Genomic DNA, 57,671 nt, shown 5'->3' with positions numbered 1-57,671 from the left:
GATCAACCTGACTGGCACGGACGATGCGCCGGTTATAGGGTCAGCCGTGGTTAATGTATCTGAAGATGACAGTAGTGCGAGCGGTCAACTGTCCGCATCGGACGTAGATAATCCTGCTCTGGCGTTTGTGGCTGAAGTTCAAAATGGCACTTACGGCGACTTGAGTATTGATGCCTCAGGAAACTGGGTATTTACGCCAAATGCCGCAGCACAAGGCTTAGCAGATGCAGAAACTCAAACCGAGACATTCACCATCACCCTGAACGATGGAAGTACCACATCCATTACAGTAAATGTGATAGGCGCAGATGAAGCGCCTGTTATTTCGGTAGGTTCAGGGGCTGTAATTGAAGACGTAACACCAACTGCATCTGGCACATTATCAGCAACAGACGCGGATAATGCTGGATTATTGTTTGTTGCGGGCACTGTTAATGGCACTTACGGTGAAGTTGTTATAGATGCAAACGGTAATTGGACCTTTACTACAGGGCCCGGCGCACAGAGTCTAGCCGACGGAGAGAATGTAACCGAAACTTACACTGTGACTTTGAATGACGGTAGTACGACTACGATAGAAATTAGTCTTACAGGTACCGATGACGCGCCAGTCATTAGCAGCAGTACAGCTGCTCTTACTGAAGATGCTGCGCCGTCCGTAGCTGGTCAAATTAACTTCAGTGATGTTGATAACCCTGGCCTTGCTATGGTGGCGGAAACTCAAGCCGGTACTTACGGCTCACTAACGATTGATGAGTCGGGCAATTGGGTTTATACCGCCGGCAATAATATCGATACGTTGGCCGATGGCGAATCTCAAACCGAAACATTTATAGTGACATTAAGTGACGGCTCAACCACGACAGTAGAGATCAACCTGACTGGCACGGACGATGCGCCGGTTATAGGGTCAGCCGTGGTTAATGTATCTGAAGATGACAGTAGTGCGAGCGGTCAACTGTCCGCATCGGACGTAGATAATCCTGCTCTGGCGTTTGTGGCTGAAGTTCAAAATGGCACTTACGGCGACTTGAGTATTGATGCCTCAGGAAACTGGGTATTTACGCCAAATGCCGCAGCACAAGGCTTAGCAGATGCAGAAACTCAAACCGAGACATTCACCATCACCCTGAACGATGGAAGTACCACATCCATTACAGTAAATGTGATAGGCGCAGATGAAGCGCCTGTTATTTCGGTAGGTTCAGGGGCTGTAATTGAAGACGTAACACCAACTGCATCTGGCACATTATCAGCAACAGACGCGGATAATGCTGGATTATTGTTTGTTGCGGGCACTGTTAATGGCACTTACGGTGATTTAACGGTGGATGCCAACGGTGTTTGGAGTTATTCCTTAAATGCCAACGCGGAAGTATTAGCGCAAGGTGAAACGGGCACCGATGTCATTACCATTACCTTAAATGACGGCAGCACGACATCGGTCACTATTACCGTCACAGGCACTGACGACTTACCAGTGATCAGCACGGGCGTTGGGGCTGTAATTGAAGACGTAACACCAACGATATCGGGTAATTTAACAGCGACAGACGCGGATAATGCTGGACTATTATTTGTTGCCGGCACTGTTAATGGCACCTACGGTGACTTAACGGTGGATGCCAACGGCGTTTGGAGTTATTCCTTAAATGCCAACGCGGAAGTATTAGCGCAAGGTGAAACGGGCACCGATGTCATTACCATTACCTTAAATGACGGCAGCACGACATCGGTCACTATTACCGTGACTGGCACTGACGACTTGCCAGTGATCAGCACGGGCGTTGGGGCTGTAATTGAAGACGTAACACCAACGATATCTGGCAATTTATCAGCGACAGACGCGGATAATGCTGGACTATTATTTGTTGCGGGCACTGTTAATGGCACTTACGGTGATTTAACGGTGGATGCCAACGGCGTTTGGAGTTATTCCTTAAATGCCAACGCGGAAGTATTAGCGCAAGGTGAAACGGGCACCGATGTCATTACCATTACCTTAAATGACGGCAGCACGACATCGGTCACTATTACCGTGACTGGCACTGACGACTTGCCAGTGATCAGCACGGGCGTTGGGGCCGTAATTGAAGACGTAACGCCAACGATATCTGGCAATTTATCAGCGACAGACGCGGACAATGCTGGACTATTATTTGTTGCCGGCACTGTTAATGGCACTTACGGTGACTTAACGGTGGATGCCAACGGCGTTTGGAGTTATTCCTTAAATGCGAACGCGGAAGTATTAGCGCAAGGTGAAACGGGCACCGATGTCATTACCATTACCTTAAATGACGGCAGCACAACATCGGTCACTATTACCGTGACTGGCACTGACGACTTGCCAGTGATCAGCACGGGCGTTGGGGCTGTAATTGAAGACGTAACACCAACGATATCGGGCAATTTAACAGCGATAGACGCGGACAATGCTGGATTATTGTTTGTTGCCGGCACTGTTAATGGCACTTACGGTGACTTAACGGTGGATGCCAACGGCGTTTGGAGTTATTCCTTAAATGCCAACGCGGAAGTATTAGCGCAAGGTGAAACGGGCACCGATGTCATTACTATTACCTTAAATGACGGCAGCACGACATCGGTCACTATTACCGTCACAGGCACTGACGACTTGCCGGTGATCAGCACGGGCGTTGGAGCCGTAATTGAAGGCGTAACGCCAACGATATCGGGTAATTTAACAGCGACAGACGCGGATAATGCTGGATTATTGTTTGTTGCGGGCACTGTTAATGGCACTTACGGTGATTTAACGGTGGATGCCAACGGTGTTTGGAGTTATTCCTTAAATGCCAACGCGGAAGTATTAGCGCAAGGTGAAACGGGCACCGATGTCATTACTATTACCTTAAATGACGGCAGCACGACATCGGTCACTATTACCGTCACAGGCACTGACGACTTGCCAGTGATCAGCACGGGCGTTGGAGCCGTAATTGAAAACGTAACGCCAACGATATCTGGCAATTTATCAGCGACAGACGCGGACAATGCTGGACTATTATTTGTTGCGGGCACTGTTAATGGCACCTACGGTGACTTAACGGTGGATGCCAACGGCGTTTGGAGTTATTCCTTAAATGCCAACGCGGAAGTATTAGCGCAAGGTGAAACGGGCACCGATGTCATTACTATTACCTTAAATGACGGCAGCACGACATCGGTCACTATTACCGTCACAGGCACTGACGACTTGCCAGTGATCAGCACGGGCGTTGGAGCCGTAATTGAAAACGTAACGCCAACGATATCGGGCAATTTATCAGCGACAGACGCGGACAATGCTGGACTATTGTTTGTTGCCGGCACTGTTAATGGCACCTACGGTGACTTAACGGTGGATGCCAACGGTGTTTGGAGTTATTCCTTAAATGCCAACGCGGAAGTATTAGCGCAAGGTGAAACGGGCACCGATGTCATTACCATTACCTTAAATGACGGCAGCACGACATCGGTCACTATTACCGTCACAGGCACTGACGACTTGCCAGTGATCAGCACGGGCGTTGGGGCTGTAATTGAAGACGTAACACCAACGATATCGGGTAATTTAACAGCGACAGACGCGGATAATGCTGGACTATTATTTGTTGCCGGCACTGTTAATGGCACCTACGGTGACTTAACGGTGGATGCCAACGGCGTTTGGAGTTATTCCTTAAATGCCAACGCGGAAGTATTAGCGCAAGGTGAAACGGGCACCGATGTCATTACCATTACCTTAAATGACGGCAGCACGACATCGGTCACTATTACCGTGACTGGCACTGACGACTTGCCAGTGATCAGCACGGGCGTTGGGGCTGTAATTGAAGACGTAACGCCAACGATATCTGGCAATTTATCAGCGACAGACGCGGATAATGCTGGATTATTGTTTGTTGCGGGCACTGTTAATGGCACTTACGGTGATTTAACGGTGGATGCCAACGGCGTTTGGAGTTATTCCTTAAATGCCAACGCGGAAGTATTAGCGCAAGGTGAAACGGGCACCGATGTCATTACCATTACCTTAAATGACGGCAGCACGACATCGGTCACTATTACCGTCACAGGCACTGACGACTTGCCAGTGATCAGCACGGGCGTTGGAGCCGTAATTGAAAACGTAACGCCAACGATATCTGGCAATTTATCAGCGACAGACGCGGACAATGCTGGACTATTATTTGTTGCCGGCACTGTTAATGGCACCTACGGTGATTTAACGGTGGATGCCAACGGCGTTTGGAGTTATTCCTTAAATGCCAACGCGGAAGTATTAGCGCAAGGTGAAACGGGCACCGATGTCATTACCATTACCTTAAATGACGGCAGCACAACATCGGTCACTATTACCGTCACAGGCACTGACGACTTGCCAGTGATCAGCACGGGCGTTGGAGCCGTAATTGAAAACGTAACGCCAACGATATCGGGTAATTTATCAGCGACAGACGCGGACAATGCTGGACTATTATTTGTTGCCGGCACTGTTAATGGCACCTACGGTGATTTAACGGTGGATGCCAACGGCGTTTGGAGTTATTCCTTAAATGCCAACGCGGAAGTATTAGCGCAAGGTGAAACGGGCACCGATGTCATTACCATTACCTTAAATGACGGCAGCACGACATCGGTCACTATTACCGTCACAGGCACTGACGACTTGCCAGTGATCAGCACGGGCGTTGGGGCTGTAATTGAAGACGTAACACCAACGATATCGGGTAATTTAACAGCGACAGACGCGGATAATGCTGGATTATTGTTTGTTGCGGGCACTGTTAATGGCACTTACGGTGATTTAACGGTGGATGCCAACGGCGTTTGGAGTTATTCCTTAAATGCGAACGCGGAAGTATTAGCGCAAGGTGAAACGGGCACCGATGTCATTACCATTACCTTAAATGACGGCAGCACGACATCGGTCACTATTACCGTGACTGGCACTGACGACTTGCCAGTGATCAGCACGGGCGTTGGTGAACTTACAGAGGATTTACAAACCGTATTGGCTGGTAAATTAGAAGCGACGGATCCAGACAACGTAGGTTTATTATTTGTTAGTGGCACAATTGCCGGGTTGTATGGTGATTTGTCAATAGATGCTAATGGGTTGTGGGTATACACGTTAAATGCAAACGCGCAATTGCTTGGAGCTGGTGAACAACAAAATGATGTATTCTTAATTACACTCAATGATGGCAGCACGACCAATATTACCCTTACAGTTAATGGTACCGATGATTCACCAATCGTGAGTTCAGGTTCGGGAAGTATATCAGAAGATGCAGTAGGAGCCTTGAGCGGATTGTTAACTGCTACTGATAGCGACGATTTAGGTTTAACTTTTGAGCCTCAGACTGTTAATGGACTATTTGGAACATTCATCTTGAGTGCCGGTGGTAGTTGGACTTATAGCGTGAACACGTCAGCGCAATTCCTGAATGCAGGAGAAACGGGTACCGAAGTGTTTATGGTTAGGCTTAGTGATGGTTCAACAACTCAAGTTTCGGTAGATGTTATAGGCTCTTATGACAGCGCACTTACGTTGAGTGTTCTTGGTCTCGTAACTTCGGTACTGGGTATTACAGTAGATGGAATAAACAGTTTAACAACTGCACTGGGAACGGTAATTACAGACGCACTATATACAGTGGCTGGCGAACTACCAGACCCGAACGCTGGAGATGGTAGTATTTTATATGTTGCTACCGAAATCACAGGGGAATATGGAACTTTAATTATTGATGCAAGTGGAGCTTGGAACTTTATTGTACGTGCAGGGGCCAATTTATTAGGCGTTGATGAAACTCAGCTCGAAGTATTCTCGTTGCCGCTGAGTGATGGCAGCTTTGCAAGCATTCAACTTTCTGTAACCGGTACGTTAGATGTGCCTGTGGTAGGAACTGCAGTTTCAACACTGGTTGAAGATATTCTACCCAACCTAACCGGTGAAGTTGAGGTTAACGATCCAAGCAATGGAAGTTTAGCAGTTGTTGCAGTAACTTTGACAGGCTTGTATGGCACTCTAATCTTAGCTTTGGATGGAACTTGGGATTATACATTACACGCTGGTGCACAAGTTCTTAAAGAGGGGGAAATTGGCAACGAATTATTTAATATACCTTTGAACGATGGTAACACTATGGAGCTTGCCATCAATGTACTAGGCAAAGATGACGCTCCTATTATTAGTTTAGGAGTTGGCTCTGTAATAGAGGATACTCTAGACACGGTAACTGGAGTTTTAACCGCTGGTGATATAGATAATGATACGTTAGCTTTTATAGCCTGCACAGTGGCGGGTAATTTTGGTGACCTTACGATAGATGCATTAGGGGCATGGACTTATGTTCTAAATGATAATGCTCAAGCATTGGAAAATGGTGAGATTCAGCAAGATGTTATTGTTTTAACGTTAAGTGATGGTAGTCAAACAACGGTTACAATCAACGTTACGGGTACCGCGGAAGCGCCTGTTGCAATTGCTCCTGTAATTATGGATGAAGACTCAGGGCCATATACATTGGATGTGTCCAACAGTTTCGCTGATATATTGTTAACTGGAAACTCTTTAAGCGTTACAGTTCTTGGCTCAACTAATTTAATTGTTAATGTGGATGCGTTCGGAATCGCAACAATTACTCCGATACTGGCTGATTGGAACGGCTCAGAAAATATCACTCTTGAAGCGACAACACCGTTAGGGTTAACCATTAGTCAAACGTTTAGTATAACCGTTAGGCCTGTGGTTGATATTGCAGATGATAACATCAGTATAAACGAAGACACCCCCACGATATTTAATGTATTGGCAAATGATAGCTTTGAAAACGTACTACCAATAGTCACAATTTCGAGTTTGCCAAATCATGGAATCGTCGTTGTTAATATAGATGGGACAATCTTATACACGCCTGATTTAAATTATGCAGGTCCAGATAGTTTCGAATATACAGTTACTTCAGGTGGAGTAACTGAAACAGCTACCGTCAATGTAGATGTTCAACCAGTGAACGATCCGCTAGTTGCATTGGCAACTTCTATTAGCCTGAACGAAGATTCTTCCCATATTTTCTCAGCAGGAGATTTTCTTTACTCCGATACCGAAAATGATTTACTAGCGGTTGTTAAAATCACTGTGTTGCCAGTTAACGGTTTGTTAACACTAAACGGAATTGCAGTGGCATTAGGGGCAGAAATATCGATGATTGATATTGATGCGGGACTACTAATATTTACACCTGAGCCTGATCAATTTGGTCTAGCGTATGCGCAAATTGGTATAGAGCTGAGTGACAATGGAATAGATTTTAGTGCAGGGGTTTTGGTTACTTTAAATGTTAATGACGTTGTCGACGCGGACTCTTCAGTTGATATAACACAACCAGCAAGTTTGCATCGGTCAGCAACTTGTCAGAAAAAAATAGCGAGGTATCAAATGTTGATGCAGATTCTAATTTATCAGCTAAAGTTATTAACTTAGTTACTCCAAATGAATCTATATCTATCAATGACCAAGCCGAGATTTTCAAATTTGTGTCTGCTGATACTGGTGATGTAAATAACTTTGTGATTAACGATCTGAGCAGCGAAGTGAATTTAGATGAAGCTCTAGAGAAATTTGACCTTAGTGATCTACTTCAAGTTGAAAATAGCGGTAGCAATGACCCTTTAAGTAGTTACCTAAAGGTCTCATCAGATGGAAGCGATACAAAAATTTCCGTTGATGCAAACTCTAACGGTCAGACAGATTCTGAAATTACACTAAAAGGAGTCGACTTAATGGGACTTTATGGCAGTGAAGACATTATAAAGTCGCTCTTTGATCAAACAACAACTAAAGACTTTTAAATCTAATTAACGCTCGAGGTCATTACATTGATCAGGGTTGAGGTGTGAATGGTAGAAAAGAAGCAGGTCGTTGAGGAGCTAGAGCTTTTGCAGGATAAAGACGATGCTCTTTTGAATTGTATTATATTTATGGCGAACACTTTTCAAAGCCTTTCTCCACTCATGCTTTAACCGCTGGGTTGCCGTTAGAAGATGGAAAGTTAACAGTAAAATTGGTAACACGTTCAGCCGCTAGGGCAGGCTTGGACGCTCATTTATCTAAAAAGCATTTAGATGATATTCCAGACCTTTTATTACCTACTATTCTAATTTTAAAAGACGGTAAAGCTTGTGTACTTTTATCAAAAGGTGAAGACAGTGCAACCGTAGTGTGGCCAGAATCTAACGGCGGTGAAGATACAATTGAGCTTTCAGAGCTTGTTGAACTCTATAGCGGGTTTTGTTTTTTTGTACGTAAAATGCATCGCTTTGACGGTAGAAGTACGGAAACACTAACTAAAGCTGAGGGGCATTGGTTTTGGTCAGTCATCAAGAAGTCATCGCCTTTGTATCGTGATGTTTTGATAGCATCTTTTTTTATTAATTTATTTGCGATTGCCCAGCCTTTATTTGTCATGAATGTTTATGATCGCGTTGTTCCAAACTTAGCATTTGATACACTCTGGGTATTAGCAATAGGCATGCTGATAGTTCTTACGCTTGACTTCTTTCTAAAAGAAACTCGTGCTTATTTATTGGAGTTAGCCGCAAAAAAATCAGATGTTTTGTTATCTTCTGAAGTCTTTTCTAAAGTTATAAATCTAGAGTTGGCAAGCCGGCCTCAATCAGTTGGAGCATTTGCGAGAAACGTACAAGAGTTTGACTCAATTCGAGAGTTTATTACGTCAGCAACAATCGCAGCACTGGTAGACGTGCCATTCGCTCTAATTATTCTTTTCATTATATTCATAGTAGCGGGGCCTATGGCCTTTATACCTGTTGCAATGATTACAATAGTACTTGCTTATTCACTTTGGATGAAAAAACGAATTAGATTGGAAGTTGAAAAGGGTGCTCGATTTTCGATGCAAAAGAATGCTCATCTAATAGAGTCTTTAACCGGTGCGGAAACCATTAAGATTAATGGTGCAGAAAGTCAATTTCAAAGTAAATGGGAAGCTTTAGTAGGGCATATTGCAGCCTGGAACATTCAAATAAAACGCTATACATCTTCAGTATCAAGCGTAACAACATTCCTTAATCAATTTACATCGGTTGTTATCATAGTTGTTGGTGTATACCAAATAATGGATGGCAACATTAGCATGGGAGCACTTATAGCATGTGTCATGTTAACAAGCAGAGCACTTGGGCCTTTTAGCAGTGTAGCGTTGCTTGCAACCCGTTATAACCAAGCGGAGTCTGCATTCAAAACCCTTGACGAAATTATGGCAATGCCAAGTGAAAGTTATGATAAATATTTACATAGGCCATTTTTAGATGGTGCCGTGCGATTTAATCACGTCAGTTTTAGTTATCCCAATAGTGATCATAACGTATTGCATAACATTTCGTTTACGTTAAACCCTAAGGAAAAAGTAGCAATTATTGGTCGCATTGGCGCAGGAAAGTCATCAATCGAAAAAGTATTGTTGGGAATGTACAAGTTAAAAGAGGGCAATATAAAAGTTGATAACATAGACATAAATCAGATTAATCCAGCGGACTTAAGACAAAAAATCGGATGTTTACCTCAAGATATAAACCTGTTTTATGGGTCAATAAGAGACAATATTACTTTGGGCGTACCGCATGTGGATGATGAATTAGTACTCAGAGCAGCTCGTCATGCAGGAGTGACTAACTTTACAGATGCTGAGAGTAGTGGCCTTGATAGACAGGTTGGAGAGCGGGGAGCATATTTGTCAGGTGGTCAAAGGCAAGCCGTGGCGCTAGCACGAGCTCTTTTATTCAACCCTCCGGTTTTAGTGCTAGATGAACCTTCTAGTATATGGATAGCTATACCGAACAAAAACTAAAATCTCATTTAGCTTCATTGGTCCAAGAAAAAACATTCATATTAATTACTCATAAATTTAGCATGCTGGACTTAGTCGATCGCGTCATAGTTATTGAACAAGGGCGCATAGTGGCAGATGGACCAAAAATATTGTTTTGGACAAATTAAAAAATGCGACGAGTAAGGAGGTGTAATGCTTTCATCTGATATCAAACAAAAAGAACTAAAATATATAGATGATATTAACGCTGCTTTGCTATTAGCCAGTGCGAAGAAACCTAGGTACGTGCTCTATCTAGTTGTATTGACAATTATATTGGGCGTTACTTGGGCAGGCTTTGCAGAAATTGATGAAGTTACCGTTGGCGTGGGCAAAGTGATTCCTTCGCAACAGGTGCAAGTAATTCAAAACCTCGAAGGCGGCATTTTAAAAGAAATTTTAGTTCAAGAAGGTCAGCGTGTAACGGCAGGAGAAACCCTACTCAGTATTGACAGCACTAAGTTTTTATCCGAATACAGAGAGCAAGCTACTCAGCGCGATAGTTTGCTAGCAAGAATTGGCCGATTAAAGTTAGAAATTGAAAACGTAAATGTAATGTCAGTCGATGAACTGAAAACACTGTTAGCCAAGTCAAACAGTCTGTCAATAAAACTCACTTCTCTTAGGATCCCAAAAGAAATTCGAGCACAGCAGCACTCCGTTTACAAAGAAAAATTAGCAGGTCTATTAGATAGAACTAGAGTTATAGACCAACAAGTTAATCAAAAAAAGCCAGCCTTGAAGAGTTAAACTCTAAAGTTTCATATTTAAACAGAAGCTATGAATTAGTGAAAAAGGAAATTGCAATTACAGTACCGCTGGCGAGAAATGGCGTGGTATCTGAAGTTGAAGTTATCAAACTACAACGTGCTGGAAATGACGTAAAAGGTGAGTTAGAGGGGGCTAAATTAATGGTCCCCAAATTATTTGCTGAAATTCAAGAGGCATCTAATAAGCGGACTGAAATTTTTTCACAATTTCGCAACGAATCTCAAGAAGAGCTAGTGGAAGCACAAGAAAAGTTCAATGGGATAGAGGAAGTTTTAATCTCATTACAAGATAGGCTTGAGCGAACAACAGTGACCTCTCCAGTCGATGGCACAATAAAATGATTAAGATTAATACAGTAGGTGGAGTCATTCAACCAGGGATGGACTTATTGGAAATTGTCCCCCTAGAAGACAGCCTGCTGATTGAGGCCAAAATAGCACCTAAAGATATCGCGTTCTTAAGACCTGGATTGGATGCCATTATTAAGTTAAGTGCTTACGATTTTGCAATATATGGCGGCCTTCAAGGGAATGTTGAACACATTAGTGCAGACACAATTAAAGATGAAAAAGATGAAAGTTACTACTACATTAAAGTGAGGACTTCAGAAAGCTATTTAGACAGTAATAACAAGCCGTTACCGATTATTCCTGGCATGACAGCAAACGTTGACGTCATCACCGGCAAGAAAACAGTTTTAGATTATTTATTAAAGCCGATTGTGAGAGCTAAACATAATTCATTAAGAGAAAAGTAAAAGGTAGCCGTCAATATATGAAATTAAAAATCGTAATCAAATTTATTATTGTTAATGCTACCTTCCTACTAAGCTTTGCAGCACAAGCTAAATCTTTGGAACAAGCAGTAGCAAAGGCCTTAGAAATCCATCCAGATGTGCGGGCTTTGTTCTACCAATATAAAAGTATGGAGCAAGACATAGAAATAGCGAAGTCCGGTTACTACCCTACTGCAGATCTATATGCCAATGCCGGTATTGGAGAGCGAGACAATGTCCAAAGTAGGTTAGGTAGTGAAGATGAGGAGTTTGAACCAGTAAGTTATGGTATATCCATAGAGCAAATTCTTTTTGACGGATTCTTCACGCAAGAAAATGTAAAAAGAACAAAAGCTGAAGCAAAAGCCGAGTTCTTTACACTAATATCAAGCGCAGAAAATACAGCTCTGGATGTTGTAAAAGCCTACTCAAGCTATTTAAGTGCAGAAAAAATACTAGAATTAGCGGAACGAAACTTGGCGTCACATAAAGAAATCTATGGGCAAATTGAAGAGAGAAAACCAACAGTGGACTTGGTTCGAAATCAGATTTGTCACAAGCTGGAGGACGACTAGCTAGAGCTAATGCCAACTTATTAGCATCAAAAAATCAGCTGCAAGATGCCAAAGCGGCTTATTTTAGATTAGTTGGAGAATTGCCTGATGCTTTGGTTATGCCTTACCCAGATAAATCGATGTTGCCTCACTCTAAAAGTGAATTACTAGTTAAAGCTAGGGAAAAGCACCCAACAATATTAGCTTCAATTTCTGACGTCAAAGCCGCTGAAGCGCAACTAGATGGAAACAAGGGAAACTACTACCCTAAAGTATCTCTAAATTTAAGCCATTCAAAAAACGAATATAACAACAATGGTGATAACTATATAGACGAGTCAAAAATAAGCTTGAATGTGACATATAACTTATTCAATGGCTTTGCTGACCAAGAACAAAAGAAAAAAGGAATTTATCAAAGAGAGCAAGCTTTAAATTTGAGGACTTCAGCTGAATTTCAGGTAATAGAGGGCGCAGAATTCGCTTGGAGTAGCTTTCAATTTGTTCAGGAGCAATTAACGTACTTGCAACAGCACGTCGAGTTTAGTTACACCACATTACAAGCCCACAAAAAACAGTTCACATTGGGAAGAAGAAGCCTCCTTGATTTATTAGATACAGAAAATGAACTATTTGAGGCAAGAAAAAACTATGTCAGTGCGGAGCAAGTTGAGCTAGTTGCTCATTATAGAATTTATAATGCGATGGGTATTCTTCTGTCTAGTTTAAGAATAGATGTTAACGACTTTCAGACTCTTGGAGATTGAAATGAAAAACGATGCTAATAAAGTATTAATAGTCATTATTTCTCTGTGTTCATTCTTAATGGGATGTGAATCTAGCACAATCGATAGTTGGGGGGCATTAAGCGACAAGGCCAGGGCAAAGCTAATTGATGAAGATCGAGATGGAGTAATCGCAGAGCGTGAAGCCTGTATGGACACTCCTATGTCCCACGAAGTAACAAATGACGGTTGTGAGGTTGAAGAGGAAAAACTATCGGACTTAGTTAAAGATATTGAATTTCAGCAGCGGAGTGTAGAACTATCAAATGTACAGAAACAAGAACTAACGAATTACTTTCGTGAATTAGCCGTGAACAAACAATGGAATTTCATTGTTATGGGTTATACCTCAAAAGATGGTGACATGCTTCTGAATGAAGTCATGGCAAAAAAGCGAATGAAAATCGTTGCGAATTTTGTTCAAGAAAGAACAGGGTTACCACTGAGTAAAATTAACACTCAATTATTAGATGGCGATAAGCTTGCTCTTGATGGAAACGCTCAAAATTACGAATCAAAAGTAGAGAATGACAAAGATCATGATGGCGTAGCTGATGATTTAGACCAATGCGGAAACTCTGGTTATGAAATCGTAGTAGATAGTAAAGGTTGTCCGGTTTTTGAAACAAAAGAAATAAAGAAAAATATTACCGTTCGATTTGACGTTAATTCGTCAAAAATAGCTGAGGTTTATCTAGCTCAAGTTAAAGAAGTTGCGGCATTTATTAATACCTATAATGCAAAAAAGATAAAGGTTGTAGGACATGCAAGTTTAGTAGGAAATGAAAGCTATAACTTGAGCTTAAGTGCAAGAAGAGCAAGCTCTGTTGTAAATATGCTAGTGAGTGATTTCAACATTGATCCAAACTCCCTAGAGTCCTATGGGAAAGGAGAGTTAAGTCCGGTAATAAATAATGAGTCTGAGTATGCAAACAACCTAAATCGGAGAGTTGAGATTGTTTTATCAGAAACTCTTAAGGTCGAGAAAACCAAAGAATTAGAATTGCTAGATGCGAATGCATTAAATCGAAAAGTGACATTAGTAGCGGAAACGTTAGAAATGGCCAGTAAACAACGGTGGCACATATTTATGATGGAAAATAAACCTGAAGAAGTAGAACCTGAATTATCAGAAGCTGAGGCAATAAAGGAAGCTCAGGAGTCTGGTTGGTAAAGGCAACTGGCTAACATGCTCAACAGACTGAAAAGTGCAGCGGCTGTTTTTCTGGTGCTATTTTCATTAATAACCCTCTCCAGTCCTAAATTAGATATGGACAAGTTGGTAGCTTTTACTCGAGAAAAATATGACGAAGATGCTGTTAAAAGAATTATTGCTTGGCGAGCAATGATTGACAATAAGCAGCAATTGCCTGAGCAAGAAAAGTTGAAGTTAGTTAATCAATTCTTTAATTACTTTGAGTTTGTTGATGACATAAGGCTTTGGGGAAAAGAGGATTATTGGGCAACACCACTTGAGTTTATTGGCATTCGAGGTGGAGATTGTGAAGACTTTGCTGTTGCCAAATATTTTACGCTACTTGAGCTTGGAATACCTATGGAGAAGTTACGCTTAGGTTATGTAAAGTCTTTAACGTTAAATCAGTTTCATATGGTGCTCGCTTATTACCCCACAAAAACATCAATGCCGTTAATCTTGGACAACATAGACGGCGAAATAAAACCCGCCTACAAAAGAAAAGATCTAGTTTTAATAGTTTCTTTTAATGGTCAAAAATTGTGGTTGAACAAGCAAAAAGGCAAGGGTAAAACAGCCAGTTCGAGTGCTCGTATGGCCGACTGGGACAATCTATCAAACCGTTACAGCATGGAACAGTTCATGTCCGAAGAATAGGTGAAATATGACATTATTTAAAGAAATTGTTGCCGTAATAATACTCACGTTTTGTATAAACTTGATGGGAGTTTTATGGTTGCAATTTGACTCAACAAAAGAGTATTTAACGAACCAGCTTGAGTCTGATTTGGAAAATATGTCATCGTCCTTGACCATAGCTGTAGCTCCTCATTTGGAGTCCGGTGACAATGTAATGATAGATGCAACGCTTAACGCCTATTTTGATGGTGGTTACTATAAAAAGATATCAGTTACCAAATTCGACACCAATGAGATCATAACTAAAGAGATGGAAGTTGCTGTTGATGGTGTTCCACAATGGTTTTTAGATCTAGAAATACTTTCGCCGCCATTTATTGAAAATGAGGTTACTTCAGGTTGGTACCAAGTTGGGAAAATTAAAGTTGTTGGTCATCCAGGGTTTGCATATAAGCAATTATGGACATCATTTGTACAGACTATTATTTGGTTAGGAGGTTTAGGGCTTTTTGTAATATTTGTTTGTTCTTATGCCATTAACTTTGTTTTAAGACCTTTAGTTAGAATACAAGAGAAGGCAAAACAAATTCAGTCTCATTACTTTGGAGAACCTTTACCGGTGCCGACTACCAAAGAGCTCAGGGATGTAACGGTTGCTGTTAATCAGATGACGGACAAACTAAAAGAACAGTTTGAAGAAAAGACGAAACTACATAGTAAACTAGAACAGGCCGCTTATGTAGAACCAGTTACAGGCTTTGGCAATAGAAACTACTTTAATCGCAGATTAGATGCTTGGTTAAAAGAGTCTGGAAACGGGATTCTAGTTTTAATTCAAATAGCAAGTATTGAAGAAATGCGGAAATCTCATGGTTGGCAAAAGAGGGATGAGTTAATGGTGGTTATTGGCCACTATATAAATACTATTTTTGATAATGACGAGACGGTTATAAAAACGCGAACCTCAGAAAGAGACTTTATATTAATCGTTCAGGAAAGCGATAAAAGAGAAGTAGAGTTAAAACTAAAGCAGCTTGCTACTTACTTTTCTACGGTTGAAATTCAAGAATTGTTCGACAATAAAAATATATATTCTGCGGCAGGTGTAAAGGTTTCCCACAAAGCGGACAAAGAAAGTATAGTCGCTTTACTCGACCAAACACTCATTGCAGCAAAGGAGTCTACCAGTGGTGTCTCTGTGGTAGAGATTGAGCCAAACTGTGGACATATACATACTCGAACTGAGATTAAAGAGGCGTTGGAACTTGCAATATCTGAGTCACATTTGTCATTTCGCCACCAACCAGTCTTTCTTTATAATAGTATTGAGCCTGAGCACTTTGAGGTATTTACTCAAGTTCATATTGAAGGTTTCAAAAATGTAACTTTGGGAACATTTATATCTGTTATGAATGAGCATAAATTAGGTTCAGATTTTGACAAAAATATTATTGCAAAAGCGTTTGAGTACGCTAAAGGCAATGAGAGTCAGGTATTGGCGCTCAATATCACAAAGTCAGCAATGAAAAATTACCAGTTTATAATGTGGCTTTGCAATAAAGTGAAAGACAACTGTGAGAGTAAAGACAGAATTGTATTTGAATTTAATGAAGACTCAGTGCTAAACGACATGGATAATGTAAACACTCTTTGCGAATGTTTAAATGAATTGAACTTCAAGTACGGCATCGATAGAGTTGGCAGAAACTTTGAATCTCTTTCATACTTAAAGTCAGTTCATCCGGACTATGTCAAAGTTGATCATATTTATACTGAAATGGTGTTGAAAAATGATGATGACGCTTATTTTGTCGATTCTTTGTGCACAACAATCCACAATTTAGATATCAAAGTTATAGCAACGCACGTAGAGAATGAAATGCAACTTGAAAAGTTAAAGAAATATAATTTTGATGGGTATCAAGGGTTTGTTATTCCAGCAAAAGCATTGGCTTTGTAAGTAAATGTGGATCATTAATTAGAGAATATACACATAGAGGACAGCTTTATATTTAGTTTGAAAAGAGGAGCTTTCAAGATACAGAATGGAAGAATGAAATACTTAAAATATTGTTTTCAAAGTTGGACAATATAAAACATCCCTGTTTTATATATTTTATGCCATCACTAAAAGTTAAAAGCTAGCAACTACCTTTACCGCGCCGCCGCCATCACCTTGAATATAGCCAATCATATCAGGGTTTTTTGAAACCATATCAATGACCGCTGCATCGTTATCTACCTTCTTAGGCGGAGTGCCTTTTCCAGTAAATACAAGTTTTGACCAATAAGCTTTAAGTTGGCTCCCAGAACGACTTAAAACTTTATCGTTAAACTCATTGGTTGCAGCTGAGCCCTCAGCTTGATCAATAGGTGTTACAGATCCGCCACCTGGAAAGGACTTTGCTTTACCTAGGAATATTCTAGAGATGGCCGTTTTATCAAGTGCATCTGCATTCGACGGGTGTACTACTACATTAACAGCCAAAACATTTGAGCTAAATAAAGCAAGCACTAATGCAATTGTCGATTTTTTCATACAACCTCCTTAAAATACAACGTCAACAGCAAATGCAATAGAATCAGCATCCCAAGCATCGTTGTAGTCGTTGTCAACGCTTGTGTATTGAACCTTAAAGGCAGCACTTGGGTGGAAGTTATAACGCACACCTACTGATGTTGCGGTGTATTCATCACGGTTTGTTGCATCAACTATTGCTTGAGTTGCAATGTTCACCGGAATGCCATCATATGCTGTACCTAAAGCTGGAATTACGGTGCCCGGCATTGCTGCTGCAATACTTGAATTGGCAGGCGTTTCAAAGGTTTCAAACATAATAAAAGGCATGGTTTTTTCATTTACACGATAACCAAAACTAATATAGCCACCTTTGTCTGCTTCTTGCAGAATTGAGTCGTCTGTATTGCTTTCAGAGTACTCAGCAATAATTGACCAGTTTTCATAATCAATATTAAAGCCGGCACCTATAAATGTACCTGTATCACCATCAATACGAAGCTCATCAGCGGCAGATTGCGACGCACCTAAAGCTTGTGCAAGGCTAGCAAATGACTCAATGCCTGCCACTGGAATGTTAATTTCACCCGCAATATAAGTAAAGTAGCCGCTGAACCACTCTCTGCTAAAGCTTGTAGCTAAGCCGTACATATTGTTCAATGAACCCTCTGTTGGAGAGGTTGTTTTGAAGAACGTGTCGGAAAGCTCACCAAACATAAAGTTAAATGAGAAGTCCCACTCGCCAATTAGTTTATTATGTACAACACTAATACCGTCGTAGTTATTAAATGGCAGACTATACATAGCACCTGCTGGTCTTACCCAAGGGTATGCATAACCAACATCTAAATAGTCTGAATATAGATAAAAAGGAATACGAAGTCGTCCAGCTCTTACTGTTGTGTAGTCGCTTGCTTCATATGAGATATATGCCCAAGAAAACTTCGTATCAAAATTTTCGTTACCTTGAGCAACAATTTGTGCAGTCGCTGAAAGACCGTCACCTAAATCACTCATTGCTTGTAGAGCAAAAATTGACTCATTTTTGAATGAAAGGTCATTATCATAACCAAGGTAACTCTCGTTATCGCTAAGCGTTTGTCCCGCAACTATCGACGCAAATCCATTGAAGCGAATGTCGGCATTGGCATTAAAACTAGCGGTGGATAAGGCTATAAGCCCAATTGGAAAACCAAGTTGCAATACTTTTTTCATAGTACCCTGTCTCATTGTTGTTAAATACAATGAAAGTGTAGACGACACTTGAGAATTTGCTTAAAAAACAGTGAATCAAATAGAAAAAAAGCCTCAAAAGAGGCTTTTATTAGCAAAGAAGGTTGTTCTGGGCGATTGGTTCAAGTTTAAGTTCGCCCAAATTATACATATCTAATAAGTATGAAGTTTCCGTATTTTGATACTGTTATAACGTTATCTAACTTGACCTTCACCGGTAACTACAAATTTCTCTGCAGTTAACGACTCTAAACCCATAGGGCCGTAGGCATGTAGCTTTGTTGTCGCAATTCCTATTTCTGCACCCAAGCCTAACTGAGAACCGTCTGAGAAGCGTGAACTTGCGTTAACCATAACAACCGATGCATCTACAGCAAGTTGGAACATTTGTGCTGTTTTTTCATTCTCAGTACAAATAACTTCCGTATGGTGGCTACCAAACTCATCAATATGGTCAAGGGCTTGCTCAAAGCTATCTACCGTTCTTATGGCTATCTCAAGACTTAAATATTCTTGTCCAAAATCAGAGTAAGGTAATAGAATAGGGCTTAGGAAAAATCCATGTGAGCGCTGACAAGCATTCACTTTCACGCCTTTTTCTTGCAACATTTTTGCTGCTATTGGCAAAAAGTCTTCAGCGATATCGGCATGCACTAGCAAGCCTTCAAGGGCATTACAAACACCAGTTCGCTGAGTTTTACCGTTCTCTAATATTCTTAATGCTTTTTCAAAGTCGGCATCTTTATCAACGTATAAGTGACAAACACCTTTAAAGTGCTGAATGACTGGTATTTTACTGTTATCACTAACAAATTTAATTAAGCCTTCACCACCGCGAGGAATAACTAAATCAATGCTGTCCACCTGAGAAATTAACTCTAGTACTAGCTCTCGAGCAGGGTCGTCAATAACCGCTACAAGTTCTTTAGGTAAGTTATGCTCTTCTAGTGCTTTATGCATTGCAGCAGCAATAGCCAAACTTGAATTTAATGCTTCTTTGCCGCCTCTAAGTACTACGCCATTACCAGATTTAAAACACAGCGCACCAGCATCAGCCGTTACGTTTGGTCGAGATTCATAAATCATACAAATAACGCCGAGTGGAATACGCATTTTCTCTATTTCTAAACCGTTAGGTCTAGTGGTGACGGCTTTTCTGCTACCAATTGGATCATCAAGAGCAACAATCTCTTTAATGCCAGTTACCATGTCATCAATACGTTCTGAATTTAACGTTAAGCGATCAACAAACGAAGCTTCAAGCTCCATATCAGCTGCATTCTTAAGGTCAATTTTGTTTGCTTCTAAAATAGCTGGTTGCGCTTCTTTAATATTTTTAGCCATGGCAAGTAATACAGCGTTTTTTTCTTCTTCTGACAAAATTGCTAGTTTTTTTGACGCAGATTTTGCAGCTCGTGAAATTGTTTTAATATAGCTCATTAGGCCTCCTTTAATACGGCAATGTTCTTATCTTCGATAAGTGACTCAATAGTTGGAAACGCAGTTTCGTTAGGCTCATGCTGGTCAGAAATATAAGACATTAAACAACTACTATAATTGGCAACGCCTTTTGCGACTCGATTACCATTCTCAGTTTTAACTAAAACGGTATCACCAATATTAAAGTTGCCTTTTACATCAACCAGTTGATCACTAGATAACGTCTTTTCATCGTCAAGTACACATACTGCACCGCTTTGGTCTACAATAATTTCGCCTTGCGCTCTTGTTGTATGAGTCAACCAATGCAAGTCATCCTGCATTGGATTTTTATATGGTGTAAACACGGTTCCAGGATTTTCACCTCGAACTAATTTTGAGAAAGTCTCCGCTTCAAATCCATTAACTATATAAGTTGTAATGCCATGAGCAGTCGCTTTTTCCGCAGCTTGGAGTTTAGTTAACATACCGCCAGTTCCGGTTGAACTAATAGCGCCTCCAGCCATTTCTTTGATGTTTTCAGTTATTTCACTTACAACACTAAGTAATTCTGCATCTTCATGTATTTTAGGGTTCTTGTTATAAAGACCATTAATGTCAGAACACATGATTAAGGCATCTGCTCCAGCCGCGGCTGCCACCATTGCAGATAAGTTGTCATTGTCGCCAACTTTTAAACCGTCGGTTGTGACCGTGTCATTTTCGTTAACAATCGGCATTACGCCGTGTTCTAAAGACGTCATTATTGTGTCACGAATACTGTGATAACGCTCTTGGTCGCGTAAATCACCATGTGTTAATAATATTTGTGCAGTATGGAAATCAAACAAACGATCCCATGTAGATACCATTTCAGACTGGCCAGCAGCTGCCATGGCTTTCTTTAATGCTAGCGAAGGGTTGTCAGGGTTTGAAAAAACGTGACGTCCTGCCGCCACTGAACCCGAAGAAACTAGCACAACCTGCTTACCTTGCTTTCTACATTCAATAATAAACTGGGCGATTGGAAATAATTGGTGTGCACTGCAACCGTTCCCACTAGGAGCGATTAACGCGCTACCTACTTTAAGAACTATTCGGTTCCAGTCATTCCAAGAATTTGTATTCATTACGTATGTCCTATTGCTCGAATCAGGTTGTAAAGTATACGGATAAATAATTAGAAGTCTAATCATTATTGTACTAATTATATTTTGGTTGCTTATAGTTACTATCACGCCTCTTTATAGTTATTAGTATAAACTAACCTTTAACTTCTCTTGAAAGCCAGGCTGTATCGCTATTTCGTTGCTTTACTAGGTTATTAATATCGCCGTTAGGTCAGGTTAAAATGAATAGGAAGTCATGTAGATTTAAAGAAGGAGGTATAGGAACGAGTAAAACCTAGGCGAAAAAAAACCGACAATAAAGTCGGTTTAATTAGAGATGAAAGTATCTATTTTATTTTGGTGTAATATCACCAATGTTCAAAATAGGTGCCGCATCTAAGTCATTCGCGTCCATCATGTTTGCAACACGCTGAACGCTAGACAGTAAAAGAGACTGCTCCCAATCTTCTAGCGTACTAAACTTATCGATAAAGCTATCTTCCATTGATCTAGGTGCACTTTTAAGTGTGCTTTTACCTAAGTCAGTTAAATATAAAGCAATACGTCTACGGTCAGACTCACTTCTAACTCGTTCTACCATACCTTTGCTTTCAAGGCGGTCTAGAATACTTGTTACCGTTGCTTGGCTCAGGTTTACAATATCTGATACTTGTTTAGCAGTAATGCCAGGATCAGCGCCCAACTCTTGAATAACTAAAAGTTGAGGGCCAGTAATGCCTACATCCTTACTTAGTTTTTTTGAGCGTAAGTCAATGGCGCGAATGACGCGCCTAATAGCTACAAGTAACTCTTCGTACTTTTCCAAATTAAACCCTACCTACAATCTTTTTACTTATGTCTTATTCGTTAATGATGCTTTGAGTTTTGTCGAATTGACTCAACGTCTTTTCGTTTGGCTCATCAGTCATTAAACTCACAGCGTATATCGCAATAGATGAAACGATAAATCCTGGTAACAACTCATAAAATACCGAGCCTAAAGCATCGCCATTGGCTAATACAGGAGCGTGTTTCCAGAATATTACCGTAATTGCGCCCGCTAATACACCTGCAATGGCACCTTGGTTAGTCATTCGCTTCCAAAGTAACGCAAATAATACCACTGGGCCAAACGCCGCACCAAATCCTGCCCAAGCACTAGATACGATATCTAAAACTCCGCTATCAGAATTAAAGGCAACGCCGGTAGCAACAGCGGCAACCAACACAACACATAAACGACTGGCGAATAGTAACTCTTTGTCAGAGGCTTCTTTGTGGATGAAAATTCGGTAGCAGTCTTCAACTAACGAACTAGATGAAACTAATAATTGTGATGAAACCGTACTCATAATCGCAGCAAGAATTGCAGCTAATAACCAACCCGCAATAAGAGGGTGGAAGAGAATTTGTGATAGTAATACAAAAATGGTTTCTGGATCGTCAATCGCAACATTGTACTGCTGGGTATAATGTAATCCAACGATACCGGTTAACACAGCGCCAATAATAGTCACTGTCATCCACGACATACCAATATTTTTTGCAGTTTTTACATCTTTATGTGAGTTGATTGCCATAAATCGGACAATAATGTGAGGCTGACCAAAGTAACCAAGCCCCCAAGTCATTAAACTTAGTACACCAAGCCATCCCAGCGCATCTTTGCTGGCGACTTCTGTGACAAAATCGCTCGTGATCAGAGAGGTAATGCCAGATAAATTATCAAGTTGACCCATGGCAAATAGTGGCACCATGGCAAGGGCGATAAACATGATACAGCCTTGCACAAAGTCCGTTAAACTTACCGCTAAAAAGCCACCTAATACTGTGTATAAAATGACAACTGAAACAGTAATTAGTACACCGGTTTCGTAACCAAGATCAAAACCGCTTTCAAATAACTTACCGCCAGCAACTAGGCCCGAAGAAGTATAAAGTGTGAAAAACAAGATGATAACTAAGGAAGCGATGATTCGAACTGAACTGTTGTTTAATGAGAAACGTTTAGAAAAGAACTCAGGAATAGTTAAGGAGTCGTCAGCTACTTCTGTATAAACACGTAGCCTAGGAGCCACTAAGATGTAATTTACGTAGGCACCAATTAGTAAACCTAATGCTAACCAAACGCTGTCTAAGCCATTTATAAAGGCCGCGCCAGGCAAACCCATTAACATCCAGCCGCTCATGTCCGACGCACCCGCAGATAACGCTGTTACTTTTGGACTAACATTACGCCCACCAAGTAAATACTCGCTATTGTCAGACGTTGATGTGCGCATGGCATAAAAGCCAATCGCAAGCATCAATACGAAATACAGTAAAATTGATAAAAATGTAAAACTAATCAAGGGACACCTTTATTATTAGAGTTCTAATGTTTATAACTAAAATTTAATTGGCGACGAGGGTAGCATGTACGACTCAAAAAATCGAATTTCGCTTACTTTTCCTGCAGTAATATCTGTATGTAGCGTATTTGGGAAGATTTTTGAATAAAGGTGTAGGTAAGCAGTGCATGAAAAATAATTCTAACACTAAGTATTTACGCCTAAAAATCTACACCTAAGAATTTACACCTAAAACTCTACACCTAAGTCTTTTACCTTTAACGAGCTAATTTTAGCCAACGATGGCTGGATTAAATCGCTTTTCAGCCTCTTCTTGATAGTCCTCTGGCGTCGGAAGCTCATTAAATAGGGTCTCAATCTTGTCTTTCATTAACGCGCCAATGATTTCACTATCAAGTATTACATCGCCCAACTTACCGCTGACTAACTTTTCTAGCACATTGTGAACGGCACATTTGATTTTCCAAAGCTCTGCATCTGTAATTAACCCAACATAATTTAACGTGGCTACGGCTTCAACATGTTCGGTTATAGACTTAACATAAGGAGAAATATATACCCAACCTTTGTTTTTAATTAAAGACTGACAAATGTAAATTTCATGATGAATATTATGCAAATATTTAGCGATAACTTTAGCGTCTCTATCATGTCGAAACTTAATCGTTAAGGACTTGTTATGTTCAATATCTTGCTTCCAAGAGTCTATGACATTAAACAAGCGAGTTTCGTGCGGTAGTTTGTTATCAAAGTTAAGTATGTCGACATAAATGTTTACTTTGGTATTTAGGATTTTGTCCGCTTGTTCAACCAAGCTAATCAAAGCTTTTGCGCTAGACTCCAGCTCAAAATTGGTATGCGAACGATTAAGCAGTTCATGATTAGAGTCGGCCAGTTTATTTTGTACATGAGCTGATTTATCAATGGCAAGTCGAAGTAATCGGGTTTGTTGTATTTGAAATCGAATGGTAAAAATTAGCAGTATTGCAACAAACAGACCAAACAACGGCGATAACCAACCTCCAAAAAACTCGCCAATTTGACCAATTTGATTTGGTGAAACAACGCCATAAGTAAAAAATAGATAGGCAAGAGCAGCCACGGCTAGAGGTATAAAAAGAAATCCTAAGATCAGTACTAGCGAGAAATTTCGCTCATCCTTGGCACTAATATTAGTTAATTCAGTTTTAGTAAACGAACCCATATCGGTTAAAAGTCCATATTAAAAATTAATGGAGACTAAAATACAGACATTAACCGAATCAGGCAACGCAATTTTTAACGCTATAAACTGTTCAGAGCACTCAGCTAATTGAACTTATTGTTGCTCTGATAGGCTTTGGTTTCTAGTTTGTTCTTCTAGGTTTTCGACCCACATTATAGTGGCACCACAAATAGCTGCAGGCATCACAAATAAATTAATAAAGGGTAAGGTTGTTAAAACAGAAACTGTAGCGCCAAAACCAAAACAAGCACTCTTGTTTTGACTTAAAATATATCGCATAAAATCAAAGCTATAGCGATTGTTATCAAAGGCGTAATCGCAATATTGAATGGCTAAAACCCAAGCAATAAAGGCAAACCAAATTAACTGTCCAATAATTGGAAAAAACCACCCAATTAGAAAAAAGCCAACCATTCTAGGCAAAAAATAAACAAGCTTTTTCCATTCTCGTTTTAACGTATGTGGTGTTGCTTTTATTAAAGCTGCTAAGGAATCTTGACGCGGAGCCTGGCCAGTTAAATGCATTTCAACTCGCTCTGCAAGCACACCATTAAATGGTGCGGCAATCCAATTGGCAACCGTGGTAAAAAACATACCAAACAGTAAAACCATCAGCAAAATAACAAAAGGATAAATAATAAACTCTAACCAGCTTAACCAATCTGGAATTTGTTCATGCAACCAAGTTATATTGGTCCCTAATACGTCAAACAAATAATAGAAACCGCTGAGAAACAAAATAAAATTGACTATCAAAGGTATTAATATGAAGCGTTTCAAACCTTTAGTCTTTAATAAACCAAAGCCACGAAAAAAATAACTAACACCGTCACCAACTGTCATCAAAAAAAACCTCAAACAAACTTTATTTTACAAAGTCTTAAGTATAAAGTTGTTTGCCTACTAAGCAAGCCGCCAGTTGTTACAAATTACAACAAAATTTGCTATCGTTTAGCCCTATAAAAATAACTATAATCAAGTATCAATTTTAAATGCGCTTAAAACATATAAAACTCGTTGGATTCAAGTCATTTGTTGATGCGACAACCGTCCCTTTTCCGCAACAGATGACGGCTATTGTTGGACCTAATGGCTGTGGTAAATCGAATGTAATCGATGCGGTTCGCTGGGTGCTTGGTGAGAGCTCGGCAAAAAACCTCCGCGGTGATGCCATGACCGACGTTATTTTTAATGGCTCAACTAATCGCAAACCTGTATCTCAAGCCAGTGTTGAGTTAGTTTTTGACAATACAGAGGGCAAGTTACAAGGCCAACTGGCGGACCGAAGCGAAATTTCAATAAAGCGCTCGGTAACAAAAGAAGCGATTTCAACCTATTTTCTTAATGGCACAAAGTGCCGACGTCGTGATATTACCGATATTTTTCTAGGTACAGGTTTAGGGCCTCGCAGTTACGCCATCATTGAACAGGGCATGATTTCAAGACTTATAGAGTCCAAACCTCAAGAGCTACGTGTATTTTTAGAAGAAGCTGCAGGCATATCAAAGTATAAAGAGCGCCGTAAAGAAACGGAAACCCGTATTCGTCACACCCGAGAAAACCTAGAACGACTTGCAGATGTGCGCGAAGAACTTGGTACACAACTAGACAAATTAAAAAAACAAGCGGCCACAGCAAGGCGTTTTAAAGAGTTAAAAAAACAAGAACGTCAGTATAAAGCAGAGCTAGCCGCGTTAAAGTGGCATAAATATAACGAGCAATTTAACTTTCATACTCAGCAACAGCGTCTTAAAGAAACAGAATTAGAAGCCTTTGTAGCGCAACAACGAGGTGGCGAACTTGGATTGTTAACCAAAAAAGAACAACTTCAAGAACTCACTGATCAAATTCAAAAGAGCCAACAGCTTGTTTTTCAGGCCGGAAATACAATTACAAAATTGGAACAGCAAATTGTTTTTGAACAGCAAAATAAATCGCGTTATCAAGAACAGCTTAATCAAATTGAAACCAGTTTAACGGAAAGCCAACAGCATCTAGTTGTTGAGCAAACGTCCTTTGATGAAATAAGCGAACAACTCCTTTCGTTTGAGCCAGAGCAAGAGTTGCTGCATGAAAAACTAGCCCAAGCAGAACAAAACCTCTTTGATCTCGAGCAACAATACGAGCGTTATCAACAAGGCGTAAACTCTGGCGTCCAAGCACTCGCAAAGGCACAGCAAGCGATAAAAATAATAGATACAAGGTTGCATCATCAGCAATTGGAGCTGTCTAAAAATAATCAAAAACTAAGTGGTTTAAAAATAGAATTGCATGACTTATCTAGTCACGACCTAGATAGCCAAGTGTTGGAGCAAGAAAACCAACTCGATGAATTAAAAAGCTCTATTAACTTGTTGTCAGAGCAATACGCAGAAGCCGCACTAAAAGACGATCAGCATCAACAAAGTCGTCAAGAAGCAGAAAACAATTTACAACAGACCATTCGCCAGCAAGAGCATTTACAGATAAAACTGGAGCAACTTGAACAGTGGCGACGTGAGCTCTCAAGTAGCGAATCAGGTTCTAATAATAAAGAGTTACCAACAAAAGGTTTGTTATTAGCTCAACTTAAAGTAGCCACGCAGTGGCAAAATGCAGTGGAGCAGCTTCTTAGTCATCAAGGTGAGGTGATGTTAATTGACTCGTTACCTAGTCAGGAGCTGGCAAACTCCGGTCAATATGTAAGTGACAGCAAAAGTGTAGCAGTGCAACCAGGAAGTGTGATGTCGGTGATCCGCGATGGTCAAGCACCGCTATGGTTTAATCGAGTCGCAATCGCAACATCGTTAGAACAGGCAAATCAATTACTTAATAATAAAACCTGGGCGGCGGTTATATTGCCATCTGGGCAACTAATTGGTGAAAACTGGACCGGACTAGGTGGTCCATTAGGAAAGGGCGATTCCAGTACGTTAAAACGGTTAGCCCAAATAGAAACAATAAAGAGTTCACTAGCAGATATTGAATTACAGGTTTTTGACAAGCAAAACATTTTAGAGCATGCGCTAACCGAAACAAAAGATTCGCAAGCCCATTATCAGGCGGTAAAAGCAAAACTTGAGCTGGAAAAGCATGCGTTACAAAAATTAGAATTAGAATCAAAATTTGCTCAACAACAGGCAATACAAACGAAACAGCAGCAAAGTAAATTACAGAGCCAAATTGTAGAAACGGAATTGCAAATTGAAGAGTCAAACTTGTCCATAGAGGTTCTACTTGAAGAGCAAATGATGGCACAGGAGCAGGAAATAGAAGTGCAAACGGCGGCGGAATCAACTGAAAGCCAAAAGACCGAACTTCAAAATCAAGTCGCAAACGCAAAAATAGCGTTGGAAAGCGTAAAACAAGACTCTCATCAAGCGTCGTTAAAGCTACAGTCTTTGCAAAATACCAAAACAAATTTACACCAAAATATACAACGAGCTAATCAGCAAATTACACAGTTAAAACAACGTCAAAAAGACATTGCTAACACTAGCCAAAATGAAGCTGATAATGATTTACTCAATGAGCAACTTGAGCAAGCGCTGGTACAGAAACTAGAAGCAGAAGAGAAACTACAAGCGTTGCATGGCTTAGCAGCCCAGGTTGATGAAGAAATTAAAGAGTTAGAGTCTGGTCAGTCTGGAGTAATAGCCAAACTAGACAAAATGCGCGACGCAATATCCGATATCAAAATGGACGCTGAAGGGGCAAGGATCCGAGCTCAGAACATGCTGGAATCACTAAAAGATCAAGAACAAGCATTAAAGCCATTGTTAGAGAATATGCCAGAGGAAGCTGAAGAGTCACTATGGAGTGACAACCATGAGAAAGCGTCGAACTCTATTCAGCGTTTAGGAGCAATAAATTTAGCGGCTATTGACGAATATGATGTTCAAGCTGAGCGAAAAGGCTATTTAGACGAGCAGTACACCGATTTAACTAACGCTTTGGAAACGTTAGAGTCAGCAATTCGAAAGATTGATCGAGAATCACGTAGTAAATTTAAAGAAACATTTGATAAGGTAAACGAAGGCTTACAAACTTTATTCCCCAAAGTATTTGGTGGCGGGGCGGCTTATTTGGAACTAACAGGCGAAGATTTACTCGAAACAGGGGTTTCTATCATGGCTCGACCTCCAGGTAAGAAAAACTCCACAATTCACTTGCTTAGTGGTGGCGAAAAAGCGCTGACCGCATTATCATTGGTGTTTTCTATATTTAAGCTAAATCCGGCGCCATTTTGTATGCTAGATGAAGTTGATGCCCCTCTTGATGATGCAAATGTGGGACGATTCTGTAAACTGGTGAACGAAATGTCGGAATCGGTACAGTTTATTTATATAAGTCATAATAAAGTAGCAATGGAAATGGCGACTCACCTAACAGGTGTAACAATGCAAGAACCTGGGGTTTCTCGATTGGTCGCAGTGGATATTCAACAAGCAGTAGAAATGGCAGATGCCGTTTAGTGCAATGGAACGTAAAAAAGGTTTTTAATTAACATGGCAGAAGAACTTAGGTTAGCACTTATTTTATTAGGATCATTAGCTATTGGTGCCGTGGTACTTCATGGTATTTGGACAGTGCGTAAAAACGTTAATGAAGAACGAAAGCTACAGGCCCAAGATGCAGAGCCTGAAGAAATTGTATTAAATGATGAAGAGTTAGAAATACAGTCGCTTAAAATTAAGCAAATGGAAATGGACTTTAATACACTAGCAAGTAGCGGCGATAGCCAAGGTTTACCGGTTGTTGATGTGGACGTTGATTCTATTTATCAGGAAAACAAAGAGCACCTTACAAATATAGAAGTAGAGCCACAAGTTGAAGCAGGGTTAGCTGAAAACACTGATGGTAAAGCTGCTTATGAGCGTGAAACATATAATGAAAATCAAGGCGTATTGTTAAATGACGATATGCCAAGCTTTTCTGCTGTTGACTCTGAACGCACTGAACCTTCAATTAGTGACTCCGCTGTTCATGGTATATCCGCTCATGAATTATCAGGCAATGAATCGTCAACGAGTGAAAACTTTGCTTTTGAATCAAACGCTGCGTCTAAGCCAAGCACACCAGCTGAGCCAGAAAAAAGCGAAGTGCTTATCTTATACGTAGACAAACCTGAAGGTGAAGCTATAGATGGCGCCAAACTGCTACCTATTTTATTAACGCTCGGCTTTAAGTTTGGTGAAATGGACTTTTTCCATCGCCACGAACAAAGCTCTGGGCATGGCGAAATATTATTTAGTTTAGCGAATATGTATAACCCTGGAACCTTTGATATAGATAATATGGAGCAGGTTACCACGAGAGGTTTGAGTATCTTTATGACATTGCCAAACGCTGGTGAAGCTCTACAGACCTTTAATATGATGCACAACGCAGCGAAAAAGATTGCCGATGAATTTGGTGCAAATGTGCTGGATGCAAATAGAGAACGCTTAGACGTACTAAAAGTAAGGCACTACGTAGAGAAAATTAGGAAGTTCTAACGCTGAAGGATTCGCAACGGAGGTATAAAGTGAAGTCTTTATACCTTTTTAAGTCTTTAGGAGGTTAAGCCGTTAAGCTTTTATACCTTTAGTTAAGCTTGGTCCAGAACGTTTCTGACCGTATGCGTCATAAGTTGTATTCTTGCTACCACCTACTAATAACTGCTTAACTTGCTCAATAACTACTTCGTTTTGTTTTGCTGTTAAATAAATAACTTCATTTTGAGTTTGACACTCTTCTAATAGCTCAGTGATTGAACTTTTTACAGAAATTTGAGTATCACTATTTTCAATACTAGCGGCCTCAGGGTGGCTACTAATTTGTTGATCATTCTGTTGAATGGCAACTAACAATTTTTCTTTATCTTTCGACATTTCTACAAGCACACTACCATTTCTGTTTTTAACAGCGTCTAGTTCTTTATCGAGTAAAGATTTTAGCTGGTTCAATGTGTTTAGCTGTGTATTTAGCAGCGCATCAATTGAACTCATGTTAGTTTGCTCATTTGTCATTTTATAAATCAAACTCAAAAGCTGACAGCTTTTCCGCTAGCTTGTCATAGTTAATCTTATATTCGCCACCGGCAATGGCTTTTTTAATATCATCAATTTTTTTGCGATCAAAACTCTCAGACTCTGAAATTTTCTTCTGCAAATCTTTTAATTGTTTTGCTTGCGGTGTTAGCGCCACTGAGTCTTTTTCAGCAGATTTAGAACTGCTAGATTGTTGCGACGACTTAGCGACAGAATCCTGCTTCGCTTGCTCAAGTTTTTGATTTTGAGACTGATAAACAGAATTGTTATTTCCGCTTACTGATTTGTTATTTACGTTATTTACCATAAATCACCCGAACTATAAAATTTCTCTTTCGTTGGTATCGGCATCTGTGCCCAATACTTTAACATTTTTTACAGTTTTATAAATATTTGTCTAAGATCGCCAATTACACCTTTAACTATACGTTCAGAGGAGTTGTTCTGGACTTGAATAGATTGGCCAAAGGAACCATTTTCTAATGCTGTACCAGAGGTTTTTATCGTTAGGTTATTATAGTCTGCAATAATTGCGACGCTATCGCCTTTGCACACCAAACACACGTCGCTACCAGAAACTTGAAAACCCCTTGTGATATTTCTCATCGCACGTCCACCAACAATATTGCTCATTGAGTCAGTGGATTTAGCTCTAACTTTATTTCTATCAACTAACGCAGTTTCAATCATATCGGATGAAATTACTTCACCTTTTGCAATATGAGTAGTTGTGACTATAGTTTCTATGTATTCGTATACTCTTACTTGGACATAAGCTTTCCAAGACGCGCCTTCATCAAAGCAGCTAGCCTTTATTGGGAAGTGTCGAGTAAAGCGCTGTCTACTGGGCATGTCGAACTGTAATTCAGATTGACAGTGCGAAATCCGTATTCGGCTATCAAGAGGCATTGCTTTAACGGTAATGTTTGGCGTATTGTTCGGGTTTACTTGGTCCTGAACAAATTCAGAAACTTGTTGTAAAAGAGCATCATGGGCTAAAGAATTAGCGCTTTTAGCCGATACCGGAAACACGACAAAATTTAAAGTTATATTAAATAGAAGAATTATTAACAAATTTTTCAACATATTAATCGCCTTTTTACTATGCTGTAACTTATAGTTAAAGATATGAAATTATTGAATTTCGAAAACGCCGGTTTATTGACGGTAAATATCGATAACAGTTTATAAGTATTAGATAGCAAGTATCGTTCCTAGTTTTGGAGAAAAATTTATGGCGGGTATTCTTGACTCAGTCAATCAAAGAACCCAATTAGTCGGTCAGAACAGACTGGAGTTATTATTATTTAAGTTGAAAGGACGTCAACGCTACGGAATCAACGTATTTAAAGTGCGAGAAGTATTGCAATGTCCGCCTTTAACTTCGATGCCAAGACTAAACTCTTTTGTTAAGGGTATTGCGCACATCCGTGGGCAAACTATATCGGTTATTGATATGGGACTTGCTACAGGTGGTCGCTCTATTTCCGATATAGAAAACAGCTTTATTATCATCACAGAGTATAACCGAACCATTCAAGGTTTCTTAGTAGATTCAGTTGAGCGTATTGTGAATCTAAATTGGGAATCGGTTATGCCACCGCCGCAAGGTTCAGGGCGCAGCAACTATTTAACCGCCGTAACAGAGATTGATAAAGAATTAATAGAAATTTTAGATGTTGAAAAAATTCTAGAAGAAATCGCGCCTTCAAGTACTAAGGTAAGTGACGGATTGATTTCGGATTCCGAAGAAATGAAGCAGGAGTTGGGTGATAGGACTATTCTTATTGTTGATGACTCTTCAGTTGCAAGGAATCAGGTAAAACGCGCATTAGAAGCCGTTGGCCTACCAATTGTTGCGAAAAAGAACGGAAAAGAAGCGTTGGACTATTTAGTTGAAATTGGAGGAGACTGTAAAAACTCAGTCACTGAAAAAATTGGCTTGCTCATTTCGGACGTTGAAATGCCAGAAATGGATGGTTATACGCTCACAGCTGAAGTAAAATCTAGACCCAAACTTACTGATTTACATGTGATTTTACACACGTCGCTCAGTGGAGTATTCAACCACGCGATGGTAGAAAAAGTGGGAGCAGACGATTTTATTGCGAAATTTAACCCAGATGAATTAGCTGGTGCAGTTCAGAAATGGCTGCACGCAGATTAAACATTGAGGAAACGAACTAGAGTGTTTAATAGTGGGAAATAAAAATTTAGCTGATAATGAATACCGTACTTTTTGTGACTTTTTGGAACAGCAGTGCGGTATAGTATTGGGTGATAACAAAATGTATTTGGTTAAGAGTAGGCTGTCGCCACTTATGACCCGTTTTGATATTGAATCTTTAACTGAGTTAGTTAACCGAACGTTAAAACCAACAGAGCGTCAACTGCGCTCTGCAGTGGTAGATGCCATGACAACGAATGAAACGTTATGGTTTAGAGATACCTATCCATTTGAACTGTTGAAGAATAAAATCTTTCCTGAGTTAGATTCAGGCAGGGGTGTAAAAATTTGGTCCGCGGCCAGTTCCTCTGGTCAGGAGCCTTATTCAATTGCCATGACAATTACAGAGTACAAGGCTAAACAAAAGAGTCGCAGTAACTTTTCTGTAGTCGGCACGGATATAAGCAATACGATGCTGGATCTATGTAAAAATGCAGAGTATGACAATTTAGCTTTGTCTAGAGGCTTGTCGGATGAAAGGCGTAAAGCGTTTTTTGAAGACAGCGGAAATGGCATGATGAAAGTTAAGGCAGATATTCGCCGCATTGTAAATTACAGACACATGAACTTATTAGACAACTATAGTTTGATGGGTAAATTCGACATTATTTTTTGTCGTAATGTTTTAATCTATTTCTCGCCAGAAATAAAATCGCAAATTATTAACAAGTTTGCCGACCAATTAAATCCTAACGGTTTCCTTATCTTAGGTGCATCAGAATCCATGTCAGGCTTAAGTGATAAGTTTGAAATGATCAGGTGTAATCCGGGTATCATTTACAAGAAAAAATAAGCGCCAATAAAATTTGGCCTTTTTTTTGCATTTCTTTTGTCATATAGAATTTCCGCTGGTGGAGCACTTATGGCAATTAGTCTTGATAAAGCATTTGGTATACATCAACACGCACTTTTAGTTCGTTCTGAAAGAGCTGAGGTGTTGGCGAGTAATATCGCAAATGCAGACACTCCTGGTTATAAAGCAAAAGACATCGATTTTGCAGATGCTTTAGCGAATGCCCAAAAAAAGTCTGGCTACTCAATGAGTAAAACTCATGAAAAGCACTACGACTTATCCATCGACATTAATACAAGCGGGAAATTTCGTAATCCAATGCAGCCTGATACCGGAGACGGTAACAGCGTAGACGTGCAAATGGAGCGAAACCAATTTATGCAAAATACCATGGAATACCAAACAAGCTTACGCTTCTTAAATGGAAAAATTCAGGCACTTAATAAAGCATTAAGTGGAGGGCAGTAATCATGAGTTTATATAACATATTTAATGTTTCTGGTTCTGGCATGAGCGCGCAGTCTGTTCGCTTAAATACAACCGCTAGTAACATTGCCAATGCAAATACCGTTTCAAGCAGTGTCGATGAGACTTACCGTGCACGTCATCCTGTTTTTCAAGCAGAAATGAGTAAAGCACTGAGCGATCAATCTGCAGGCGTCAATGTACTTGGCGTTGTAGAAAGTGATGCTCCGCTTAAAGTTGAGTACAGCCCAAATCATCCGCTTGCTGACAAAGACGGCTATGTTTACAAGCCAAATGTAAATGTAGTTGAAGAAATGGCTAACATGATTTCTGCATCTCGTTCTTATGAAACCAATGTTCAAATTGCCGACGCTGCCAAAACTATGTTGAGTAAAACATTGCAAATGGGCCAACGATAGGAAAATAAATAATGATTAATAATACTATTTCAAATCCTGCCGTTGACAATTTACGTTGGCAAGATGATGCCGTAACAACCACAGAAGTTAACGGCGAGTTGGGTAAAGAAGACTTTTTCAAATTGCTTACTACGCAATTGTCGATGCAAGACCCAATGAACCCGACAACCAATGAAGACATGATTGCTCAAATGACGCAGTTCACAATGGCTGAAGGTATTTCTGACTTGGGTGACCAAATGAGTCAGCTGACAGCATCAATGACGTCAAATCAAGCGTTAGAAGCTTCCTCTTTAGTTGGCCGGAATATTTTAACCGCTAGCCCTGTTGCTTATTCTGATGGCTCTGGGGTGAGTGGACAAGTTCCGTTACAAAGCTCCACCCAAAACGTGTTAGTTGAAATTAAACATGAAAATGGTGCGGCCATGGTTATCCCATACGGCAATCAAAGTGCCGGCATGATGGATTTTTCTTGGGACGGTAAAGGACCTGATGGCGAAACATGGCCAGCAGGTCAATATGAAATTAGCGTAACAGGCTTACCTTCTGGCGCAGCAGAAGCGGAAAGTATGCCTGTATTAAGTTACGGCAACGTAAGTTCTGTAACTTTAGGCCAAAATGGCACAGGTCTTGAATTAAACATTCAAGGTTTAGGCTCAATCCGACTTGCTGATGTTTTAGCGGTTGGTGAATAGATTAGTAAAATAGGAGAATCCTATGTCTTTTAATATCGCCCTTAGTGGTTTAAAAGCAGCGCAAAAAGATTTAGATGTAACCGCGAACAACATTGCCAACGTTAACACGTATGGGTTTAAAGAGTCTCGCGCAGAATTTGCGGATGTATATTCTTCATCCATTTTTACTAACGCTAAAACGGCGAATGGTGAAGGTGTTTTGGTTAATGACGTCGCACAGCAGTTTGGCCAGGGCAGCCTGTTATTCACATCAAACTCGCTAGACATGGCAATTTCAGGTGGTGGCTTTTTTGCCATGACAAATGATTTGTTAAGCCGAGATATTACTTACACTCGTGCCGGAGCTTTTAAACTAAATTCCGAGAACTACATTGTAGATTCAAACGGCAGTTTCTTGCAGGGCTTTCCAGTAAATGATGACGGTTCAGTTAAGTCTGTTAGTTTAAGTACGACAAACCCGATTGAAGTTCCTGATACTGCCGGTGCACCTCAACAAACAAGTCAAATTGATATGTCGTTTAACTTAGACAGTAACGAATTTCCAATTGACCCAACAACGTTTGACCCAACAGATACAAATACGTTTACGTCTTCTACTTCAACGGTTATTTATGACTCGTTAGGTAATAGTCGAATCGCTTCTGTTTACTATGTGAAGGCGGCTTCGCCAACAAACGTAGATGCAGCGGCAACGGCAGATGGAACATCGGCAACGGATGGTTTTGTTGGTGGTTTAGCAGCGGTTCCTGCTGCGGAGCAGAACAACGCAAACAGTTGGATTATGTATGCAACAGTGACGGACGAGCAGGGCAATACGGTTCCTGTTGATTTGCAAAATGATAATGTATTAGGTACTACCGGCGTAACTTTTGAGTCACGTACTGGACAGCGCGGTATGTTATTACAGTTTGATAGTGCGGGTGCAGTTGTAGACTCAACTTTCCCATACCCACAAACAGAACGTTTAGGTGAAACGACTGCAGCAACAACGATTGCTCCACCTCCAGTTGCTCCATATGATGGTGCCGGTGCAATAACTAACGGTGCTGATCCGGATCAACGTATTAACATTAATATGACGAACTTAAAGCAGTTCTCAGCGCCATTTGAAGTGTCAGCTTTAAGCCAAGATGGTAAAACTGTTGGTCGATTAACAGGTGTAACTATTGGTACAGATGGTTTAATCGAAGCTAAGTACTCAAATGGTGACTCGGTTCCAGTTACTAAAATTTCACTAGTTCGTTTTGCTAACGATCAAGGTTTAACTCAGATTGGTAATACGTCTTGGACGGAAAGCCAGGAGTCTGGCTCACCATTAGCTGGTGAAGCTGATTCAGGGACCTTTGGTCAGATTCGTTCAGGTACGCTTGAGCAATCAAATACAAACTTAACGACTGAGCTTGTTGATCTAATTACCGCACAGCGTAATTATCAGGCAAACTCAAGAGCACTAGAGGTTAACTCAACGATTACGCAGGCAATACTGCAGCTTCGTTAAGGTAACTAAACCATTTAGCGCACGACTTTGGTTGTTGGCTTTACTACTAGGATTTAATCCAGAATGACTTTCGCCATGGAGGTGGGGTTGTTCAGTAAAGCCAAACAACCCACTTTTTCAAAACTTCAAACTTCAAACTTCAAACTTCAAACTTCAAACTTCAAACTTCAAAACTTCAAAACTTCAAAACTTCAAAACTTCAAAACTCAAAACTCAAAACTCAAAACTCAAAACTCAAAACTCAAAACTCATAACTCATAACTCATAACTCATAACTCATAACTCATAACTCATAACTCAAAACTCATAACTTTTGTTTTTCATTTGACGAGATTCAGCCTGCACTCGGTGGATCATTTTTCCTAAACTTTTATCTTTTGAGCGTTTCTCAGCAATAGTTGCGCTATTTAGCTCTTGCTCACGATGCAATTTATTAAAGCTCTGTAAACGACGTAATTCTAACTGACCATTTTCAATGGCTTTTTGAACAGCACAGCCTGGCTCACTATTATGAGAACAATCACTAAAGCGGCATTTTTTAGCCAGGTTGATAATTTCGCTAAAAGTTTCATTCACGCCTGTTTCACAATCAACCAACTGCAGTTCGCGCATTCCTGGTGTATCGATAAAAATACCGCCTGAGGGTAACCATTTTAGCGAACGCGCCGTAGTGGTATGTCGCCCTCTACCATCGCTTTCTCTAATTTCAGCCGTTGCTTGAGTATTAATTCCCATCAAACCATTCATCAATGTTGACTTGCCAACACCAGATGAACCTAACAAAGCTAAGGTTTTGCCAGCCTTACAATATGGCTCTAATTGGTTTAAATCATTAGAATCCAAAGCATTAATTGCATGCACAATTATCAGTGGATTCAGCTTTTGAACCTGCTCAACAGGCGTATCAATATCGGTGCACTGATCCGCTTTAGTAAGAATAATAATCGGCTCTACTTCAGCTTCTTTTGCTATTGCTAAATATCGTTCAATACGATTTAAACTGAAATCCGAATTAAGAGAGCTAACAATAAAAAGCTGGTCCACGTTAGCGGCAATTAATTGACTATTTACTTTTGTTCCCGCAGCTTTGCGCTGAAACAAGGATTGTCTTTCCAGTACTCTCACCAATCTATTGTTGGTGTCGTATAGCACCCAATCACCCACACAAACCGGCACGTCGTTAGGTGTTGAGACTAAACTCAGTTGGCCTTTTTCCGTTAATAAAACATTACTGTTTCTATGCTGTTCAGAGATTCGACCTATCTGATACTGTTCAAACTCTTCAAGTGAAAGTTGTTGTTGAAAGTAAGGCCGCCAGCCCAGTTGATTTAAAGATGGAGTTGTTTCAGTGTTCATTTGCTTTCCGCAGTTAAAACTAAATGTTAATAAAAGGATGTTACAAAACTTAAAACTTAAAACTTAAAACTTAAAACTTAAAACTTAAAACTTAAAACTTAAAACTTAAAACTTAAAACTTAAAACTTAAAACTTAAAACTTAAAACTTAAAACTTAAAACTTAAAACTTAAAACTTAAAACTTAAAACTTAAAACTTAAAACTTAAAACTTAAAACTTAAAACTTAAAACTTAAAACTTAAAACCGTCAAGTGACGAAGACGATGATTCATCACCTAAATCTTAGATAATCCAAAAGTTAAAAATACGCAAGAAATAGCGATCTAAAAGTTAAATATTTATGACTATCAATTGAACAAGTCAGAGCAAGTTAGCTGTCAATCTCAGTGATTACGATTTCATACAACCAGGAAGCGATTTAAAGCACCAAAATTTGAAGATTGAACTAATATAAATTGACTTAATTAATGAACACTTAAGCTGAATTTGATAGACTCTCGCGCCTAAAAATTCGCTCAAAAACGGAGTTGTCATGTTTAACCTGATCACGAAAAGTGATTCAAACGTAAAAAATGACGTGTTGTCTGGTATTACCGTTGCGCTTGCATTGGTTCCAGAAGCCGTCGCCTTTGCTTTCGTAGCAGGGGTAGACCCAATGGTTGGTTTATATGCCGCCTTTATGATGGGCCTTATTACTTCTGCAATTGGTGGCCGCCCAGGTATGATATCTGGTGCAACGGGCGCAATGGCAGTGGTTATGGTGGCACTTGTTGCCCAACATGGTGTTCAATACCTCTTTGCTGCGGTCATACTGGCCGGCATACTGCAAATACTGGCTGGGGTCTTTAAGCTAGGCAAATTCATTCGTCTAGTGCCATACCCAGTAATGCTTGGATTTGTAAACGGTCTAGCTATCGTTATCTTTCTTGCTCAAATGGGGCAGTTTAAAGTACTAGATGCTTTAGGTAACAGCGAGTGGATGTCAGGAACAGCTCTATACATCATGCTTGGCTTAGTTGTTTTAACAATGGCGATTATTCACTTCTTACCAAAAATCACTACAGCCGTGCCAGCGTCTTTAGTCGCTATCTTAACGGTGACGGGTATTGTTCATGGTATGGATTTAGACTCAAGAACGGTTATCGACTTTGTTCGTGACATGTTACCTGAAGCAGAAAAAGCCACAGCAACCTTAGCGGGTGAGTTGCCAAGTTTTGCTATTCCTATGGTTGAGTTTAATTTACAAACTCTGTACATCATTTTGCCTACAGCCATTATTTTGGCACTTGTTGGTTTAATTGAATCTTTGTTAACACTAACGTTAATTGACGAATTAACCGATACACGCGGTAGTTCAAACAAAGAATGTATTGGCCAAGGCGTTGCCAACGGCGTTAATGGTTTCTTCGGCGGTATGGGTGGTTGTGCCATGATTGGTCAGTCAATGATCAACATTAACTCTGGTGGACGCGGTCGTTTGTCAGGTATTACAGCTGCTATCGTTCTACTAGCGTTTATTCTCTTCTTAGCACCATGGATTGAAATGATCCCACTAGCTGCGTTAGTTGGTGTTATGTTCATGGTAGTAATAGGCACGTTTGAATGGGCTTCTTTACGAATTCTTAGAGGTGCTAACAAAGAAGACGGTTTTGTACTGTTATTAGTAACAGGCGTAACAGTTATTGCCGACTTAGCTATTGCGGTTATCGTAGGCGTGATTGTGTCTGCTTTAGTATTTGCTTGGAAACATGCATCGCACATAAGCGCTAAAACACGTATAGACGACGAAGGTTGGAAAGTATACGAGCTAGACGGACCGCTATTCTTTGGTTCAGTTTCTTATTTCCGTAACTTATTTGATGTGGAAAATGACCCATCAGACGTTGTTATCGAATTTGAAGGTTCTCGCATTTGGGACAGCTCTGGTATTGATGCGCTTGATGGCTTAGCCGATAAATATCAGAAAGCGGGTAAGAAATTACATATCCGTCATATTAGCCCAGAGTGCCGTACGCTATTGGTTAAAGCACAAAAGTTTGTTGAAATTAACGTTAATGAAGATCCGCGCTACAAAATTGCCACGGATAAGCTAGACTAGTTAATGAAAAAACTGCTCGGTCAGATTAAGGCATTAGCCAAAGTTTGATCTGAAACAAGTAAAATCCAAATCGTGTCATAGCGGTTTGGATTTTTTTATCTGGCGTTTGTCACACCCGCGTTTTATCCGTATAATCCGCGCTCGTTTTATATCCAATTAATTTTTCCACAATGCTCCGGATTTACGATTCGGGGGGCAAAGAGGACCTTAGTATGTCGCAAGTAGTAGTCTGCGCAATGTATAAATTTGTGCGCTTAGAGAATTTCCAAGAATTACGTGAACCATTACAAACAGTAATGGAAAACAATGACGTAAAAGGCACGCTGTTGTTAGCCGAAGAAGGCATTAACGGTACAGTAGCGGGCAGCCGCGAAGGTATAGATACCGTATTAAACTGGTTACGTAACGATCCTCGTTTAGCCGATATCTCAAGCAAAGAAAGCTTTGATGCAGAGATGCCGTTTTATCGCTCTAAAGTAAAACTCAAAAATGAAATTGTGACGATGGGAGTACAGGGCATTGACCCTCGTGAAGTTGTTGGTACTTACGTTAAACCAAAAGACTGGAATGCATTAATTTCAGACCCTGACGTGGTATTGGTCGATACAAGAAATGACTATGAAGTTAAGATTGGTACCTTCGAAGGTGCGGTAAATCCAAATACTGAAACCTTCCGTGAATTCCCAGACTATGTTGCTAAAAACATGGACCCTAAAAAGCAGAAAAAAGTAGCCATGTTCTGTACTGGCGGTATTCGTTGCGAAAAATCAACTGCTTACATGAAAGAGCAAGGTTTTGAAGAAGTGTATCACCTTGAAGGCGGAATTCTTAAGTACTTAGAAGAAGTACCAAAAGAAGAAACCATGTGGGAAGGTGAGTGTTTTGTTTTTGACAATCGTGTAGCCGTTGATCACGACTTGAACAAAGGTCAGTATGACCAATGTCACGCTTGTCGTATGCCTATTACAGAAGACGAAATGAAGTCTGAGCAATACGAAAAAGGCATTAGCTGTCCACATTGTTTTGACAAAGTAACCGATGAGCAACGAGCTCGTTTTGCTGAGCGTCAAAAGCAAATTGACTTAGCTAAAGCCAGAGGCGAAGAACACATTGGTTCAGATGCTAAAGAAGTGATTGCAGCTCGCCAAGAAGAGAAGCGCCAACAAAAAGAAGCCGCTCGCGCAGCTCAGAAGAAGTAGCTGACTTTCAAGGCTAGCTTAATAACATTAATAAAAAAGCGACCGATAAGGTCGCTTTTTTTTACTTTATTCTTACTTTGTTTTTTCTTTCTTTTGTTATTTGTTTTTATGTGGAGATTGTTTACAGAAACAAATCCACGAGGTTGTTATAGTACCTTAAGCCTTTAGTCGTTGTTTTGTAGCAGTCACCATCCGTTTCCTCAAGTAGCCCTAGCTCTATCGCTTTGTTCAACGTCGCCAGTTGCGTAGCTTTAGGCAAACCAGTGCGTTGCTCAAATTCTTTCATGCTGAATGCAGACTTCAAGCGTAAACGATTCATAAAGTATTCAAAAGGCAAATCGTCGGCTTCAACTCGCCAAGACTTGTATGTATATGGTTTAGTGAAGTCCATATAACCTTTAGGGTGTTTTACTTTTTCAGTTCTAATTACTTTAATTTGTGGCTGTGTTTGAGAATCGCCTTGGGCTAACTTAACCTCGTCTGTTTGCACGGTGATTTTGCCGTGAGCGCCACAACCAATTCCCAAATAATCACCGAACTTCCAGTAATTGAGGTTATGACGACATTGGTGACCGGGTTTAGAGTAAGCTGAAATCTCATACTGCTCATAGCCAGCTTCGGTCAATAGTTCGTGACCGTGTTGCTGAATGTCCCACAAGGTATCGTCTTCTGGTAAAACTGGCGGTTTAGAGTGAAAAAGAGTGTTTGGTTCAATGGTTAGTTGATACCAAGAAATATGAAAAGGATTTAACGCGATAGCCTGCTTCACGTCAGCTAAGGCTTGCTCTAATGACTGGTTCGGTAATCCATGCATCAAGTCTAAATTAAATGTCGATACTGAATCATGGGCAAAGCCTGCTGCCTTTAAGGCTTCTTCACTGTTGTGAATACGGCCTAACTGAACTAACTTCTCGAGTTCAAAACTTTGCACGCCAATGGAAATACGATTGACACCGGCTTTGGCAAAACCTTCAAATTTATTCGTTTCTAACGTGCCAGGATTCGCTTCTAGCGTAATCTCAATATCGTCGGCAAAGGGGACACGGTCTTCAATGCCTTTTAACAATGTCGCCATTGCTTGTTCTGATAACAAGCTTGGTGTGCCACCACCAAAAAAGATGGTGCTAATTTTACGGCCCTGAACGTATTGTAAGTCAGCGGTTAAATCATCTAACAAATGCGCAACGTACTCAGTTTCTGGAATACCGTCTTTTAAAGCATGCGAGTTAAAATCGCAATAAGGACACTTCTGCACACACCAAGGAATATGAACGTATAAGGAAAGAGGCGGCAGGCCAGGTGTCGATAGTGAAGTCGATAGTGAGCTCGAAGTTAATGACAATTTAAATACCCAGTTCTTTAAATTTAGCAACAAGCTGTTTTAACGCTTGGCCACGATGACTAATTGAATGCTTTTCAGCAGGTGTCAATTGAGCCGCACACTTATCTAATTGTGGTTGATAAAATACCGGATCATACCCAAAACCGCTGTCGCCTGAACGTTCCGTAGCAATTACGCCGTTCCAGTAACCTTCACAAATAATAGGACAAGGATCGTCAGCGTGACGCATAAATACAATAACGCATACAAATCGAGCCTTACGTTCACTTGCCGGTTTGCCTTCTAAGACGGAAAGTAGCTTATCAATGTTAGTGCCGTCTGTTGCGCCTTCGCCAGCAAATCTTGAAGAGTAAATACCCGGTGCGCCATTTAAAGCGGCTACTTCTAAACCAGAGTCATCTGCAACACAGGGAAGGCCTGTTACTTTTGCGGCGTGCCTTGCTTTAATAATCGCGTTTTCGACAAATGTAGTGCCAGTTTCAGGAACCTCTTCAACGTTATAATGCTTTTGCGGTACAACATTAAAACCAAAAGGGCTTAAAATCTCTTTCAATTCGTTTACTTTGCCTTGATTACCTGACGCAAGTAAAAGCTCTTTCATTAACTTTTCTGATACAACCGCATTTGACATAGGAGGAGTTCCTTTGGCCTAATTTAAACAATATGAAGGGTATTATACGCAAAAAAAAACGCTAAGTTCACAATAAACTCAGCGCTTTTTATTTATGAAAGAATAGCTTTAAAGCCTACTCTTCATAAGATTGGGATTATGCGAAGTTTTTACCTGCAAAGTCCCAGTTTACTAGTGCCCAGAAACCTTTTAAGTATTCAGGACGAACGTTACGGTAATCAATGTAGTACGCGTGTTCCCAAAGGTCTACTGTCATAAGAGGTGTAACACCTGCTTCAGTAATTGGAGTGCCCGCGTTTGACGTGTTAACGATGTCTAAAGAGCCGTCAGCTAGTTTAACTAACCAAGTCCAGCTAGAACCAAAGTTGTTAACCGCTTTGTCGTTAAATGCAGCTTGGAAATCTTCAAAAGAACCCCATTTTGCATTGATAGCGTCAGCAAGTGCACCAGTAGGAGCGCCACCGCCATTTGGACTCATAGAGTTCCAGTAGAAAGTGTGGTTCCAGATTTGAGCAGCGTTGTTGAATACACCACCTTCAGAAGTCTTAACGATGTCTTCTAAAGACTTACCTTCAAACTCAGTACCACCGATTAGGCCGTTCAACTTTACTACGTATGTATTGTGGTGCTTACCGTGGTGAAAGTCTAAAGTCTCAGCTGAAATGTGTGGTTCTAATGCATCTTTTGCATAAGGTAGAGCTGGTAATTCGAATGCCATAATGGTTGTCTCCGTTGGCTTTGTTTATGTTTGCTGATAAGATTATAAAAGTTGAGTAATTTACTCAAGTATCGTTTTATATCTTTCATTTTATTTAATCATTAATAAATATGACTTAAAGTTTGTTTTTCAAGTCTAAAGTTATAAAACGACGCATTTTATTTTTAAGATCAGACATAAGTCTAGTCGTCGTGTAAAAATTTACCATAAAGAAGAGGTAGCAATGGAAACCATTGATAAAATAAAAAACAAATCACAGAGAACCCAATTCTGATCTACATGAAAGGTAGCCCTAAATTGCCATCTTGTGGTTTTTCTTCTCAAGCCTCTCAAGCATTAATGCAAGTTGGCGAACCGTTTGCGTACGTTGATATTCTTCAAAACCCAGATATTCGTGCAGAACTTCCTGGTTATGCTGAATGGCCAACATTCCCACAATTATGGGTAGACGGCGAATTAGTTGGTGGTTGTGACATCATCATGGAGATGTTCCAAAAAGGTGAACTTCAACCGCTAATTTCTGAAACAGCAGCAAAATACAAAACAGAAGACGATTCTGCAGAGTAAGCTAGCCAAGCTAGGTTAATAAAAACCAAGCTGATAAAAGAAAGATAAAGAACTAAAAGGCCTGAAAGGGCCTTTTTTCATTTTCTATTATATGGCTTAGAATTTGCTTTGTTCTTAACTTGAACTTAACTTGAGCTTAAGTTGTGATGTCTCAACCTTTTGTAGTGTAGGTGCATATTTAATATGAAAAGCCCAGTGTTTGTAATTACTCTGTTTATTTTAGCTATCTTATCTGGTTGTTCTGGCAGCGAATCAAGTGATCCCTCTGGAAACAATCTAGCAAGTGTAAACATAGGCTCCGACATAACGGTATTAGAGGGGCAAACATTTGCCTTAACGGCGTCAGTTTATCCTGAAACGGGCTCTGCCGTTTGGACGCAAGTTCAAGGCCCAACTATTGCAAACTTTCCCGTTGATCCTGCGCTAGAAATTACACTTGTCGCACCAACCATCTACATCGACAGCGTAATCATCGTAAAAGTAACCTACACCACAGAAGATGGGCAACGTGTTGAAGACGAAATAAATATTTCAGTAGCTAACGTAAACGAAGACCCAATTGCGCGTATCACCAACAATACCGACGCCGTGGCGCCATATGAAACATTTGAAGTTATTTCATTATCGGCTGAAGATAGCAGTGACCCTGATGGTGAAATTCGCTACTACCAGTGGACTCAAATAGATGAAAATCCGTCCCTTCAATTATTATCACCCGCTACGTTGAGTGAAATCACATTTCAAGCGCCTTACGTTACCCAAATTACAAATTACAAATTTGAGTTGCAGGTTACTGACAACTACGGTTTGAGTGCCACCAATACTATAGATATTCAAATTGCAGCAGCAGAGGGCACGGTAGCCACAGCTGGGCAAGATCAAATAGTTGATGAATTTACCAAAGTCATTTTAGATGCGTCAGAGAGTGTATCTATCGACAACGTATTGTCGTGTGAGTGGGAACAGCTTACGGGTTTGAGTGTAAGCATAACCAATGCAGACCAATGTGTTGCTGAGTTTTTTGCACCAAACGTAGACTCCACGGAATTGTTAACTTTCCAAGTAACGGTCATCGACAATGCCAGCAATAGTGAATCAGACACCGTAAACATTACCGTTAATCCGTTGAACTTAGGTAGCTTACATGACTCAGGCGTTATTGAATGTTATGGCGCAACCGACGTAGTACCGTGCGACAACGTAGACTACCCAAATCAAGACGCCGACACTGGGCGAGACTCAGTAAGAGACGCCATAGATAAAAGCGGCTCAGGCGACAAAACCTTTGATTTTACAAAGTTTGATATTAATGGCGATGAATTACCAAGTGATTCTTTAGTATTTAGTTGCGTAAGGGACAACTTTACTGGCTTAGTATGGGAAGTAAAAGTAGATAACGCCAGCCCACAATATAGTGAGCTTCACGGTGTTGAAAACTATTACAGCATTGACGACACCTTGCCAGGACAAACAACTTGTTCAAATGTAGGCAGTTGTGGCAGCGAAACCTTTATTGAAGAAGTGAACGACTCTACCTTTTGTGGCGGCGCAAACTGGCGCTTGCCAACATACCTAGAATTGATCCAAATACTGGATTATGGCGAACTAGATCAGTCCAATCTATTTCCTACAGATTTTTTCCCGAACTCACCGGATGCGGCAACGTTAAACCACTTATTCTATTGGGTTTCAGAAATTAATATTGAAGGCGAAAATGAATCATTGCAGTGGGTTATAGACCTCAGAACGGGAGATGACTCAGCAATCAGTATTTCAAAAGGTGCCTATATTAGGCTAGTTAGAAATCCATGAAAATAATCGTTAAGATAGATTTGAAAAATAGGATCTCCGTTTTATGAAAAAACTTAAAGCGTCCGTTATTGCTAGCTCAGCCATTATCAGCTCAGTGCTTTTTTGCACAAACGCTGTTGCCCAAGAATGTCCTGGTACAAGCACAACTTCGCCTACCGAGAACTTTATTACAGAAGACATTAGCCAAGAAATGGTGATTGACTCAACAACAGGTTTAGCATGGGCAAGATGTGTTGTAGGCCAAACATGGAATGGCACAACAGAAACCTGCACAGGTGAAGCGTTAAGGTTAACCTGGCAAGAAGCGCTGCAAGCGTCGTCTAGTTATCAAGCTGGCAATTTTGACGACTGGCGTGTGCCTAATATCAAAGAGCTGGTTTCAATTGTAGAGCGAGCCTGTGTTGACCCAGCGACAAACTTGACGATATTCAATAGTGCGCCAGCCCAAAACTACTGGTCATCAACGCCAAATACAAACGCAACCAAAAAAGACGAAGCATGGGCAATGGGTTTTTATAATGGCCGTATAGACAGCAACAATAAAATAGTGATTTCTATGTACGAATGGTCAGGTACGCTGAATAACATTGATTTTATTTCGGCTTGCTCACACACTAATCATCGTGTCTAATTGCGTCTGATTTTCGCATCAATAAATGGTTGCCGTTTTGCCTATAAAAGTTTTATTTTAACATTCATTTTATTATTAAGTTCTGTTTTTTCCTCTCAGGCACAGGCCGAGCAGTGTCCTATTCGTCTTAAATTTGGTTTGTTAATTTCCCCTGATCATATTCGCATAATGCAAATGGGGCGCACTCAAATGCAAATTAACAATGACGCTGAGTTATTTATAAGAGGCGAGTTAATTACGCTGACGGACCAAGAACGTTACATGCTGCAAGAGTTTAGTATGGGACTTCGCAAAGAGTTACCTGAGATTGTTGCGATAGCGATGGACAGTTTAGACATAGGCTTTGATGCGCTTAATAAAGTAATTAAAGGGTTTGCAGGCACCGATGCCGCCGCGGAAATTGAAGAACACTTCATGGAATTGCGATTTGGATTACTTAAACGTTTTGCTCGTAGTGGTGACAATTTTTACATCGCACCTCAAGGCTTAAATGAATTAGATGACTTTTTTACCGACAAACTGTCAGGTCAAATATCTAACGTAGTTACCGACTCAATGCGAGTAATGCTTGGCGCAATGGGCGAAGCCTATCGTCAAAGTGAGGGACTAGTAGAAGGGCAAGTTTACGATGTTAACGAAAGCGTTGAAAAGCTAAGCGCCAGTGTTGAAAAGTCACTTGCTTTTAATGCCAATAGACTTGCAGGACAGGCTGCTAAGTTTTGTGAGCGCTTTGAAAGTTTAGACCGAACAGAAGCCAGGCTGCAAAATCAGATACCTGAACTTAGAAAGTATGATATTTTAAGTCGCCAATAAACAAACCACAGAAGTAGAACGTTACTCATGAGTGCAAATCAAGCGCCGTTAGACAAGCCTAATGGCCAAGGCTTTCGCCGTATTTTCAAAGCTACCTATTGTTCAATACTAGGATTCAAAGCTGCATTTAAGCACGAAGCTGCTTTTAGACAGGAGCTACTGCTGTTTGTTTTATTATCCCCACTTGCCTGGTTTATCTCAGAGTCTTTAATGGACTTTGTATCGCTAATAGTAGTGATGATTTTAGTTTTGATTGTTGAGCTATTAAACTCAGCTATTGAAGCCGTGGTGGACCGAGTCGGTTTAGAAACGTCACGAATTGTCAGGCCGAGCAAAAGACTTAGGTAGTGCCGCAGTTACTTTGTCGCTCATTATTGCCGGTATTGTTTGGATTGCACACATCATAAAGTAGTAAATATAAATGGATTTTTTGATATAAAAAAGAACGGTTCGCTTAGCTATAAGTTTCTGTTAGTAAGCTTTGCCTTTAGCTTTTTACTGCTCATCGGTTTTACTAGTTTAGCAGGCTGGCCATCAAGCATTTGGGGTGGCATTTACGCTTCACTAACTCCGCTTTATTACTTCGTTATACTTTGTTTATCACCACGCTACTGCAGCCATTGTTATGGTTTAAACAGACCATTTGGTTACTAGTGGCGGGCAAAACGTTAATTGATCTGGCACTAATCGCTGACTTTTTCTTATTTCGAGTTTACCGTTTTCACGGCGACTTAATGTTTTTTAATATGCTAATTAATGACTTTAAAGGCGTTGGCATTTCTATTGGAATGGTTTTGGCATCAATTGTGGTTGCCGCTGTCGTTTTTGCAATAAATGCTCTGGTTGTTATTTATTTAATAAAAAAAGCACCGCGACTTAAGTCTTTAAAAGCTAATGGGATACTGTTTGGCTTGTTTTTAATAAGTCAGCTTATTCATATTGTTGGTTTTGAATATAAAGTGAATGCCGTTACTAAATACACGCCATACTTGCCATATTATGCACCTATTACATCAGGCAGTTTGATGGCAAAGCTGCAAGCTAAATGGCCGTCGGTATTTCCAGAAATTAACCACGAAGAACAAGCGTTGTTATCCAGCTTAGTTAATGACAGTAATAAAGGCGGACTGTTCAAATACCCTAAGTCTGAACTTCAGTGTCAGGTTGAACCCCTTGATAGATCTGCTGATGGCTCAAAGGTTGATTCTAAGGTTGATTCTAGTAATGGCTCTAAAAGTGGTTCCAAGAGTGATTCTAAAAGTGGCTCTAAAAGTGAGTCTAAAAGTGGCTCTAAAAGTGAGTCTATGGCTGAGGTTGTTGGGCTTCGTCCAAATATCTTAATTTTTGTTGCAGAAAGTTGGCGACAAGATGCATTAAATGCAGATGTGACACCAAAAATACACGCCATAAGCGAACTGCCTAATAGCAGCCTGTTTAATAATCACCTTAGCGGCGGCAGTGTTACCGTCAATGGCATGTTCTCATTGCTTTATGGTCTAAACCCAACCTATCGCCCATTTGCAGAAAGTGCACCTATGGCCAACAGAAGTGCGTTTATAAAACAGTTGGAAAACTTAGGTTATGACATTGGTGTTTACACATCATCTAACTTAGAGCCATTTTCATTGCAAACCATGTTATTTGGCCAATTAGATGAGTCGCAGTTTTTTAATCCAATGGATGCAGACGTTGACGTAAATGATGCCGTAGTAACGGAACGAGTTATCCAAGATATACGTGCAGGCAACAAATCAAACAAACCATGGTTTAAACTCGTGTTTTTAACCTCGTCGCATCATGCTTATAACTATCCAAATCGTTTTGAAAAGTTTACACCGGTTGAACAAAACCCAGAGCGTTTTGTATTTAACCCAGGAATGGAGCCGGGTCCGTTAGTTAATCGTTATAAAAACTCTGTGCACTACATTGATGACTTATTTGGTCAAATTTGGGCGAGCGTAGCGGAATCGCAATACGCTGAAAATACTCTGACAGTGATCACGTCTGATCATGGCGAAGAGTTTGATGATAACAAAATTGGCTTTTGGGGACATGGCAATAACTTTAGTCGTGCACAAGTAGCCGTACCTATGGTTATTCATCAAGGCGCAAAATTAAAGCAAGCATTGGTATCACAAGGTAAATCACTAATTAAATCAACAAATCAGCTAACTGGCCATGTAGATTTAGTGCCGACTATTATGGCGGATGTTTTGGCTTGTAAAAATCCAGTGAGTGACTATGCAAGTGGCTTCTCGCTGTTTAATGAAAAGCCAGACCGAGACGGCTTAGTGGTGGCGAGCTACATTGATACCGCTTATATAATGGACAACTCCGTGTTTTCCACAAACTTGGCGTTGGGTAACTATAACTTTAACGACATGAACAAAAGCGCAGGCGAAGTAAACTTTCAAAAGTTGAATAAATTAAAAATACAATCCACGTCAATGCTCAATCGATAAACAGTTTGTCTCATATTTATGCAATGTACCGCTATAGCCTTGCAACCTAGCGTTGATGACTGTATAAATCTTGAGGTTAAATTTTTAATATAAAAATAATATATAAATATTATAAAAATAAAAAAGGGTAAATTATGAATAAATCTGCATCAGCAGGGGAGATGTTAGGCCATCCTAAGGGCCTCTTCCTGCTATTCGGAACGGAAATGTGGGAGCGCATGAGTTACTACGGTATGCGTGGTATCTTCGTCCTTTATTTATCAAGCCTTGCAACCGCAACCGCAATGGGTTGGGACATGGCTTACTTTGGTATTGATGCCGCCGCCGCTGGCGCTGACGATTTATACCAAACTGAACTTCAAAAGAAAGCACTAGGTATTCTTGGTACTTATGCGATGTTAGTTTATGTAACACCAGTACTTGGTGGTTGGATGGCTGACAACGTTTGGGGTCAACGTAAATCTATTATCTTTGGCGGCATCGTAATGATGTTTGGTCAATTCGCTTTAGGTACTCCACACGAGTACATTGCTGGCATGGAACAAACATTCCTATGGTTAGGTCTGGCGCTTCTTATTGTTGGTAATGGTTTCTTCAAGCCTAATATCTCTACCATGGTTGGTGATTTGTATGTTGAAGGCGACAAACGTCGTGACGCAGCATTTACTATTTTCTACATGGGTATCAATACTGGTTCTATCTTAGGTTACTTTGTTGTTGGTACAGTTGGCGAGAAATTTGACTATCAATACGGCTTCTTAGTAGCGGGTGTTGGTATGTTACTAGGTGTGCTACTTCAACTAGCACTATCTAACAAATACCTTGGTAACGTTGGTGTTGAGCCATCTGCAAAACAAACTTCTGGCAAAGACGCTGTTGCAAACAAACCATTAACACCTGAAGAGCGTGACCGCGTTAAAGTAATTTTAATCATGTCATTCTTCACTATCATTTTCTGGGCAGGCTTTGAGCAAGCTGCTGGTTCAATGAACTTATTCGCAAAATACAAAACTGACCTAGTATTCTTTGGTTGGGAAATGCCTGCGTCATGGTTACAGTCTGTTAACCCAATTTTCATTATCATTATGGCACCAATGTTTGCTGCTATGTGGTTAAAAATGGGGGCTGCAGAGCCTAACTCGCCTAAGAAATTTGCCCTAGGTATGTTCTTCTTAGGGCTAGGCTTTATCTCAATGGTAGGTGCCGCACTTCAAATTGGTGATGACGCCAACATGAAAGCGCACGTTATCTGGTTAGTAATGGCGTACATCTTCCACACAATGGGTGAACTTTGTTTATCGCCAATCGGCTTATCAATGGTTTCTCGTTTAGCACCACTTAAATATACTTCATTATTAATGGGTATGTGGTTCTTGTTCTCTGGTTTAGGTAACTATGCTGCGGCGGCTATTGGTCAGTTAGTTGGTGACGCTGGTCCACTATCTACATTTGGTGGCGTTGCAGTAATGGCGTTCCTAGGCGGTATTTGCTTATGGTTATTAAGCGACAAGCTTGTAGACTGGATGCACGGCGCAGAAGATTTCCAATCAGCGGATGACGTAGAGTCTAAGCTAGAAGAAGAAATGTCTGTTGTTGGTACCCATGAAGGTACACAAGAGAAACACATCTAATTTTAAGGTGTGAAGGTAGCAGAGTAATCATTGTTCCTGCTACCGAGTTAATTTAAAGAAAAACCAGCTTCGGCTGGTTTTTTTGTGTAAGCACTAAAACGCTATATCATTTCTATCGTTAGAATCTGTTGTTTTTTTAAATGTTTCTAATTTGTACTAAAACCGTTAGTATCAAATAAATAATTATAAAATAACAAAGGGATTTGACAAGATGCAAATATCTAAATTCAAGCAAAGTTTACTTCTAAGCTCCATTCTTCTCGCGGCCTGTGGCGGCGGTTCAGATGAAAAAGCTCCAATAGATAACGGCGGCAATGGCGGTGGTACAGTACAATCCGTTGAAATACCAGTAACAGCAATTGATGGTTATATCAGAGGGGCTATCGCCTATGTTGATATTAACAGCAACGGTGAGTTAGACGATGATGAGCCAAGCACAACAACAAGCATTAAAGGTGCAGGCGAAATTGACGTAACCGATTTAGGGTTAAACCTTGATGAAGTTCAAATCACTGTTATTGTTCCAGCTGGTGCAATAGATGAGGATACAATCACTGAAGGTAATCCTGATGGTACGCCGATTACGGCGGAGCAAGCTTTCGAATTAAAAACACTACCAGGTTCAGAAAACGCAACACCGTTAACAACACTCGTCGCTTTTCATGCGGCACAAAGTGGTGACATTGACGCAAGTATAGCTGCCGTTGCAGCGCAATTAAACGTTAGCGCAGAAGATTTAGATTCTGACTTTATAGAGGATGAAAATAAATCCCTATCAACACTAGCAGAAGTGATGGTAAAAGCATCAGTCCTTCCAACTAGCACTTCAGAAGCCCTATCTCCTTTACAAGTAAGCGCATTATTATCGGTGGCAACCAGCGTTAAAGCGCAGTCAGACGAAGTGGCTTCAAGTGAAAATGCAGACGCCAATATGGCTGCACTTTTAAACTCAGCTACTGCGATAGTAAAAGCAACACACCAACTTGTTGAATCGCAATCTGATCAATTAGAAGAAATATCGCAAGAAGACCTCGACTTGTTTGTTGATGTGTTAGCGTCAAATGCAAAACAAGCGTTTGCAAATGTTGATAACGCAGATGACATTGCTGTTGCACAAGCATCACTTATATTTGATGCGACCACAGCAGTAATTGAAGACGTTATTGCGAAGGGTGATGTGAGTGCAGAAGGTAACGCGAAGCTAGTCCAAGAAGTAACCGTAATAGCGACTATTGTGAGCGAAACGTTAATTTCCGCGAATGTTACTGTTAGTGATGATGTTTCTGCGGACGATGTTGCCAGTATTGCTCTAATTGTAGCAGAGCAAGTATCAGAGCAAGTTCAAAGTGCGATTGAAGCAGGCGAAGTTGTAGACGACATTGTTGCTAATGCTGCTGAAAGCGCTAAAACGCTTGTATCTGTAGTTATTGAAAACGTTGAGTCTGGTAATGACGTAAGTGATCTTGATGGTGACGGCATCGCTAATTCGGACGATGATGACATTGACGGTGATGGCGTTTTAAACACAGTAGATGTGTTTGCTTATGATGCATCTGAAAGTGTAGATGCCGACATGGATGGCGTAGGCGACAATGCAGATACCTTTATTGGCGACAAGATAAACTTAATAAAGTTAGCAACCACGCAAAAGATTGATTCGGCACAGAGTATGACTCGAGTTGGTGAGCAGTTAGTAGTACCAACTGTAGATGGACTATTTATTATAAACCACGATGATGTTGGAGATGAAGAATCAGAAATTGAACATGTTTTAAAATCTGAATTTGAAGCCCTTGATTTAAGCGTTGTCCATCATGTTGAAGCGTTGTCTGAAACGAAGGTCCTAGTGGCAACTCATCAAAACGCATCAGAAAATCAAGAAAAAAAGGCTGTTTATTTAACGTTAGAATACATAAATCAAAGTTGGACCTTAGCTAAGTCTCAAGAAGAGCTCGATATGGCCAACTTAGTTGAGGGTGTTAGTACTTTCACACAAGAGTTTTTTACGGAAATATTTCAACTATCGTCAGACAAAAAGTTTGTTTATGCATTAGTTACTGACTATTCAAACACATTTGTAGCTTCATATAGGTTGAATAGCGACGACTCACTAACATTGGTTAGTTCAATGAGAGTAGATGACGCTGTTGGCCGTATGGGATATGAAAAGTCGCTATCTCTTTCTAGTGATGACCAATGGCTTTACTACGTATCTCCAGATGGCGTAAACTTTTCAGGCGCAAAAATGGGTCGCATGGCGGTTTCTTCTTCTACAGGGCAAATTGAAACATTAAGCATTGATAGCCTTAATACTGAGAATTTGTCAGAAAATAGTATCCAAATTAGCAGTCTTCCTAACAACCGCATGTTGATCAGCAAAGATACGTCACTCGAGTTATTCAATGTTCTGTCAGATGGCCGTCTCAGTTTACAAACAACGTTGTCACATGACGAAGACGAGTTAGCGTCGCTAATTCAATCTATGTTTTTGTCAGTTAGTCCAGATGCATCAAAAGCGGCTATTTCATACCGTATCTACGATGACACTGGACGAACAAAGTTAATTGAAATCGGCACGCAAAATGAATTAACTGAACTGTCGGATGTTACAACTGAAAATTTCAGTGTGACAACAACTTGGTCTGAAAATAGTAGTCAGTTTTATAACATAGGATTACGTTCGGGTGTAATAAACGCGATATCAACAGATGACCCAATTGTTAAGTCAGAAAGCTTAGGTATCCCTTACACTATAAATAACTTTGAGGTGGCTTCGTCAGATGATGGCTTAATGCTAATTACTAGTACGGGTCAAATGCTTGAAGTAGCAATGGAAAACAACGAAGTGGTTCAAAATGATCTGAGCCATCTATTGCAAGTGCCTGGTTATGATGAACAATACTTAACTGCGCCATATTTGTTGAATCAAAATGCAGTATTGGCAAGAGCCACATTATTTAATTCAAATGGGGTAGAACGATATGTAACTGCTTTCACTTTTAATGAAGACAAAACAGAAGCTACTTATAACCATCTAATTACAAGTTCAAGAAGTGGTTTATACCCTTATCAAGCTTGGGCAGTAAATAGCGATTACATAGTAACTTTTAACCGTGATTACAGAGAAGGCTCAGATTCTTATTATTCAATTGCGTTTTATGAGTATACGTCGGCGACAACGGTTGAACTTATTAATACCATTCCAATGGGCTATGTATCATTAGTGTACGGTACAAAAGAGACATTAAGTAATACAGAGTTTCGTATTGATAACACTGTATTTGACTTTAGCAGTGGTGAACTAGAACTAGTTGGTCAACAGAATGATATTATACTTGCTCAAACGCTTGGTGATAACCAATATCAAATTACTGTTGAAGCTGAAGTTGGCTTTCAACTTAAAAAGCTTAACGCTGAAACAGGAAGCTTTGATGCCACAACAGCAATTGACAGTGAAAACATCATTGCTATAAATACTTGGGGTGATACGGGCTTTGTAGCGCTAGATGCCGTTGGTGATGAAAAATACATTGTGCGTGTGTATAGCGTTGATGAACAGGGCGCCGTAACGTTAGTTAATAGTGCTCGGATTAACAAAGCAATTTATGAAGATGCTGTGAAACTAGAAGTTTCTCCTGAGCAAAATCAAATTTGGCTATTTACCTACAATCAAGATAGAGATGTTTTGGTTCTAGACGTAGAAATGTAATAGTTTGAATATCAAAAAGTCTTAAGAAAGTTATTAGGCTAAACAAAAAAAACCAGCTTCGGCTGGTTTTTTTGTATATAAAAAACGTCGTGACTATTATTTTTAATAGTTGGCAGGTATTATTGTGAATAATAGAAAAATAAAAACAAAGTGGATGTTGAATGAAATATTTAGTTACTGGTGCTGCTGGGTTTATTGGCTTTCATACAAGCTTAAAACTCATTGAGCAAGGCCATGAAGTTGTAGGTATTGACAATCTTAATGACTATTATGAAGTTTCATTAAAAGATGCAAGACTAGCTACGTTAATTAAACAACCTCACTTTAACTTCTTGAAAATGGATATTTCGAACAAAAAAGATGTTGACGCCTTATTCAAGGCTAATAAGTTTGACATTGTTGTGCATTTAGCCGCACAGGCGGGTGTTCGGTACTCCATTGACAATCCATTTGCGTATGCAGACTCAAACTTAACTGGCCATTTAACCATTCTCGAAGGCTGCAGAAACTACAATATCAAACATTTAGTTTATGCCTCATCTAGCTCTGTATACGGGCTCAATACACAGTTACCATTTAGTTGTGATCATGCCGTAGACCATCCTGTGTCCTTGTATGCGGCAACAAAAAAGTCTAATGAACTAATGAGCCATAGCTACTCTCATTTATACAATTTACCAACAACCGGTTTGCGTTTCTTTACGGTCTATGGCCCTTGGGGCAGACCAGACATGGCACTGTTTAAGTTCGCCAAGAAAATTTGCAATGGTGAGCCAATTGATATTTATAACAATGGCGAGTTAAGCAGAGATTTTACTTATATTGACGACATTGTAGAGGGCATAATTAGAATTGCAGATAAACCACCATTACCAAATGCAGAGTGGGATGCGTCGCAATCAACGCCTAAAACAAGCTCGGCACCCTATCGAGTGGCAAATATAGGAAATGGAAATCCGGTTAAGTTACTGGATTTTGTAGACTCATTGGAAACATCGCTCGGTATTAAGGCTCAAAAAAACCTCATGCCAATGCAGCCTGGTGACGTTCATAAAACATGGGCAGACACAAAAGACTTATTTGAACTTGTGGATTACCAACCAAAAACTAATCTTCCTGAAGGTGTTCAGGCGTTTGTAGATTGGTATAAATCATATTATAAAATTTAAGAGTATTGTGAGTATGGAAAGTAGACTTAAAATTGCAATTGCCGGGACTGGTTACGTAGGCTTGTCTAATGCTATGTTATTAGCGCAGTACAATGATGTGACTGCCGTTGATATAGTAGAGGAAAAAGTAGCGCTATTAAATAACAAACAGTCGCCAATTGTTGATACGGAAATATCTGATTTTTTACAAAATAAAGACCTGTCATTTAGTGCAACAACAGATAAAGCCTTGGCCTACAGAGATGCCGATTTTGTTGTTATAGCTACACCAACGGATTATGACGTTGAAACCAATTACTTTAATACGAGCTCAGTAGAAAGCGTCATAAAAGACGTTATGGCTATTAACCCATCGGCTGTAATGGTCATCAAGTCTACAGTTCCTGTTGGTTATACAGCCTCCCTTAAAGAAGACCTTCAGTGTGAAAATATAATTTTTTCACCAGAGTTTTTAAGAGAAGGTAAGGCTTTATATGACAACTTACATCCTTCACGAATAATCGTTGGTGAGCAATCAGAACGAGCAAAAGTTTTTGCCAATTTGTTAGCGCAGGGTGCTATAAAAAAAGACGTTGAGGTTTTACTTACTAACTCTACTGAAGCCGAAGCAATTAAATTGTTTTCTAATACTTATCTGGCTATGAGAGTTGCATATTTTAATGAGTTAGACAGCTATGCTGAAACCAACAATTTAGATACTAAACAGATTATTCAGGGTGTTAGTTTAGATCCAAGAATTGGTGGACATTACAATAACCCGTCATTTGGCTACGGTGGTTATTGTTTACCTAAAGACACCAAGCAGTTATTAGCCAACTTCAATGAAGTTCCGCAAAATCTTATTCGCGCAATTGTAGATGCAAACACAACTCGCAAAGACTTTATTGCCGATGCCATTATTGCTAAACAGCCCAAAAAAGTGGGCATGTATCGATTAATTATGAAA

At 40.1% G+C, this 57,671-nt stretch carries 46 protein-coding genes and 1 pseudogene (2 of these 47 only partly in view); 32 read left to right on the top strand and 15 right to left on the bottom strand.

What is annotated here, in order from left to right; translation table 11 throughout:
* The 11 genes from GNP35_RS02310 to GNP35_RS02270 form a co-directional block, all read left to right on the top strand.
* A protein-coding gene (locus GNP35_RS02310) for a VCBS domain-containing protein (protein WP_155694147.1) crosses the window boundary here: on the top strand, positions 1 to 7,498 show its 3' portion. It extends 2,633 nt beyond the left edge of the window; the window shows 7,498 of its 10,131 coding nt (coding positions 2,634–10,131); its start codon lies beyond the left edge, outside the window; the stop codon is at positions 7,496 to 7,498.
* Positions 7,426 to 7,866, top strand: a complete 441-nt coding sequence (locus GNP35_RS02305) for a type I secretion C-terminal target domain-containing protein (RefSeq protein ID WP_155694145.1) — start codon at positions 7,426 to 7,428, stop codon at positions 7,864 to 7,866. Before GNP35_RS02310 ends, GNP35_RS02305 begins: the two co-directional genes overlap by 73 nt.
* A gap of 116 nt (positions 7,867 to 7,982) precedes the next feature.
* Positions 7,983 to 9,884 carry a type I secretion system permease/ATPase gene (locus GNP35_RS02300; RefSeq protein ID WP_196492390.1) on the top strand — a complete coding sequence of 634 codons (1,902 nt, stop codon included), beginning with the start codon at positions 7,983 to 7,985 and terminating at the stop codon, positions 9,882 to 9,884.
* A 174-nt stretch (positions 9,885 to 10,058) separates the two neighbouring features.
* Positions 10,059 to 10,655, top strand: coding sequence for a putative HlyD family type I secretion protein (locus GNP35_RS15240; protein ID WP_196492389.1), 597 nt, complete (start codon positions 10,059 to 10,061; stop codon positions 10,653 to 10,655).
* A gap of 38 nt (positions 10,656 to 10,693) precedes the next feature.
* A complete protein-coding gene (locus GNP35_RS15235; protein ID WP_196492388.1) occupies positions 10,694 to 11,017 on the top strand; it encodes a putative HlyD family type I secretion protein in 324 nt (107 codons plus the stop codon).
* Entirely contained in the window at positions 11,014 to 11,433 is a 420-nt protein-coding gene (locus GNP35_RS15230; RefSeq protein WP_196492387.1) for an HlyD family efflux transporter periplasmic adaptor subunit, read from the top strand. Before GNP35_RS15235 ends, GNP35_RS15230 begins: the two co-directional genes overlap by 4 nt.
* A 17-nt stretch (positions 11,434 to 11,450) precedes the next feature.
* Positions 11,451 to 12,026 carry a TolC family protein gene (locus tag GNP35_RS02290; protein ID WP_155694143.1) on the top strand — a complete coding sequence of 192 codons (576 nt, stop codon included), beginning with the start codon at positions 11,451 to 11,453 and terminating at the stop codon, positions 12,024 to 12,026.
* On the top strand, positions 12,002 to 12,772 hold the full coding sequence (locus GNP35_RS02285; RefSeq protein ID WP_155694141.1) for a TolC family protein: 771 nt from the start codon (positions 12,002 to 12,004) through the stop codon (positions 12,770 to 12,772). Before GNP35_RS02290 ends, GNP35_RS02285 begins: the two co-directional genes overlap by 25 nt.
* Before the next feature lies 1 nt (position 12,773).
* Positions 12,774 to 13,964: an OmpA family protein gene (locus tag GNP35_RS02280; protein WP_196492386.1), complete on the top strand. Its 1,191-nt coding sequence runs from the start codon at positions 12,774 to 12,776 to the stop codon at positions 13,962 to 13,964.
* Positions 13,965 to 13,979: 15 nt separating this feature from the next.
* Positions 13,980 to 14,642, top strand: a complete 663-nt coding sequence (locus GNP35_RS02275) for a transglutaminase-like cysteine peptidase (protein ID WP_155694137.1) — start codon at positions 13,980 to 13,982, stop codon at positions 14,640 to 14,642.
* Positions 14,643 to 14,649: 7 nt separating this feature from the next.
* The gene (locus tag GNP35_RS02270) at positions 14,650 to 16,584 is read left to right on the top strand and encodes a bifunctional diguanylate cyclase/phosphodiesterase (protein ID WP_155694135.1); all 1,935 of its coding nucleotides are present in this window, start codon (positions 14,650 to 14,652) and stop codon (positions 16,582 to 16,584) included.
* 174 nt (positions 16,585 to 16,758) lie between these two features.
* On the opposite strand, the gene GNP35_RS02265 is transcribed toward GNP35_RS02270, so the two are convergent.
* The 8 genes from GNP35_RS02265 to cysZ all read right to left on the bottom strand — a co-directional run bounded on the left by GNP35_RS02265 (position 16,759) and on the right by cysZ (position 25,322).
* Positions 16,759 to 17,163 carry a type 2 periplasmic-binding domain-containing protein gene (locus tag GNP35_RS02265; RefSeq protein ID WP_155694133.1) on the bottom strand — a complete coding sequence of 135 codons (405 nt, stop codon included), beginning with the start codon at positions 17,161 to 17,163 and terminating at the stop codon, positions 16,759 to 16,761.
* A gap of 9 nt (positions 17,164 to 17,172) precedes the next feature.
* Positions 17,173 to 18,357, bottom strand: a complete 1,185-nt coding sequence (locus GNP35_RS02260; RefSeq protein WP_155694131.1) for a hypothetical protein — start codon at positions 18,355 to 18,357, stop codon at positions 17,173 to 17,175.
* A 213-nt stretch (positions 18,358 to 18,570) separates the two neighbouring features.
* Entirely contained in the window at positions 18,571 to 19,815 is a 1,245-nt protein-coding gene (locus tag GNP35_RS02255) for a glutamate-5-semialdehyde dehydrogenase (protein ID WP_155694129.1), read from the bottom strand.
* Positions 19,815 to 20,924 (bottom strand): glutamate 5-kinase, encoded by a 1,110-nt coding sequence (gene proB, locus GNP35_RS02250; protein WP_155694127.1) that lies wholly within the window; start codon positions 20,922 to 20,924, stop codon positions 19,815 to 19,817. Before proB ends, GNP35_RS02255 begins: the two co-directional genes overlap by 1 nt.
* 331 nt (positions 20,925 to 21,255) lie before the next feature.
* Entirely contained in the window at positions 21,256 to 21,729 is a 474-nt protein-coding gene (locus GNP35_RS02245; RefSeq protein ID WP_155694125.1) for a MarR family winged helix-turn-helix transcriptional regulator, read from the bottom strand.
* A gap of 34 nt (positions 21,730 to 21,763) precedes the next feature.
* Positions 21,764 to 23,254: a sodium/proline symporter PutP gene (putP, locus tag GNP35_RS02240; RefSeq protein WP_155694123.1), complete on the bottom strand. Its 1,491-nt coding sequence runs from the start codon at positions 23,252 to 23,254 to the stop codon at positions 21,764 to 21,766.
* Positions 23,255 to 23,525: 271 nt separating this feature from the next.
* Positions 23,526 to 24,458, bottom strand: coding sequence for a hypothetical protein (locus tag GNP35_RS02235; protein ID WP_155694121.1), 933 nt, complete (start codon positions 24,456 to 24,458; stop codon positions 23,526 to 23,528).
* A gap of 114 nt (positions 24,459 to 24,572) precedes the next feature.
* Positions 24,573 to 25,322, bottom strand: coding sequence for a sulfate transporter CysZ (cysZ, locus tag GNP35_RS02230; protein ID WP_155694119.1), 750 nt, complete (start codon positions 25,320 to 25,322; stop codon positions 24,573 to 24,575).
* A gap of 149 nt (positions 25,323 to 25,471) precedes the next feature.
* Here cysZ and smc point away from each other — a divergent pair, with 149 nt between their 5' ends.
* Entirely contained in the window at positions 25,472 to 28,933 is a 3,462-nt protein-coding gene (smc, locus tag GNP35_RS02225) for a chromosome segregation protein SMC (protein ID WP_155694117.1), read from the top strand.
* Between the two features lie 33 nt (positions 28,934 to 28,966).
* On the top strand, positions 28,967 to 29,956 hold the full coding sequence (zipA, locus tag GNP35_RS02220; protein ID WP_155694115.1) for a cell division protein ZipA: 990 nt from the start codon (positions 28,967 to 28,969) through the stop codon (positions 29,954 to 29,956).
* 72 nt (positions 29,957 to 30,028) lie between these two features.
* Here the strand turns inward: zipA and flgN are convergent, their stop codons facing one another.
* The 3 genes from flgN to flgA form a co-directional block, all read right to left on the bottom strand.
* Positions 30,029 to 30,448: a flagellar export chaperone FlgN gene (gene flgN / locus GNP35_RS02215; RefSeq protein WP_196492385.1), complete on the bottom strand. Its 420-nt coding sequence runs from the start codon at positions 30,446 to 30,448 to the stop codon at positions 30,029 to 30,031.
* A 22-nt stretch (positions 30,449 to 30,470) separates the two neighbouring features.
* Positions 30,471 to 30,797 (bottom strand): flagellar biosynthesis anti-sigma factor FlgM, encoded by a 327-nt coding sequence (flgM, locus tag GNP35_RS02210; RefSeq protein ID WP_155694111.1) that lies wholly within the window; start codon positions 30,795 to 30,797, stop codon positions 30,471 to 30,473.
* A 68-nt stretch (positions 30,798 to 30,865) separates the two neighbouring features.
* On the bottom strand, positions 30,866 to 31,576 hold the full coding sequence (flgA, locus tag GNP35_RS02205; RefSeq protein ID WP_155694109.1) for a flagellar basal body P-ring formation chaperone FlgA: 711 nt from the start codon (positions 31,574 to 31,576) through the stop codon (positions 30,866 to 30,868).
* Between the two features lie 148 nt (positions 31,577 to 31,724).
* Between flgA and GNP35_RS02200 the strand changes: the two genes are divergently transcribed.
* From GNP35_RS02200 to flgE, 6 genes are all read left to right on the top strand, one after another.
* On the top strand, positions 31,725 to 32,657 hold the full coding sequence (locus tag GNP35_RS02200) for a chemotaxis protein CheV (RefSeq protein ID WP_155694108.1): 933 nt from the start codon (positions 31,725 to 31,727) through the stop codon (positions 32,655 to 32,657).
* A 31-nt stretch (positions 32,658 to 32,688) separates the two neighbouring features.
* The gene (locus tag GNP35_RS02195) at positions 32,689 to 33,510 is read left to right on the top strand and encodes a CheR family methyltransferase (RefSeq protein WP_330997668.1); all 822 of its coding nucleotides are present in this window, start codon (positions 32,689 to 32,691) and stop codon (positions 33,508 to 33,510) included.
* A 69-nt stretch (positions 33,511 to 33,579) separates the two neighbouring features.
* Entirely contained in the window at positions 33,580 to 33,978 is a 399-nt protein-coding gene (flgB, locus tag GNP35_RS02190; protein ID WP_155694106.1) for a flagellar basal body rod protein FlgB, read from the top strand.
* A gap of 2 nt (positions 33,979 to 33,980) precedes the next feature.
* A complete protein-coding gene (gene flgC, locus GNP35_RS02185) occupies positions 33,981 to 34,394 on the top strand; it encodes a flagellar basal body rod protein FlgC (protein ID WP_155694104.1) in 414 nt (137 codons plus the stop codon).
* An 11-nt stretch (positions 34,395 to 34,405) separates the two neighbouring features.
* Positions 34,406 to 35,089 (top strand): flagellar hook assembly protein FlgD, encoded by a 684-nt coding sequence (locus GNP35_RS02180; RefSeq protein ID WP_155694102.1) that lies wholly within the window; start codon positions 34,406 to 34,408, stop codon positions 35,087 to 35,089.
* Between the two features lie 22 nt (positions 35,090 to 35,111).
* The gene (flgE, locus tag GNP35_RS02175) at positions 35,112 to 36,587 is read left to right on the top strand and encodes a flagellar hook protein FlgE (RefSeq protein WP_155694100.1); all 1,476 of its coding nucleotides are present in this window, start codon (positions 35,112 to 35,114) and stop codon (positions 36,585 to 36,587) included.
* Positions 36,588 to 36,884: 297 nt separating this feature from the next.
* On the opposite strand, the gene rsgA is transcribed toward flgE, so the two are convergent.
* Positions 36,885 to 37,943 (bottom strand): ribosome small subunit-dependent GTPase A, encoded by a 1,059-nt coding sequence (gene rsgA / locus GNP35_RS02170; protein ID WP_155694098.1) that lies wholly within the window; start codon positions 37,941 to 37,943, stop codon positions 36,885 to 36,887.
* Between the two features lie 532 nt (positions 37,944 to 38,475).
* Here rsgA and GNP35_RS02165 point away from each other — a divergent pair.
* Positions 38,476 to 40,041, top strand: a complete 1,566-nt coding sequence (locus GNP35_RS02165) for a SulP family inorganic anion transporter (protein ID WP_155694096.1) — start codon at positions 38,476 to 38,478, stop codon at positions 40,039 to 40,041.
* A gap of 212 nt (positions 40,042 to 40,253) precedes the next feature.
* Entirely contained in the window at positions 40,254 to 41,240 is a 987-nt protein-coding gene (gene trhO, locus GNP35_RS02160) for an oxygen-dependent tRNA uridine(34) hydroxylase TrhO (RefSeq protein WP_155694094.1), read from the top strand.
* 121 nt (positions 41,241 to 41,361) lie between these two features.
* On the opposite strand, the gene hemW is transcribed toward trhO, so the two are convergent.
* The 3 genes from hemW to GNP35_RS02145 form a co-directional block, all read right to left on the bottom strand.
* Positions 41,362 to 42,582, bottom strand: coding sequence for a radical SAM family heme chaperone HemW (hemW, locus tag GNP35_RS02155; RefSeq protein WP_230961261.1), 1,221 nt, complete (start codon positions 42,580 to 42,582; stop codon positions 41,362 to 41,364).
* A 1-nt stretch (position 42,583) separates the two neighbouring features.
* Complete coding sequence (locus GNP35_RS02150; RefSeq protein WP_230961260.1) at positions 42,584 to 43,213, bottom strand: XTP/dITP diphosphatase; 630 nt, start codon at positions 43,211 to 43,213, stop codon at positions 42,584 to 42,586.
* A 136-nt stretch (positions 43,214 to 43,349) separates the two neighbouring features.
* A complete protein-coding gene (locus GNP35_RS02145) occupies positions 43,350 to 43,931 on the bottom strand; it encodes a Fe-Mn family superoxide dismutase (RefSeq protein ID WP_155694092.1) in 582 nt (193 codons plus the stop codon).
* A gap of 223 nt (positions 43,932 to 44,154) precedes the next feature.
* Between GNP35_RS02145 and GNP35_RS02140 the strand changes: the two are divergent.
* From GNP35_RS02140 to GNP35_RS02095, 11 genes and pseudogenes are all read left to right on the top strand, one after another.
* Positions 44,155 to 44,498 (top strand): annotated as a pseudogene (locus tag GNP35_RS02140) (Grx4 family monothiol glutaredoxin).
* 183 nt (positions 44,499 to 44,681) lie between these two features.
* The gene (locus tag GNP35_RS02135; protein WP_155694090.1) at positions 44,682 to 46,310 is read left to right on the top strand and encodes an Lcl C-terminal domain-containing protein; all 1,629 of its coding nucleotides are present in this window, start codon (positions 44,682 to 44,684) and stop codon (positions 46,308 to 46,310) included.
* Between the two features lie 43 nt (positions 46,311 to 46,353).
* Positions 46,354 to 46,941: an Lcl C-terminal domain-containing protein gene (locus GNP35_RS02130; RefSeq protein ID WP_155694089.1), complete on the top strand. Its 588-nt coding sequence runs from the start codon at positions 46,354 to 46,356 to the stop codon at positions 46,939 to 46,941.
* A complete protein-coding gene (locus GNP35_RS02125) occupies positions 46,942 to 47,754 on the top strand; it encodes a DUF2884 family protein (RefSeq protein WP_155694087.1) in 813 nt (270 codons plus the stop codon).
* Positions 47,755 to 47,781: 27 nt separating this feature from the next.
* Positions 47,782 to 48,102 carry a diacylglycerol kinase gene (locus GNP35_RS02120; protein WP_414153663.1) on the top strand — a complete coding sequence of 107 codons (321 nt, stop codon included), beginning with the start codon at positions 47,782 to 47,784 and terminating at the stop codon, positions 48,100 to 48,102.
* Positions 48,074 to 48,166, top strand: a complete 93-nt coding sequence (locus GNP35_RS16450) for a diacylglycerol kinase (protein WP_414153662.1) — start codon at positions 48,074 to 48,076, stop codon at positions 48,164 to 48,166. Before GNP35_RS02120 ends, GNP35_RS16450 begins: the two co-directional genes overlap by 29 nt.
* Before the next feature lie 130 nt (positions 48,167 to 48,296).
* Positions 48,297 to 50,216, top strand: coding sequence for a sulfatase-like hydrolase/transferase (locus GNP35_RS02115; protein ID WP_196492384.1), 1,920 nt, complete (start codon positions 48,297 to 48,299; stop codon positions 50,214 to 50,216).
* 134 nt (positions 50,217 to 50,350) lie between these two features.
* The gene (locus GNP35_RS02110; protein WP_155694083.1) at positions 50,351 to 51,847 is read left to right on the top strand and encodes a peptide MFS transporter; all 1,497 of its coding nucleotides are present in this window, start codon (positions 50,351 to 50,353) and stop codon (positions 51,845 to 51,847) included.
* Positions 51,848 to 52,058: 211 nt separating this feature from the next.
* Complete coding sequence (locus GNP35_RS02105; protein WP_155694081.1) at positions 52,059 to 55,556, top strand: hypothetical protein; 3,498 nt, start codon at positions 52,059 to 52,061, stop codon at positions 55,554 to 55,556.
* Between the two features lie 161 nt (positions 55,557 to 55,717).
* On the top strand, positions 55,718 to 56,725 hold the full coding sequence (locus tag GNP35_RS02100) for an NAD-dependent epimerase (RefSeq protein WP_155694079.1): 1,008 nt from the start codon (positions 55,718 to 55,720) through the stop codon (positions 56,723 to 56,725).
* A 13-nt stretch (positions 56,726 to 56,738) separates the two neighbouring features.
* Positions 56,739 to 57,671: the 5' portion of a nucleotide sugar dehydrogenase gene (locus tag GNP35_RS02095; protein WP_155694077.1), read on the top strand. 246 nt of this gene lie beyond the right edge of the window; the window shows 933 of its 1,179 coding nt (coding positions 1–933); the start codon lies at positions 56,739 to 56,741; its stop codon lies off the right edge, out of view.

The sequence above is a fragment of the Psychrosphaera haliotis genome, assembly GCF_009728465.1.
In the GTDB taxonomy this organism is placed as follows: Bacteria; Pseudomonadota; Gammaproteobacteria; order Enterobacterales; family Alteromonadaceae; genus Psychrosphaera; species Psychrosphaera haliotis.
The sequence above is the reverse complement of the archived record's forward strand: the minus strand, read 5'-3'. Positions and strand labels throughout refer to the sequence as shown.

Excerpts from the sequence above, each read along its gene's own strand:
- GNP35_RS02275 (WP_155694137.1), top strand. The coding sequence starts at position 13,980 with ATGCTCAACAGACTGAAAAGTGCAGCGGCTGTTTTTCTGGTGCTATTT.
- GNP35_RS02180 (WP_155694102.1), top strand. The coding sequence starts at position 34,406 with ATGATTAATAATACTATTTCAAATCCTGCCGTTGACAATTTACGTTGG.
- smc (WP_155694117.1), top strand. The coding sequence starts at position 25,472 with ATGCGCTTAAAACATATAAAACTCGTTGGATTCAAGTCATTTGTTGAT.
- flgN (WP_196492385.1), bottom strand. The coding sequence starts at position 30,448 with ATGAGTTCAATTGATGCGCTGCTAAATACACAGCTAAACACATTGAAC.
- proB (WP_155694127.1), bottom strand. The coding sequence starts at position 20,924 with ATGAATACAAATTCTTGGAATGACTGGAACCGAATAGTTCTTAAAGTA.
- GNP35_RS02135 (WP_155694090.1), top strand. The coding sequence starts at position 44,682 with ATGAAAAGCCCAGTGTTTGTAATTACTCTGTTTATTTTAGCTATCTTA.
- cysZ (WP_155694119.1), bottom strand. The coding sequence starts at position 25,322 with ATGACAGTTGGTGACGGTGTTAGTTATTTTTTTCGTGGCTTTGGTTTA.
- GNP35_RS15230 (WP_196492387.1), top strand. The coding sequence starts at position 11,014 with ATGATTAAGATTAATACAGTAGGTGGAGTCATTCAACCAGGGATGGAC.
- GNP35_RS02260 (WP_155694131.1), bottom strand. The coding sequence starts at position 18,357 with ATGAAAAAAGTATTGCAACTTGGTTTTCCAATTGGGCTTATAGCCTTA.
- GNP35_RS02105 (WP_155694081.1), top strand. The coding sequence starts at position 52,059 with ATGCAAATATCTAAATTCAAGCAAAGTTTACTTCTAAGCTCCATTCTT.
- GNP35_RS02235 (WP_155694121.1), bottom strand. The coding sequence starts at position 24,458 with ATGGGTTCGTTTACTAAAACTGAATTAACTAATATTAGTGCCAAGGAT.
- GNP35_RS02165 (WP_155694096.1), top strand. The coding sequence starts at position 38,476 with ATGTTTAACCTGATCACGAAAAGTGATTCAAACGTAAAAAATGACGTG.
- flgM (WP_155694111.1), bottom strand. The coding sequence starts at position 30,797 with ATGGTAAATAACGTAAATAACAAATCAGTAAGCGGAAATAACAATTCT.
- flgB (WP_155694106.1), top strand. The coding sequence starts at position 33,580 with ATGGCAATTAGTCTTGATAAAGCATTTGGTATACATCAACACGCACTT.
- GNP35_RS02290 (WP_155694143.1), top strand. The coding sequence starts at position 11,451 with ATGAAATTAAAAATCGTAATCAAATTTATTATTGTTAATGCTACCTTC.
- GNP35_RS02130 (WP_155694089.1), top strand. The coding sequence starts at position 46,354 with ATGAAAAAACTTAAAGCGTCCGTTATTGCTAGCTCAGCCATTATCAGC.
- trhO (WP_155694094.1), top strand. The coding sequence starts at position 40,254 with ATGTCGCAAGTAGTAGTCTGCGCAATGTATAAATTTGTGCGCTTAGAG.
- GNP35_RS02200 (WP_155694108.1), top strand. The coding sequence starts at position 31,725 with ATGGCGGGTATTCTTGACTCAGTCAATCAAAGAACCCAATTAGTCGGT.
- GNP35_RS15240 (WP_196492389.1), top strand. The coding sequence starts at position 10,059 with ATGCTTTCATCTGATATCAAACAAAAAGAACTAAAATATATAGATGAT.
- GNP35_RS02280 (WP_196492386.1), top strand. The coding sequence starts at position 12,774 with ATGAAAAACGATGCTAATAAAGTATTAATAGTCATTATTTCTCTGTGT.
- flgE (WP_155694100.1), top strand. The coding sequence starts at position 35,112 with ATGTCTTTTAATATCGCCCTTAGTGGTTTAAAAGCAGCGCAAAAAGAT.
- GNP35_RS02100 (WP_155694079.1), top strand. The coding sequence starts at position 55,718 with ATGAAATATTTAGTTACTGGTGCTGCTGGGTTTATTGGCTTTCATACA.
- GNP35_RS02150 (WP_230961260.1), bottom strand. The coding sequence starts at position 43,213 with ATGTCAAATGCGGTTGTATCAGAAAAGTTAATGAAAGAGCTTTTACTT.
- flgA (WP_155694109.1), bottom strand. The coding sequence starts at position 31,576 with ATGTTGAAAAATTTGTTAATAATTCTTCTATTTAATATAACTTTAAAT.
- GNP35_RS02265 (WP_155694133.1), bottom strand. The coding sequence starts at position 17,163 with ATGAAAAAATCGACAATTGCATTAGTGCTTGCTTTATTTAGCTCAAAT.
- GNP35_RS02110 (WP_155694083.1), top strand. The coding sequence starts at position 50,351 with ATGAATAAATCTGCATCAGCAGGGGAGATGTTAGGCCATCCTAAGGGC.
- flgC (WP_155694104.1), top strand. The coding sequence starts at position 33,981 with ATGAGTTTATATAACATATTTAATGTTTCTGGTTCTGGCATGAGCGCG.
- GNP35_RS02270 (WP_155694135.1), top strand. The coding sequence starts at position 14,650 with ATGACATTATTTAAAGAAATTGTTGCCGTAATAATACTCACGTTTTGT.
- GNP35_RS02255 (WP_155694129.1), bottom strand. The coding sequence starts at position 19,815 with ATGAGCTATATTAAAACAATTTCACGAGCTGCAAAATCTGCGTCAAAA.
- GNP35_RS02120 (WP_414153663.1), top strand. The coding sequence starts at position 47,782 with ATGAGTGCAAATCAAGCGCCGTTAGACAAGCCTAATGGCCAAGGCTTT.
- rsgA (WP_155694098.1), bottom strand. The coding sequence starts at position 37,943 with ATGAACACTGAAACAACTCCATCTTTAAATCAACTGGGCTGGCGGCCT.
- zipA (WP_155694115.1), top strand. The coding sequence starts at position 28,967 with ATGGCAGAAGAACTTAGGTTAGCACTTATTTTATTAGGATCATTAGCT.
- GNP35_RS02145 (WP_155694092.1), bottom strand. The coding sequence starts at position 43,931 with ATGGCATTCGAATTACCAGCTCTACCTTATGCAAAAGATGCATTAGAA.